General features: G+C 46.6%; 48 protein-coding genes, 1 tRNA gene and 1 pseudogene. 28 read left to right on the top strand and 22 right to left on the bottom strand.

Going from position 1 to position 47452, the window contains the following annotated elements; translation table 11 throughout:
• The coding region (locus M0P91_RS14150) for a calcium-binding protein (RefSeq protein WP_295068830.1) at positions 1 to 1498 on the top strand (1498 nt) is incomplete at its 5' end.
• 1 nt (position 1499) lies between these two features.
• Here M0P91_RS14150 and M0P91_RS14145 read toward each other — a convergent pair.
• Positions 1500 to 1895, bottom strand: a complete 396-nt coding sequence (locus M0P91_RS14145; protein ID WP_295068828.1) for a P-II family nitrogen regulator — start codon at positions 1893 to 1895, stop codon at positions 1500 to 1502.
• A 218-nt stretch (positions 1896 to 2113) separates the two neighbouring features.
• Here M0P91_RS14145 and M0P91_RS14140 point away from each other — a divergent pair, with 218 nt between their 5' ends.
• The 6 genes from M0P91_RS14140 (at position 2114) to M0P91_RS14115 (ending at position 7325) form a co-directional block, all read left to right on the top strand.
• Positions 2114 to 3091 (top strand): iron-sulfur cluster assembly scaffold protein, encoded by a 978-nt coding sequence (locus tag M0P91_RS14140; protein ID WP_295068825.1) that lies wholly within the window; start codon positions 2114 to 2116, stop codon positions 3089 to 3091.
• Positions 3092 to 3206: 115 nt separating this feature from the next.
• Positions 3207 to 4328 (top strand): aldo/keto reductase, encoded by a 1122-nt coding sequence (locus M0P91_RS14135; RefSeq protein WP_295068822.1) that lies wholly within the window; start codon positions 3207 to 3209, stop codon positions 4326 to 4328.
• Entirely contained in the window at positions 4318 to 5976 is a 1659-nt protein-coding gene (locus tag M0P91_RS14130; RefSeq protein WP_295068820.1) for an FAD-dependent oxidoreductase, read from the top strand. Before M0P91_RS14135 ends, M0P91_RS14130 begins: the two co-directional genes overlap by 11 nt.
• A gap of 84 nt (positions 5977 to 6060) precedes the next feature.
• Entirely contained in the window at positions 6061 to 6273 is a 213-nt protein-coding gene (gene nifT, locus M0P91_RS14125; protein ID WP_295068818.1) for a putative nitrogen fixation protein NifT, read from the top strand.
• Between the two features lie 337 nt (positions 6274 to 6610).
• Entirely contained in the window at positions 6611 to 6907 is a 297-nt protein-coding gene (locus M0P91_RS14120; RefSeq protein WP_295068815.1) for a nucleotidyltransferase domain-containing protein, read from the top strand.
• The gene (locus tag M0P91_RS14115; protein WP_295068813.1) at positions 6900 to 7325 is read left to right on the top strand and encodes a HepT-like ribonuclease domain-containing protein; all 426 of its coding nucleotides are present in this window, start codon (positions 6900 to 6902) and stop codon (positions 7323 to 7325) included. Before M0P91_RS14120 ends, M0P91_RS14115 begins: the two co-directional genes overlap by 8 nt.
• A 7-nt stretch (positions 7326 to 7332) precedes the next feature.
• Here the strand turns inward: M0P91_RS14115 and M0P91_RS14110 are convergent, their stop codons facing one another.
• On the bottom strand, positions 7333 to 8961 hold the full coding sequence (locus M0P91_RS14110; protein ID WP_295068810.1) for a sigma 54-interacting transcriptional regulator: 1629 nt from the start codon (positions 8959 to 8961) through the stop codon (positions 7333 to 7335).
• Positions 8962 to 9101: 140 nt separating this feature from the next.
• Between M0P91_RS14110 and M0P91_RS14105 the strand changes: the two genes are divergently transcribed.
• The 5 genes from M0P91_RS14105 to M0P91_RS14085 are packed head-to-tail and all read left to right on the top strand — an operon-like array spanning position 9102 to position 12711.
• Entirely contained in the window at positions 9102 to 9650 is a 549-nt protein-coding gene (locus M0P91_RS14105; protein WP_295068809.1) for a redoxin family protein, read from the top strand.
• 11 nt (positions 9651 to 9661) lie between these two features.
• Positions 9662 to 10096, top strand: a complete 435-nt coding sequence (locus M0P91_RS14100) for an ankyrin repeat domain-containing protein (RefSeq protein WP_295068806.1) — start codon at positions 9662 to 9664, stop codon at positions 10094 to 10096.
• Entirely contained in the window at positions 10089 to 11303 is a 1215-nt protein-coding gene (locus M0P91_RS14095) for a nitroreductase family protein (protein WP_295068804.1), read from the top strand. Before M0P91_RS14100 ends, M0P91_RS14095 begins: the two co-directional genes overlap by 8 nt.
• Positions 11300 to 12397 carry an alanine dehydrogenase gene (ald, locus tag M0P91_RS14090; RefSeq protein WP_295068802.1) on the top strand — a complete coding sequence of 366 codons (1098 nt, stop codon included), beginning with the start codon at positions 11300 to 11302 and terminating at the stop codon, positions 12395 to 12397. Before M0P91_RS14095 ends, ald begins: the two co-directional genes overlap by 4 nt.
• A complete protein-coding gene (locus M0P91_RS14085; protein ID WP_295068800.1) occupies positions 12394 to 12711 on the top strand; it encodes a hypothetical protein in 318 nt (105 codons plus the stop codon). Before ald ends, M0P91_RS14085 begins: the two co-directional genes overlap by 4 nt.
• A 7-nt stretch (positions 12712 to 12718) precedes the next feature.
• Here M0P91_RS14085 and M0P91_RS14080 read toward each other — a convergent pair whose 3' ends face one another.
• From M0P91_RS14080 to M0P91_RS14070, 3 genes are all read right to left on the bottom strand, one after another.
• Positions 12719 to 14149 (bottom strand): methyl-accepting chemotaxis protein, encoded by a 1431-nt coding sequence (locus M0P91_RS14080; protein WP_295068799.1) that lies wholly within the window; start codon positions 14147 to 14149, stop codon positions 12719 to 12721.
• A complete protein-coding gene (locus M0P91_RS14075; protein ID WP_295068796.1) occupies positions 14124 to 14609 on the bottom strand; it encodes a PAS domain-containing protein in 486 nt (161 codons plus the stop codon). The genes M0P91_RS14080 and M0P91_RS14075 overlap by 26 nt, the downstream gene beginning before the upstream one ends.
• A 176-nt stretch (positions 14610 to 14785) precedes the next feature.
• Positions 14786 to 15343, bottom strand: coding sequence for a hypothetical protein (locus tag M0P91_RS14070; protein ID WP_295068794.1), 558 nt, complete (start codon positions 15341 to 15343; stop codon positions 14786 to 14788).
• 176 nt (positions 15344 to 15519) lie between these two features.
• Between M0P91_RS14070 and M0P91_RS14065 the strand changes: the two genes are divergently transcribed.
• From M0P91_RS14065 to M0P91_RS14050, 4 genes are all read left to right on the top strand, one after another.
• Positions 15520 to 16515 carry a MoxR family ATPase gene (locus M0P91_RS14065; RefSeq protein ID WP_295068791.1) on the top strand — a complete coding sequence of 332 codons (996 nt, stop codon included), beginning with the start codon at positions 15520 to 15522 and terminating at the stop codon, positions 16513 to 16515.
• On the top strand, positions 16515 to 17663 hold the full coding sequence (locus tag M0P91_RS14060) for a VWA-like domain-containing protein (protein ID WP_295068789.1): 1149 nt from the start codon (positions 16515 to 16517) through the stop codon (positions 17661 to 17663). The genes M0P91_RS14065 and M0P91_RS14060 overlap by 1 nt, the downstream gene beginning before the upstream one ends.
• A 92-nt stretch (positions 17664 to 17755) precedes the next feature.
• Positions 17756 to 20299: a hypothetical protein gene (locus M0P91_RS14055; RefSeq protein WP_295068786.1), complete on the top strand. Its 2544-nt coding sequence runs from the start codon at positions 17756 to 17758 to the stop codon at positions 20297 to 20299.
• A 9-nt stretch (positions 20300 to 20308) separates the two neighbouring features.
• Complete coding sequence (locus tag M0P91_RS14050; RefSeq protein ID WP_295068784.1) at positions 20309 to 22579, top strand: hypothetical protein; 2271 nt, start codon at positions 20309 to 20311, stop codon at positions 22577 to 22579.
• A 9-nt stretch (positions 22580 to 22588) separates the two neighbouring features.
• On the opposite strand, the gene M0P91_RS14045 is transcribed toward M0P91_RS14050, so the two are convergent.
• From M0P91_RS14045 to M0P91_RS14015, 7 genes are all read right to left on the bottom strand, one after another.
• Positions 22589 to 22957, bottom strand: a complete 369-nt coding sequence (locus M0P91_RS14045; RefSeq protein ID WP_295068783.1) for a DNA-binding protein — start codon at positions 22955 to 22957, stop codon at positions 22589 to 22591.
• Between the two features lies 1 nt (position 22958).
• Positions 22959 to 23252 carry a type II toxin-antitoxin system HigB family toxin gene (locus tag M0P91_RS14040; protein ID WP_295068780.1) on the bottom strand — a complete coding sequence of 98 codons (294 nt, stop codon included), beginning with the start codon at positions 23250 to 23252 and terminating at the stop codon, positions 22959 to 22961.
• Positions 23253 to 23307: 55 nt separating this feature from the next.
• The gene (locus M0P91_RS14035; protein ID WP_295068777.1) at positions 23308 to 23535 is read right to left on the bottom strand and encodes a hypothetical protein; all 228 of its coding nucleotides are present in this window, start codon (positions 23533 to 23535) and stop codon (positions 23308 to 23310) included.
• Entirely contained in the window at positions 23532 to 24152 is a 621-nt protein-coding gene (locus M0P91_RS14030; RefSeq protein ID WP_295068774.1) for a hypothetical protein, read from the bottom strand. Before M0P91_RS14030 ends, M0P91_RS14035 begins: the two co-directional genes overlap by 4 nt.
• 79 nt (positions 24153 to 24231) lie before the next feature.
• Positions 24232 to 24831, bottom strand: coding sequence for a hypothetical protein (locus M0P91_RS14025; protein WP_295068771.1), 600 nt, complete (start codon positions 24829 to 24831; stop codon positions 24232 to 24234).
• A complete protein-coding gene (locus tag M0P91_RS14020) occupies positions 24828 to 25058 on the bottom strand; it encodes a hypothetical protein (RefSeq protein WP_295068768.1) in 231 nt (76 codons plus the stop codon). The genes M0P91_RS14025 and M0P91_RS14020 overlap by 4 nt, the downstream gene beginning before the upstream one ends.
• A complete protein-coding gene (locus M0P91_RS14015; protein ID WP_295068765.1) occupies positions 25051 to 25446 on the bottom strand; it encodes a NifB/NifX family molybdenum-iron cluster-binding protein in 396 nt (131 codons plus the stop codon). The genes M0P91_RS14020 and M0P91_RS14015 overlap by 8 nt, the downstream gene beginning before the upstream one ends.
• A gap of 103 nt (positions 25447 to 25549) precedes the next feature.
• On the opposite strand from M0P91_RS14015, the gene M0P91_RS14010 reads away from it, so the two are divergent.
• From M0P91_RS14010 to M0P91_RS13985, 6 genes are all read left to right on the top strand, one after another.
• A complete protein-coding gene (locus tag M0P91_RS14010; RefSeq protein WP_295068763.1) occupies positions 25550 to 26278 on the top strand; it encodes a NifU family protein in 729 nt (242 codons plus the stop codon).
• A 9-nt stretch (positions 26279 to 26287) separates the two neighbouring features.
• The gene (locus M0P91_RS14005) at positions 26288 to 26761 is read left to right on the top strand and encodes a TOBE domain-containing protein (protein ID WP_295068760.1); all 474 of its coding nucleotides are present in this window, start codon (positions 26288 to 26290) and stop codon (positions 26759 to 26761) included.
• On the top strand, positions 26745 to 27119 hold the full coding sequence (locus M0P91_RS14000) for a 4Fe-4S dicluster domain-containing protein (RefSeq protein ID WP_295068757.1): 375 nt from the start codon (positions 26745 to 26747) through the stop codon (positions 27117 to 27119). Before M0P91_RS14005 ends, M0P91_RS14000 begins: the two co-directional genes overlap by 17 nt.
• A gap of 9 nt (positions 27120 to 27128) precedes the next feature.
• Positions 27129 to 27509, top strand: coding sequence for a NifB/NifX family molybdenum-iron cluster-binding protein (locus M0P91_RS13995; protein WP_295068754.1), 381 nt, complete (start codon positions 27129 to 27131; stop codon positions 27507 to 27509).
• 189 nt (positions 27510 to 27698) lie between these two features.
• Positions 27699 to 28097 carry a 4Fe-4S dicluster domain-containing protein gene (locus tag M0P91_RS13990; RefSeq protein ID WP_295068751.1) on the top strand — a complete coding sequence of 133 codons (399 nt, stop codon included), beginning with the start codon at positions 27699 to 27701 and terminating at the stop codon, positions 28095 to 28097.
• Positions 28094 to 28441, top strand: a complete 348-nt coding sequence (locus tag M0P91_RS13985) for a hypothetical protein (RefSeq protein WP_295068749.1) — start codon at positions 28094 to 28096, stop codon at positions 28439 to 28441. The genes M0P91_RS13990 and M0P91_RS13985 overlap by 4 nt, the downstream gene beginning before the upstream one ends.
• Before the next feature lie 19 nt (positions 28442 to 28460).
• On the opposite strand, the gene M0P91_RS13980 is transcribed toward M0P91_RS13985, so the two are convergent.
• The gene (locus tag M0P91_RS13980) at positions 28461 to 29093 is read right to left on the bottom strand and encodes a hypothetical protein (protein ID WP_295068746.1); all 633 of its coding nucleotides are present in this window, start codon (positions 29091 to 29093) and stop codon (positions 28461 to 28463) included.
• 297 nt (positions 29094 to 29390) lie between these two features.
• On the opposite strand from M0P91_RS13980, the gene M0P91_RS13975 reads away from it, so the two are divergent.
• From M0P91_RS13975 to glgP, 6 genes are all read left to right on the top strand, one after another.
• Positions 29391 to 32795, top strand: a complete 3405-nt coding sequence (locus M0P91_RS13975; RefSeq protein WP_295068742.1) for an ATP-binding protein — start codon at positions 29391 to 29393, stop codon at positions 32793 to 32795.
• Complete coding sequence (locus M0P91_RS13970) at positions 32792 to 34552, top strand: response regulator (protein ID WP_295068739.1); 1761 nt, start codon at positions 32792 to 32794, stop codon at positions 34550 to 34552. Before M0P91_RS13975 ends, M0P91_RS13970 begins: the two co-directional genes overlap by 4 nt.
• 89 nt (positions 34553 to 34641) lie before the next feature.
• The gene (locus tag M0P91_RS13965; protein WP_295068736.1) at positions 34642 to 34857 is read left to right on the top strand and encodes a hypothetical protein; all 216 of its coding nucleotides are present in this window, start codon (positions 34642 to 34644) and stop codon (positions 34855 to 34857) included.
• A 120-nt stretch (positions 34858 to 34977) separates the two neighbouring features.
• The gene (locus M0P91_RS13960) at positions 34978 to 35529 is read left to right on the top strand and encodes a response regulator (RefSeq protein ID WP_295068734.1); all 552 of its coding nucleotides are present in this window, start codon (positions 34978 to 34980) and stop codon (positions 35527 to 35529) included.
• 115 nt (positions 35530 to 35644) lie between these two features.
• A tRNA-Glu gene (locus M0P91_RS13955) sits at positions 35645 to 35719 on the top strand.
• 186 nt (positions 35720 to 35905) lie between these two features.
• Positions 35906 to 37642 carry an alpha-glucan family phosphorylase gene (gene glgP / locus M0P91_RS13950; RefSeq protein WP_295068731.1) on the top strand — a complete coding sequence of 579 codons (1737 nt, stop codon included), beginning with the start codon at positions 35906 to 35908 and terminating at the stop codon, positions 37640 to 37642.
• Between the two features lie 82 nt (positions 37643 to 37724).
• Here glgP and M0P91_RS13945 read toward each other — a convergent pair whose 3' ends face one another.
• The 9 genes and pseudogenes from M0P91_RS13945 to M0P91_RS13905 all read right to left on the bottom strand — a co-directional run.
• Entirely contained in the window at positions 37725 to 39419 is a 1695-nt protein-coding gene (locus M0P91_RS13945; RefSeq protein ID WP_295068728.1) for a nickel-dependent hydrogenase large subunit, read from the bottom strand.
• Between the two features lie 75 nt (positions 39420 to 39494).
• Complete coding sequence (locus M0P91_RS13940) at positions 39495 to 41921, bottom strand: hydrogenase small subunit (protein ID WP_295068725.1); 2427 nt, start codon at positions 41919 to 41921, stop codon at positions 39495 to 39497.
• A 36-nt stretch (positions 41922 to 41957) separates the two neighbouring features.
• On the bottom strand, positions 41958 to 42386 hold the full coding sequence (locus tag M0P91_RS13935; RefSeq protein WP_295068722.1) for a 4Fe-4S dicluster domain-containing protein: 429 nt from the start codon (positions 42384 to 42386) through the stop codon (positions 41958 to 41960).
• Between the two features lie 8 nt (positions 42387 to 42394).
• Positions 42395 to 43480, bottom strand: a complete 1086-nt coding sequence (locus M0P91_RS13930; RefSeq protein WP_295068720.1) for a nickel-dependent hydrogenase large subunit — start codon at positions 43478 to 43480, stop codon at positions 42395 to 42397.
• Positions 43477 to 43821, bottom strand: coding sequence for an NADH-quinone oxidoreductase subunit C (locus tag M0P91_RS13925; protein WP_295068717.1), 345 nt, complete (start codon positions 43819 to 43821; stop codon positions 43477 to 43479). The genes M0P91_RS13930 and M0P91_RS13925 overlap by 4 nt, the downstream gene beginning before the upstream one ends.
• Positions 43808 to 44335 carry an NADH-quinone oxidoreductase subunit NuoB gene (gene nuoB, locus M0P91_RS13920; RefSeq protein ID WP_295068714.1) on the bottom strand — a complete coding sequence of 176 codons (528 nt, stop codon included), beginning with the start codon at positions 44333 to 44335 and terminating at the stop codon, positions 43808 to 43810. The genes M0P91_RS13925 and nuoB overlap by 14 nt, the downstream gene beginning before the upstream one ends.
• Positions 44332 to 45150, bottom strand: a complete 819-nt coding sequence (locus M0P91_RS13915; RefSeq protein WP_295068711.1) for a complex I subunit 1 family protein — start codon at positions 45148 to 45150, stop codon at positions 44332 to 44334. Before M0P91_RS13915 ends, nuoB begins: the two co-directional genes overlap by 4 nt.
• Complete coding sequence (locus M0P91_RS13910; RefSeq protein ID WP_295068708.1) at positions 45147 to 46913, bottom strand: proton-conducting transporter membrane subunit; 1767 nt, start codon at positions 46911 to 46913, stop codon at positions 45147 to 45149. The genes M0P91_RS13915 and M0P91_RS13910 overlap by 4 nt, the downstream gene beginning before the upstream one ends.
• Before the next feature lie 73 nt (positions 46914 to 46986).
• Positions 46987 to 47452 (bottom strand): annotated as a pseudogene (locus M0P91_RS13905) (mannose-1-phosphate guanyltransferase); the annotation flags it as partial.

The raw sequence follows: 47452 nt of genomic DNA, 5'->3' as shown, positions 1-47452 counted from the left end.
ATTGAGTTATACGGCGTCATTGAGCGATGGAACGGCTCTTCCCTCTTGGCTGACGTTTGAGGGGGATACCCGAACCTTTCAAGGGACGGCACCGAGTACCGATGCCGGTAAAATCCATACCGTTGCCCTGACCGCGACCGATGCGGCAGGAGAGAGCGTAACGGACACTATGGATCTGAAAGTGATTCTTCCGATTGTCCGGGGGAGTGCATCCCTAGATTACCTCTACGGAACCGACGGCGGGGAGGATACGCTGTACGGACTGGGAGGAAACGATTATATGTTTGCGTTTGCCGGAGACGATACCATGGACGGAGGGACAGAGGCTGACTTTTTATACGCCGGGGACGGTATCGATACACTCATCGGAGGAGAGGGAAATGACTATATGTTCGGTGAGAACGGAAACGACACGCTCTACGGCGGTGAGGGAAATGACTATATGCTCGGTGAGAACGGTAACGACACTCTCATCGGCAATAGCGGAAATGACCGAATGAGCGGCGGAGCCGGTAATGACCTCTATTTGTTCGATATCGGATCGGGTCAGGATGTGATTAATGACATTGCCGGTACCGGATCGGATAAAAACATCGTTCGAATGGGGAGCGGTATATTAACATCGGACATCATACTAGAGCGTGTTACCCAGTCCGGCGTCACCTTGCGGATTGCAGGGACGAGTGATCAGGTGACCTTGGAAAACTGGTTCTTAAATCCTATGTATCGAGGGACCAATATCGAGTTTGCCGATGGAACGGTATGGGATGATACGGTATTGTCCAGCGCACAATGGGGTGTCATCCCGGTACAGACGGGTACTGCATCCCGGGAGTATCTTTACGGGACAGACGGCGGGGCGGACACGCTGTACGGATTGGGCGGAGGCGATTATATGTTCGCCTTTGCCGGAGATGACATAATAGATGGCGGGGACGGAATGGACTTTATTTATGCGGGGGACGGAGTCGATACCCTAATCGGTGGAGAGGGGAACGACTATCTGTTCGGTGAGAACGGAAACGACACACTCTACGGCGGCGAAGGAAATGACTATCTCTTCGGTGAGAACGGAAACGACACGCTCGATGGCAATAGCGGTAATGACCAAATGAGCGGCGGAGCCGGCAATGACCTCTATCGGTTCGATCTCGGATCGGGTCAAGATGTGATTAATGAGTCAATAGGGAGCGATACCGTTAAATTTGGAACCGGCATTGCCAAGAGCGATATCGCTTTTTTTATGGAGGGATCCTCACTTCTTGTGGATATCGGAGGGGAAGAGTACTTTACCGTGACCAATCAATCTTACGCTAACAATGCGATTGAACGGTTTGAATTGTATGACGGCAGTTATCTCTCCAATATCGATGTCAATCTGATTGTTCAGAACATAACGGCATTTGCTGCCGATAACGGAATCTCTATTTCGAATGTCGATTCGGTGAGAGCCAATCAGGATCTTATGAACATCGTTGCGGCCGGTTGGCATCCGTAAATCAGCTCGATGGGGTATCGGTAGCCGTAAAGTGGGTATTACTTTTAGCCGTTGTGCGCGGGATCGGCTGTGTGAGCGCCGATTCGTTTTTCTCTCCGGTACGGATCCGTTCCACTTCGAGTACCGGAGTGACCCAGATTTTACCGGCACCGTGCCCCAAATCTTGCGTATGAGAACGGATACACTCCATCGCCGTCTCTTTGTGTGCGTTGTCGGAGACAACGATGGTAACCATCACTTTCGGATATAAATCGGCTTCATTATTTTTCTCGGCAATGCCGAGAGACCCTTTTCCGATGACGTCCATCACAGTGACCCCTTCGATCAGATTATCAAACAGTTCACGTAAAACATCATTCAGACAGTGTTTGTTAAATACGGCGGTAATTTGCATCATGGTAAATCCTTTATAGTGTTTAAACGCGGATCGGAACACGTCCTGATCCGCTACGCTGGCCGCTAAGGCTGAAGCTAGCCCCATGCGGGGCAGAATTGAAAGTTCACGATCTTTAATGCATAAAATATTCTTGCTGTAACTCGCGACAAAATTGTCGCATTTAATCAAGAACGGCTCTTGCATCTTTCTGAGCAATATCATCCATCAAGGAGCAATCAATGGCACGGGACACATTAATCGGCGGAGCATTATGGGAAGAGTACTCAACTGAAGTACAACGACGGATGAATGATCCGGTCAATATGGGAGAGATCACTCAAGAAGAGGCCGATTCGGCTGAGAAAAAACTCATCATTGCCGATTTCGGTGCGGAGAGCTGCGGGGATGCGGTGCGGTTGTACTGGATGATCGATCCTAAAAATGATGTGATCGTTAAAAGCCGATTTAAAAGTTTCGGATGCGGGACGGCGATTGCCAGTTCGGATATGATGGCAGAACTCTGTATGGAGAAAACGGTCGATGAAGCGCTGAAAATCACCAACATCGACGTCGAAAAAGCGCTCCGGGACGAAGAGGATATTCCGGCGGTTCCGGGACAGAAGATGCACTGTTCGGTTATGGCGTACGACGTCATCAAAAAAGCGGCATCGATCTACAAAGGGGTCGATATGAGCGAGTTCGAGACGGAGTTTATCGTCTGCGAATGTGCCCGCGTGAGTCTCGATACCCTCAAAGAGGTGATTAAACTGAACAAACTCGAAACGATTGAGCAAATCACCGATTACACCAAAGCGGGCGGATTTTGTAAATCGTGTATCAAACCGGGCGGACATGAGAAAAAAGATGTCTATCTCGTCGATATGCTCTCTGAAATCACCGCTGAACTTCAAAAAGAGGCAATCAGCAAAAAGATCAAAGAGGCTAAAGGGGACGGAAATTTCAACGCGATGAGTTTGGTCCAAAAACTCCGCAGCATCGAATCGATCCTCGAAGAGTACATCCGCCCGACACTCAAAGCCGACCACGGGGATGTCGAAGTGATCGATCTCAAAGAGGTGGACGGGGAGCACGAACTCTACATCCAGTATAAGGGAGAGTGTATGAGCTGTTCGATGAATACGACAACGACGCTGGCCGGAATGCAGGACATGCTTAATTTCAAGCTTAAAGCCAATTTACGTGTGATGGTAGTTTAAAAATGGTACAAATAACCTCTGCCTCGTATGGGGCAAGCGTTTCAGAGAAACGAACGCTTCGCTTGTTTTATGCCGCAGCGACTACGCTAGCCGCTGTGTTCATGGAGCATTTCGCATGAAACAAGCAACCAAAGAGGGGACATTTTCATATCTCAAAAAATTCGGCACTTATTCAAAAGATTTCTACCGTTTTAACGGAGAGCTCTTTTTCCCCTCACTCGGTCTTGGGACCTATAAACCCGAACCGTACAAAGAGGAAAACTATATCATTAATTTCTCGGAGGCGATCAAAACCGCATTGCGCAACGGGATCAATTTGATCGACACAGCGATTAACTACCGTTATCAGATGTCGGAACGAGAGATCGGTGAAGCATTGGCTGAGATGTTCAAAACCGGCGAAATCACGCGCGAAGAGGTGATCATCGCCTCCAAAGCCGGATTCATCCCCCTCGATTTTCCGTTCCCCGACAATCCCTACGGTTGGATACAAGAGACAATCGTTACTCCGGGGTTGGCGAAGAAAGAGGAGATCATTATTGATCAGCACTGTATGAGTCCCAAATACCTCCGCTGGAGCTGTGAACAATCGCTTCAGAATCTCGGTTTGGAGGCGCTGGATATCTTATTTCTCCATAATCCCGAAACGCAACTGGGGTATATCGATACCCAAACGTTTTACGAACGGATCGAAGAGGCGTTCACACTCTTCGAAACACTGAGGGGGGAGGGTAAGATCGGTGCGTACGGGATTGCGGCATGGAACGGATTTTTGTACGAAGAGGAGCATACCGAGTACATCTCTCTGGCGCGTATCGTCGAGATTGCACGGCGTATCGGCGGAGAGGACCACGGATTCAAATATCTTCAAAGTCCGTTCAACCTTGCCAAGCCCCATGCGTATGCCTATGCGAACCAGCAGGGCGAAGACGGAATGTATATTCCGCTGATGCATGCGTGTGCACGCTTCGGTATCACCTACATGGGTTCATCGCCGCTGCTTCAAAAAAATCTCTTTAAGCGGCCGTTTGCGGCAAAGATTGGGGAATTGATGCGAACAAGCGACCTCAGCGATGTCACGAGCGCACTGCAATTTGCCCGTTCGGCAGGAGCCATCAGTACGGTTTTTGGTGCGGTTGAACCGTCGCACGTCATCGACAATACGATTTTGGCCCATATTCCCGCTGCCTCGATAGAAGCAATGGAGATTTTGATGAGAGATTCGTATGATGTATGACGTCATCGTAGTCGGCAGCGGTATATCGGGGCTGTATGCGGCGCTCAATGCACGGCGCGCCGGAGCTTCCGTCGCCCTGATCTCCAAAAGCAGCCTCCTGCGTTCCAATTCGGCGGTTGCGTCGGGGGGGATTAATGCGGTTATCAAATCAACACGCAACGATTCGTGCAGAGAGCACGTAGCCGATACGATCAAAGGATCGGATAATCTGGGGCGCCTTGCCGCGATTAATGCCATGGTAAGCGGGGGGAAAGAGATCATCGAAGATCTCGTGAAAATGGGGGTAGTTTTTGACTGCGACGAAAATGGCGACATTGCCCAGCGCCCTTTTGGCGGAACCAAAGCGAAGCGCACCTGCTACATCGGTGACCGTACCGGTGCCTCGATTACCCAAACCCTTTTGATGCAGTGTCGAAAAGAGGGGGTGATCATTTTTCATAACCATATGATCCTTAGCATCGCAATGTTTAAAGAGAAGCTTTCGGGAATCACCCTCCTGCGGCGCTCCGACTCTCAGGTGATTGCGTTCGCATGCAAATCACTGATCCTTGCGGGAGGGGGGTATGCCGGAATCTATCGGGGACATTCAACCAACTCCCAAGAGTCAAGCGGCGATCTGCTGGCCATAGCGCTGCGTGCCAAAATGAGATTGGTGAATATGGAGTTTGTCCAGTTCCACCCCACCACGCTTCTGGGAAGCGGCACCCTCATCAGTGAAGCGGCACGGGGAGAGGGGGCGATTATCGTAGATGAAACGGGTAAACGCTTTACCGATGAACTCCAGACACGGGATAAACTCTCCCGTGATATTGTCCGCCATCAGCTCGCTGGGCGCAAAGTTTTTCTCGATTTTCGCCACTTAAGCGAAGAGACAATCGACAAAAAACTCCCCTCCGCCCGTAAAAATGCCCTTAACGGTGCGGGAATTGATATCTTGAACGAACTTCTTCCGATTACCCCATCGGCCCATTATACGATGGGAGGAATCTGGACCCGAAACGATACCTCTACCGATATCGATAATATATTCGCCTGCGGAGAGTGTGCCTACAGCGGTGTACACGGAGCTAATCGTCTGGGGGGGAACAGTCTTCTCGAAGCGGCCTATTTCGGACGACTGGCGGGTACGGAAGCGGCACGTGCCGCAAAAAAAGAGCTCTTTCATCCGATTGATTACGCCTTGGTCAACCGAGAGTCCAATTACGTCGAAATGATATTGGGGGGAGAAAACCGTTTTAATATCAACACGATGCGCCGAAATCTGGGAAACAACCTTTACAAAAATGCGGGGGTATTTCGGACCCATGATTCGTTGGCCAACTCTTTGGAATACATCCATTATCTGATTAAAGTCTCTTCAGGGCTGCGCTGCATTAACAAAGAGCGGAACAATAATGTCGAACTTATGTCGATCATCGAGTTTAAAAACGCGCTGATCGTTGCCGAAGCAATGGTGATGAGCGCGATGGCGCGCGAAGAGAGCCGGGGTGCCCATTACCGCGAAGATTACCCCGATACGAATGATCAAAAATTCGGGAGGGATACCATCCTCCAGCGCCTTGCCGGCACTTTTTTACGCATCACGTTTGAAAGTTATCTCTCTTCGGATTGGTGGCACAGGATTCGAAAGTTTTTTCACGCGCAATAGCACGATGAATTGAATAGGTATTGACCAACGCAGCGGATCGGGATTCTATTCCGATAGCGTTCAAATAATCAAAAAGGAAATAAAATGGCAAAAGTTATGTTACGTTACGACAGCAAGGGGGCAATCTCTTTTTATGTTGCGAAAAAAGATATGGAAGAGACGATCGTCAAAGCCGAGTTTGATACGGATGACAAATGGGGCGGCGAAGTGGAGCTTTCCAACGGTGAGACATGGTTTATTGAGCCGGGGGTTAAAAAGTTTCCTTCCGAAGTGATGGCGGTGAGACGGGGGGAGTGATTCAGCTTAAGTGCTTTATGTAATTCTATCGGCTAGAATAGACCCTGAAATCGTTCAACGCTAGATCAAGAATGGGATATAAAGAGCCGTAGGATTACCAAAGAGACTTTTCACACCTTGCCTTAACAGTCCTTCAAGGGGGATTAATCTCCCGTATTCGAAAGATACGGGTAGCTTTAGGGGGGTGCGTACCATCAGTTAGAACTCGAAATCCAAAAAAACATTGTGACAGAGATCGAAAAACTTAAAGCAAATATTTCAGAAGCAAAAGCGGTGGTCAGCGGTGCACGTGCAAAAAAAGAAGCAATCTTGTGAAAGTATTTGTAAGGAGTTAAGAATGAAACGCGATACGGTTTTGGAGTATCTCCGCTCGAAAAAAGAGGAGTTCCGCACTCGGTACGGTATCACGACACTCGGGATTTACGGCAGTGTCGCACGAGATGAAGCGACGGAAGAGAGCGATGTGGATATTTTTTATCAAACGGATTCGACGTTTTCGATGGGATTATTTGAATTTACCGCTTTTTTGCGTAATTTAGAAACTGAATTGCATTCTAAAATTGACTTTGTTAATCTCAAATCAATGAATCCAATCATCAAACATTATGCACAAAAGGATTTTATTTATGTATGACGAAAAAAATCTAATCTACATTATGACGATGCTTGAATGCAGTGAAAAGGTGTGGATATATTCAGGTAAATACAAGACAGCAAATGATTTTATCTGGGCGGATGAACAGCAACCTCTCAATGGAGTCATCAGTCTGTTTATCGCGATCGGTGAAGAGTCAAAAAAAATCGATCAAAATCTCAAACAGGATATTTCAACTCAAATGGATTGGGCCAGTGTTGCGGGGATACGGGATAAAATTTCTCATGATTATCGTGGAATCGACGAAGCTATTTTGTGGAACACCATAAAAAGAGAGTTGGTTATTTTGAAAAATGCCCTTGTCGAAATGGTAGCACTGATAAATCCATCCAAAGAGATATTGGATGCATTTTTGGATAGTCCTTATTATCGCCATCTTGGATATCTGCGACAATAAGGCTTAGCTACACTTCTATCCCGTACTGTTTGATCTTGTATCCGATCTGACGGGCGGTCATCCCCAGAAGACGGGCTGCTTTGGTCTGAATACCGTGCGAATCGATCAACGCCTGCGTAATGGATTCACGCTCCAACTCGTGAAGGGTTTTTTTCGTGATAGGGGGTGACGAAGGGGCCTCTTTGTACGGAGCGGGGGCGGCATACAGCGGCTGCGTCATCGGCTGCGGTTCGGGTGGCTGCATATAGAGCTTTTGATAGTTAAACGGCAATACATGGCTCAACATCTCCGGCTGAATCTCTCCGTCAGGACAGATCAGGACGATCCGCTCCATCGTATTTTGAAGCTCACGAATATTTCCCGGCCACGGGTAATCAAGGAGCAGCTCCATCGCCCCTTTCGTAAAGTGCATGCTTTTTCGGTGTTCTTTCATAAAACGGTGGAGATAGTGTTCGATCAGCAGCTTCACGTCTTCATACCTCTCGCGCAGAGGAGGGAGATTGAGGGGGATGACGTTGAGCCGGTAAAAAAGATCCTCACGAAACTCCCCCTTTCGGACCATATCTTCGAGATTTCGGTTGGTCGCGGCAACGAGACGGACATTGGTTTTAACCGTTTTGTTCCCACCGACCCGTTCAAACTCCTGTTCCTGCAAAATACGGAGCAATTTAACTTGGAGCGAGGGGGTGATATCTCCGATTTCATCGAGAAACAGCGTCCCTCCGTCGGCCAGTTCAAACCGCCCTTTACGCATCTCTTTTGCATCGGTAAATGCCCCTTTTTCATGTCCGAAAAGTTCGCTTTCCAAAAGGGTCTCGCTGATCGCGGCACAGTTAAGCTTGATAAACGGACCGTTTTGGCGGCGGCTGAGATTATGGACGGCGGTAGCGATGAGCTCTTTTCCGGTCCCCGTCTCTCCTCGGATCAGGATCGTCGCATCGGTGGGGGCGACGGTATTGATCATTCCGAACACCTGCTGCATCCGTGTGGAACGGCCGACGATATTTTCGAATTTGTAATCTTTTTGCATCTCCTCTTTGTAGTAGGTTTTGAGATCGCTGAGGGACTCTTTCTCTTTTACCAGCGTTTGCTGCACTTTCATCGCTCCGACGAACAGGCTTCCGACGATGGTGAGCATACGGACGATCTCGTCAAATCCCAAGGGGCTGTTTTTTCCGATATTGGCCGAAATCACCCCGATCACCTCGTCATCTTTCAATAAAGGGACGGCAACATACGAAATCATCTGGGTAGAGATATTCCCCATTTTATTCAGATAATTGATGTTGTTGTGGATGTTCTCGATGACGATCGGTTCACGGCTTTTGGCCGCAAGGCCGGTCGCCCCTTCGCCGAAACGGTAGGTCGCCATCTTGATTTGGTGCGGTTTTAAATCGATAGAGACAAGGAGCTCAAGCTCATCGGCATCCTCTTTTTTACGAAACAGAGCACACCGTTCCAGATATCCGTGCTGTTTGAGGCGGCGGATCGCTTTTTCAATGTTCTCATTGATATCGAGGGTATCGGTCATCATTACGGCAATATCATACAGAAGATGAATCTCTTTGTAGGCGAATGTCAGCGGGCAGGTCTGGCACTCTTCACGATTGGGTATTTTGGTTTCGGTTGTCATCATGGTTTTATCTTTACAGTTCAGAGATAGTGTTATTGTAATACAAGGTGAACTAAAAAAGAACTCTTAGTATGAATAAAAAATAGACAATTTTTAGAATAAATATTGCATAGCATGGTAAAAATCACGTAAAAGGATTGACAGTGCAAATTACCGTACACGGAACACCGACACTTTTGGAGGGGAAAGAGATGACCATCTGGCGTGAGGCACCGGCTGCTCGCGTTTCGCTTCTGGATGGGACACAAAACGTTATCGGGATGATTGCCCCGACCGCACAGCTGCTGATCGCGATCCCTTCGTTGAAAACCGAAGTGTGTTCGCTCGGTGCCAAAAAGTTCAATGATCTGATCAAACAGTTCAAAAAGCTCAAAACCGTTATGGTGACAACCGATGATGCGGAGTTTGTCAAAGAGTTCGTAGAGCGTGAAGGGATCGACGGTGCCGATGTCGTCATCGATACCAATCGTGACTTCGCCAAAAAATTCGGCCTTCTGATCACCGAAGGGAAACTCAAAGACCGGCTGGCCCGCGCGGTATTTGTCATCGATCAGGAGGGGATGATCAGCTACAAAGAGGTTGTTCCCGAAATTACCGATGAAGTGGACTACGACAAATGCATCGAAGCGGTGGACAAAGCGGCCAATTTCAAGAAAAAAGGGCACGATCACGAAAACTGGATGGGTGTCTAAGAGGTAATATCATGGTTGATCAATACGTGACATGGCTCAACTCCCGCAATTTTGGCGGAGAAGATCTGGAGCAAAAAGGGTTCAACGGCAATACCCCCCTGATGATGGCCGCCTTGGAAGGCAATGCCATGATGGTGTCGCGTCTGATTGAGGCGGGGGCTAATCTGTATGCGATCAACCATGATCATAACGGCGTACTGTTCAATGCCTGCTACGCCGGATCCCCGGAGGTGATCCGTCTGTTGATCGAGGCGGGTGCCGATATCAACGATACCAATGAAGAGGGGACGACGGCACTGATGTATGCGGCGTCAGCGTCACGGCTGGAGTGTGTTCGGATGCTTCTCTCTCTGGGTGCGGACACCGCATTGGAAAATGAAGACGGTTTTAGCGCCTTGGAGCTAGCCACCCATCGCGATGTCTTTAAAGTGCTCCGCAGTGCGTGAGGAGACCCTCCTCACACCGCTAAAAGTTGCCCGGAAAACCACCTATTTGGAGTGGGGTTCCCAACCCTCTCTCTTTAAACACTATCCCCGTTTTTGTTACCGGATCGCCCTTGAGGATCTGCCGGAGCTCTCATGGCTCTCACACCTACGATACGTTACCTCCGAACGCCTGATCGGCGGCAACCCCTATTATCAGTTAAACGTCCCATCGGCGGGAAATCTTCACCCCCTGGAAATTTATCTTCAGATACGCAACGTGACGGGTGTACTCAGCGGTATTTACCATCTGGATCCCCTGAACGCCCAACTCGTTTTGATTCAGGAGATCGAAGGGGACGGAATCGAAGGCGCCATCGGGATGGAGAAGCGTTTTAACGGCGTTATCCTGATGGTCTCACTCGTACCGTTTCGCTCATTTTGGAAATACGGCCTCCGCTCCTGGCGGTACGGATATCTCGATCTTGGGCATCAGTTGGGGGCATGGTACGCCATAGTGCGACATTTTGGATTGTCGCTGACAAAAATGTCGCACATTGACGCACTTCTCCTGAATACCCTGATGGGGATGGGGGAGGATGAGTTTATCGCGGCCGTCTATGCGGTCGGTGAGGTGGGGAATCGGCCGGTGCAGCCCCTGCAAACGCCTCTCATGAGAGTCGCACCCTGCGATTACACCTACCGGGATGACCGGATGAGCAAAGCGCTCATCGAGGCACCGATCTATACCGATATGCCCGATTTCAAACCGTTTTATACCGATCAGTTTGAACGACTGAACCGTACACGGCGCAGTGCACGGGAATTTTTCCCCTCCTCGATGAGGGATGATGCACTCGAAACCCTGATGCACGTTATGGCTCCCCCCTCGCTGGAAATCGTCGCAATCGTCTTACAGGCACACGCTATGCAACCGGGAGTCTATCGTAAAGCTACATTGTCGGAAGCGGGAGATTTTCGCGCACAAGTTCTCCATCTTCTTCTGGATCAACGCTTTTGTGCGAGTGCCAATATGGTATTATTGATTTACGCGAAACAATTTAACGCGGCCGCACATATCGAAGGGGGGATCTTTGGTGAAGAGATCTACCTCGTATCCGAACATCTCGGGGTCGGATGCAGTGGAATCGGAGCTTTCTACGATAACGAAGGTTTATACTGGTCGAATAATCCACTGCTGTATGCAGTAGCAATAGGGGGGAAATTATGATAATCGGAATTCCAAAAGAGATTAAAACGGATGAATTTCGTGTCGGAATGACACCGCACGGCGTTCACGAACTGATCCAATCGGGGCATACGCTCCTGGTTGAAACCGATGCGGGGAAGGGGAGCGGTTTTGAGGATGAGACCTATCGTGACTCGGGTGCCGAAATCGTCGAGAGTGCGGATGAAATTTACGGACGTTCGCAAATGATCCTAAAAGTCAAAGAGCCCATCGAAATCGAATATGAGCGGCTGCACGAAGGGCAGATCCTCTTTACCTATCTCCATCTTGCCGCCGATAAACGGCTCACCGAAATACTGTGCGAAAAAAAGGTGACGGCATTCGCTTACGAGACACTGCGGGTAGGGAGACGGCTTCCGCTGCTCGAACCGATGAGCGAAATTGCCGGACGGATGGCCACGCTGTTCGGCGCACTCCATCTGGGACGTTACTACGGCGGGAGCGGCCGCCTTTTGGGAGGGGCGGTCGGTGTTGAACCGAACCGCGTTATCGTCCTCGGAGCCGGGGTTGCCGGCAAGGCGGCTGCCGAAGCGGCCGCAGGGCTGGGGGCGGAAGTGGTAATGTTTGACATCAACACCGAACGCCTAAGCTATCTGCGCGATGTCATGAGCCCGAAAATCACGTTTCTAAAATCAACGCATCACGCAATATTGGATAATATTAAATCCGCCGATCTTGTCGTCGGCACCGTCTTGATCCCCGGAGCCAAAGCTCCGAAACTTGTTACCCGTGAGATGCTCTCCGTCATGAAAAAGGGATCGGTCCTTGTCGACGTTTCCATCGATCAGGGGGGATGTTTTGAAACTTCTCACCCGACGACCCATTCGCAGCCGACATTCGTAGTGGAGGGGATCGTCCACTACTGCGTCGCCAATATGCCCGGAATGTATCCGCGTACGTCCACAATCGCATTGACCGACGCCACTTTGCCTTATGCGCTTAAAATTGCTTCGACGCCGTTGGAGTTACTGTTGCAAGAGGAACACTATCGCGGGGCACTCAATACCTATGAGGGGAAGCTCACCAACGAAGCGGTAGCACTCGCACACAACTTCAATCAGGAGTCTGTACAATGAATGAAATAGACAAAGCACGCGAAATACTCGGAATTTACCGTTTTTATAAAATGGACGGCAAGCTCTACCATTACGACGAAGACGATCGGCTCGATGAGCTGTTTGATTCGGTCGTCATGGCGATCAACGAGTGCGGTATCCTCAAACCGCTCCTCCCCAAAGAGGAGTTCGTCATCCCCTGCCGTGGAATCCTCAACCGTGAGAAAGCGTGGCTGCAACGGTTTGAGCACCAAGATACCCGGGCTTTCTTCCTCAGCGACATTTATGATTTTTTACGCCTTTTTACCGGGCGGACGCAACTGAGGGTCAATTAACCGCTTCTTACAGTTTGGCCGATTCAAGCAGCAAAGCGTCAATCGCCGTAAACAGAGTATCGCTGGCCTCTTCCATTGCTTGAAAATTTGCGATTACCTTCTCTTTGTTTTCGGTCACGAAATCACCTTTTTCTATAAATTTCATATTGGCTTTGATCGTGTTATGGATCGTTTGGTGCGGCTGGAGGAGGGCATTATAACCGGGCAGCTTGGAAAATCGCTCTTTTCCCAGACCGTTTTCATACCATCTCCCCAATCGACAGCTGTGATGATCTTCAAATTCTTCCCCGATTTTTCCATGAAATATAGCGCTGTAGGCATTCGCTTTTATGATAATGTGATCCATTTTTGCCAAGGTGCTGAAGGTGGAGTTCTCGATCCGGTTTGCCTCTTTCGCAGTCTGAAGGGCAACGCTGTTGAATTCATGAAGGGTCGTCTGGAAACTTTCGATCGCACGGGTAGAGGTGTTGGCAATATCGCTCATCGACTCCGCGTTTGTTTGAATTTCACCGGTGTCTTGTTGAAGGCTCTGAACGGCGATCCCGATTTCGCCGGTCGCTTTCTGGGTCCGTTCGGCCAGTTTGCGCACTTCGTCGGCGACGACGGCAAATCCCCGCCCGTGTTCACCCGCACGGGCCGCTTCGATGGCGGCGTTCAATGCCAACAGGTTGGTTTGATCGGCAATATCTTTGATCAGAGAGACGACGGAGTTGATTTCATTGGTTTTTTCGTTGAGGGTGATGATCGCGGAGGTGGAGGTTTGGATCAGTTGGAGTAAAGAGGCCAGCTCCGAAACAATCTGTTCGAGTTCACGGACTGTTTGGGTCGAGGTATTGGCCGTTTTTTGGCTTGACTCTACGATCTGTCCCAATCGTGAGATGTTATGCTCGGTATCTTTTTGAATCGTTAAAAACCCGTTTATCCCCTGTGCGATTTCGCTAATTTGGGCATTGACCGTCGTGCGCTGGATGTATTTGTGGCTCAATTCCATGGCATCGATCCCCCGATTGACCAGATCGCAGTTGTAACCGAATGCGCCGCTCAACCCCTTTTTTAATACTTTTCGATAATAGTGGTTTTCGCTGGCATGTTCTACCCCCGCCTTGATTTCACGCATGAAAATTTCCAGCTGGTCGAGCAGATTGTTGACGTTCCATGAGAGCTGATAAATCTCGGCATGATCATCAATATCGGTGATTCGAGATTCGAGTTCCCCCATTTTGGCATTTTTAACCACATCCGCTACTTTATTAATACTCGATTTAGCCCATTTGACATTCGCAAAAATGACCCATCCAAGGCCGAAGTTTATCAGTCCCAAAAGGGAAAACCATTCAAACCCGTTATACAGCAGTTCACACATCAATATTGTCGCAACCATAATCAACGAAGCGACATTAACGTACTGTATTTTAGAGAGAGAGGATAAATTGGTCATAGCTTACTCCTAATTGTGAGAGATTCGAATCGAGAATTTTTTGGGAAGCACCGATACCTCCGTATTGTTCGGCATCCAAGAAAATCCGGTATTGGTTTTGAATGACGTTTAATGCCTCGGGAGTCGGTTTTCGGCGCACCGAATGGTATCCGATGATCTTTCCGACACTGCTGTACGATGGGGTGACATGGGCAAAAACCCAATAAAAGTCCCCCCTCTTGGTTCTATTTTTGACATACGCAAAGATCTCTTTTCCGTTTTGGACATGTTCCCACAGGAGTTTGAAAATGAGTTTCGGCATATCGGGGTGGCGTAAAATATTATGGGGAGAACCTAGCAGCTCTTTTTCACTGTATCCGGAAATCGTGATAAACAGATCGTTCCCGTAGGTGATCCGCCCGGACAGATCGGTTTTTGAGACGATGAATTCATCATCGTTAAAAGAGAGCTCTTTACTCATTAGTTGTTCCTATAATTTTTATTGATTTTCAATATCAACAATATGCATATAGTATTCTGGTAAGCACTCTTCGATAACGCCTACAATGGAGCGGCCGAGAAAAGGGGAGAATTCGGAGACAAAATTGTGTTTGAAGAAAAGATCAGTTGTTTCCCGCAAAAGCGGGAGAATCCGGGTTATACCGCTCCGAATGACGCTTTACCGCCCCGTTGCATCGCTTTGATCTCATCGTACGTTTTATCGGCGATACGAAGAGTCGTCCGTTTCATCTCATTACAGACGGCATCGATTTTCTCTTTGTCGGACATTTTTTTCAGATCCCCTTTGGAGAGATCGGCAAAATCAAGAAGATCGTTCCATACCGAACTCTCATCAAGTGCATACGTATAGAAGGTGATCCCTTCGTATTCAAATTTTCCTTTACCGATGATATCGGAGACAAATAGGAGATATTTTCCCTCCGGACTCAAATATTCTTTGTATTTTGCAACGAAAGCTTCAAAAAGATCCAATGATTGAAGCTCTAATGCCATAAAGTCGATCATATCGGTGTTGGTAGCCAGTAAAACCTGTTTGACGATATCTTTCGGCGGAAGACTTTTATCGGCTGTGATCACTTTCCCCTCCGTAACGATAAGGCATCCGCGATAGGCGTATTTGTAAGAATCGGTAGGGGCGTTGTAAACGATCATCCATTCGAGTTTGTTGTCGGCAATGTAGCTTTGGATAGACATGGTGAGTTCCTTCAAAAATTGGTTAACTCACTCAATACAATTCTTGTTCTACCTTTTTCGCACAATAAATGCACCACTCTTTTCAAACTGTCATTCCCACGAAGGCGGGAATCCAGCTTTTCTTTTAGAGATGGATCCCCGGGTCAAGCCCGAGGATGACGTGAATAAGGAATAATATGAACCCTCAAAGTGCCAAACGTTCCCTTGCTCATCTGTGTGAGCGTAAAGTCCCCGTCTTTTTGTGGGGCCCTCCGGGAATCGGAAAATCCTCCATTGTAGCCCAAATCGCACGTGAAGCCGGGATCGGGTTTATCGATCTGCGTCTCTCCCTCCTTGACCCGACTGATTTGCGGGGTATCCCCTTTTTTAACGCTAAAAACGATACGGCGATCTGGGCACCTCCGGCGTTTTTACCCGATGGTTCAGAGGAGCGGGGGATACTGTTTCTCGATGAGCTCAACACCGCCGCGCCGATGGTTCAGGCATCTGCATATCAGTTAATATTAGATCGTAAGATCGGCGAATATCGCCTCCCTGATGGGTGGGCGATCGTGGCGGCGGGGAACCGTGAGAGCGATCGTGGGGTTGTGTTTCGGATGGCGGCTCCGTTGGCCAACCGGTTTGTCCATCTGGAGATGGAAGCGAACGTCGAGGATTGGCGCAACTGGGCGATGGGGGCGGGGATTGATCCTTCCATCATCGCTTATATCTCCCACCGTCCCGATGCACTCTTCGTCTTTAACGCCGAGAGCCGGTCGTTTGCGACACCCCGCACGTGGCAGTATGTGGATGATATTATGGCCTCCAATCCCGAAGCGGATTTGGTGATGGCGATGGTGAGCGGGGCGATCGGCGAGGAGCTGGCGGCGTCGTATCTGGGCTTTCGCATGGTTGCTTCGCAGCTCCCCGATTTGGACGCGATCATGGAGGGGACGTGTACGGAGGTACCGAGTGATCCCTCCGCCCTTCATATCCTCAGCACGGCACTTACGATGCGGGTCAACGACTACACGGGGAGCAAGAAGCTCAATAACCTCATCACCTACACGTTAAAACTCCCCGGTGAGTTTGCGGTAATGATTATCCAAGACCTCCGAGCCCGTAAAATCGAACTCGACCATGTCGAGAGCTGGCCTCTGTGGATGCGACAGTTTAATACCTTGCTACGATAATGTTGCACGAGCAATTATTACTGAAGGCTAAATCCCTTTTAACGGTCAAATATCCCTATTTCGGGATGCTCTCATCGCGACTCAATTTTGAACCGAGTGAGGATGTTTCCGGATATGCCAGTAACGGAAAACGCTTTATCTATAATGTGGAGTTTTTAGAGCGTAGAAGCGTTGAAGAGGTGATGTTTATCCTCACCAACGCCGTCATGCACCATGTCCTCGCCCATCAGCAGCGCAAACTGAATCGCAGAGGACGGCTGTGGCAGTTAGCGACCGATTACGCGATCAACAATCTCCTCGCCAAAAGCGGTTTAGTCATCCCACAGGGGGCAAACTACAACAAAGAGTACGAGCTAATGTACGCCGAAGAGATCTACGATGCGCTGAAAAATGATCTTAACCTCGGTGAGGGGGATGCGTTCGGTGAGAGTAACGAAGGCGGCTCACCCTCGGATACCCTCTCCCAAGAAGGTGACGATTCGCAAGGCTTTGCCAACATTGAGGGAATCGCGGAGGAGATGGACGCCGCCGATGAGTCGCAGTGGCAATACGCCGCCTCGATCGCGCAGGAGGTCGCCCAGCGCAAGGGGGCGATGCCGCTGGGGTTGGAGAGACTGGGGAAAAAGGTCAAGCCCGCCGACGTGGACTGGCGGTTCGAACTCTACAACGCGGTAAACCGTCACATGCGTAACAACTACGCCTTTATGCCCCCGAACAAAAAACATATCCATCGCGGTATCGCGCTCCCCTCGCTCACCAGCGATACCCTCAGCCTCTGCGTCGCGATCGATACGAGCGGTTCCATCGACGATCAGCTCTTGGGGGCATTTATGGAGGAATTTAAAACGATCATGCAAAACTTCCCCTCGGTCAAAATAGAGCTGATCATCGCCGATGCGAAAGTCCACGCCCATCATACGTTTATCGGGGGCGAACGGATGGATTTTGCTCTCAAAGGGGGAGGGGGGACCGATTACCGCCCGACATTCGATTACGTCGAGTCCGCTCTGCCGATGACGACGATGCTGCTCTATTTTACCGACGGGGAAGGGTCGTATCCGCGTATTCCGCCCAATTATGAAGTGTTGTGGGCGTTGTCACGAAAAGCGAAGGTGCCGTTTGGGAGAGCTTTGGTGATATTTTCGTAAAGAAAAGGTGATTTTTATTTTTTAAAATTATATTTTAGATTATTTAGATAAGCTCTCTTCAAAAATCTCCTAATATCCAAAGGATAGAGAAAATGTCGGACAATAAACGTATAATTTTTTTGGAAAAATCGCAAGATGCCACACGTGTAGAAGATAATAAGTATTTTATTCATCAAGAAGCGTATGTAGAATTTAAATCCCATGTAGAAACAATTTTAAAAAGAATTGAAAAAAATACAAAGCAAGATTATAAAAAAGAGCGAGGGCATTATACTGTTACTATCTTAGGTAGCCGAGGAAGTGGAAAAACGACATTTGCATTAAATGCTTTAGAAAAAATTTCAAGCAATGAATGTGATCTTAAAAGTCTTGGTATATTAGACCCTACACTAATGGATACAAAAGAACATGTTTTGATCGCGGTGATCTCTTTGATTAAAGAGGAAGTTGAAAAATTTATTCGGTGTGGAAAAATTGCAACTGACACGAATCAGTGCCATGATATATTTAATAGATGCGACAGTGAAACGACATCTGAATATGAGTCTTGGAAAAAAAGTTTAAAAAAGCTGGCTGAGGGGTTAAAACAACTAAATGGATTAGGATCGGACACCTTAAAGCATGAGATGTGGGATGATCCAATTACGTTGATGGAAGATGGTTTGACCGGTGCAAAAGCTGGCTATGATTTAGATCAAAGCTTACACCAATTTATCCATAAATCTTCAAATATGCTCGGAGTCAAGGCCTTTATTTTAGCACTTGATGATATTGATACTTCATTTGAAAAAGGTTGGCCTGTACTGGAAATTTTGCGTAAATATTTGACAACCCCTCGACTCATTCCGGTTCTTTGTGGTGATGTTGATCTTTATTCTACACTGGTTCGGAAAGAACAATGGAAACAGTTAGGAGATTTACCAACCGAATATGATACGAAACATTTAGATTCGTACGAAAAAACTGTTCGTCGTTTGGAAGAGCAATATTTATTAAAAATTATCCCGCCTCGTAACCGTATTGAATTGCTTACACTTGCTGAATTAGATTGGAAGAATCTGTATATAGCATATGGAGATGATGGGGAAGGCAAAGAATTCAAAGATGTTGTAGAAAAGCTTTTTGAAGATTATGCCGGTTTGACAAAGCATAACAGTAAATCGTTTATAGAACATTTGTCGCAACAGCCTCTCCGTTTAGTTATCAGTTTTCTAAGTACTTTGTTAACAATAGGTGAAGAAAAAAACGATTCAGAGAAACAAGCATTAATTAATCATGGAATTGCACAAACATTTTTCACATCATTATCAGATACTGGACTAAGTTTTCAAAGATTACGTAATTTTCACACACGTGAAGAAAGTGTTGTTGAGCTAATGAGTGCATTGTTGAAAATTTCTGATGAGCAAGGAGATATTTTTGAACTATCAGATACTGTTTACGAAGAACCGTATAAGCAAATTAATCTTGCTTTGACATTTTTGCTTTATGGACGTTTTAAATATAGAAAAGGTGATGATTTAGGTTTTATGCTTCGGTCGTCTCTACTTCATCAGGCAATGAAACGTTCTGGTATTGAAAAAGATGCATTACATAAATTGTTTTCATTAGATAGAAATATCGATGCGATTTCTTTTACAAGATTATGGGCAGCAGTCGCAAAAGCAAGAACAGTTGATAATACAAAACAGTTTCAACTATTAGGAACTGTACAAATATATACAGACTTCGGAATGAATAAACGTTCAAATCCAACTGATGTGAATAAATATTTTACATCGTCGATAAATAAGAACGTATATAAAACTGATTGGCAGTTGAGCGACCAACAGAAGAAAATTAGAAATTTATCGGAAAATTTGAATAGTGTATTTGCTACTAAATATTATGCCATTTTGAAGTGTATGAGCACAGATGTTGGACAAACAAACAATGCGACACTGCACATCTCTGTACTTCCTTTGATTGCATTGGCATCTGAACTTTTATTAGACTCAGGAGTAATAACAAAAATACCGGCGAGAGTAAAGGCGCTTGAACTAAAAAAAGACATAGAAAATAAAGCTGTTGAACAAAAAAAGAATTCATCTAAAGAAATAGAAAATGATGACTACAATGACGATGAAGATGAAAGTGTTGAATCAAAACAGCATACAAATACGGCAGATACGGATTTAACAAAATGGGCAAAAGATAACAAAACTGTTTCTTCGTATCCTCCTCAATTTTATATCTCTGTGATGGATAGATTTTTCAATGCTCTCGAAGAGATGGAAAATCGTCAGATTAGATTACCGCTTGGAATTTTATTACGTATACAAGTTGCCGCTTTTTTAAATGTATTATTGATAGAAGAAGCTATTTTTCATAAACAAGAAGAAGTTTTTCAATTCGATCCAAGAAATCCTATTCGAACTACGGGAGTGTATGATTCAAACGTTAAAAAATTTGATATTCAGAAGGCAGCAAAATCTTCAATGAGGTTATATAAAGAATTAAGTACATTTCCTCCTTTTAAGTATTTATTAGAGGATGTTCAAGACCTTAATATTCCAAACACAGATGGTAGTACTGTGAATTACTCTTTTAGAGAACTTCTTGATACGATGGCATTGTCAACGGCCTTACCAAAATAAGTTTTATAAATGTTGGTTCATAGTTATCTTACTAGTTCGATACGACTGTTAAAATCTTATTTAATAAAAGACTTTCCAGATTGTAAAACTATAGAGAGTACCCTTTTTCTACATTTGCGTGAAACATCTCCTCATCTACCGGATTATATCCATAGGGAAGATATTGAAGCCGCTTCTCTGAACACTGCAAAGCTTTCCTCTATCTTATTATCAGGTTTTAATGCACTTGTAACTCCTCTTGAAATGCGCAATAGTGAGGTTAGGGTAATAAAAGATTCTTTTTCAGAGTGGCAAGAGACACTCACAAGGGTAACTCCTTTACCTCTCATAGCGGCAAGATTGCGGCAAGAAAAACCACTGTTTGAAGATCGTATTAATATATTTAAAAAAGTTTTATGTAAAAGTACTTTACCAAGTCCGTATCATCCTGATTTGGAAGCAATGATACGCCACGAAGGTTTAAGTGAACTTCACATACATATCAATGGTACTACAGAAGCAGATATCGTTTGGCTGGATGCTTTACAATCTCCTCAAAAAGTTTATAGTTACATGAAGACTGTCGCAACTAATCCTGAGGTGATCGAGCAGTATCGTCAACTTGATGATAAATTAGATTATAAAAATCTTTATAGACTTTTTCGTTTAGCTAGAGGACTTAGAGAAGAGCTATTTAATGCTTGTAATACTCAGCGAATGTTGCCTATCTCTCGGCTTGAGGAACTAATTGACAATCCTTTGACTACTACAAGTAGTAAACATCCATTACATGAGTATGTTTTCGCTGATAATCTTTTAGTTTTAGAGGGGCTTTTTATTTCTTTGTGCTTAGATCGTCTCGAAAATGTGGGCGATGACGGATTTTCACATGGCTTTTTATTATATTTGCTAATTTTAAATCATTTTAATAGACTTTTAGTTCAGCAAGCAGATCAATATGGATTTGATCAATTTCAAAAAATTACGTTTAATCAGTTACGTGAACACACTGAAGAACAGTATATTAAGCGTTTTCAGCAGTTGGAAGGGATGTATGGCGAAGATTTACGTTTTCTTGAAGCACGGATAGCACCAAAGCCCAATGCTGCAAAAATGTTAAAACTTTTAAAAACAATTATTAGTGACTATGAGCTTTATGCTTACGGTCTAACTAGTAGACCAGCTCTATCGAAAGAGATCACTGTTCCAAAATATAAACGGATGGATATGGCAATAACGGCTCACTTCGTAAAAGCTAAAGATAAACCCAAAAATATACATCCATGCCGTTTCTATGATTTGCGTCAATTAACGTTAAAGCGGCAAAATGCTTTGTTGGCAGTTTGGAGAAAATATAGAAAAGTCCGACAGTATCTTCACGGGATAGATGTTGCCGCTAACGAACTGCATACTCCTCCTGAAGTTTTTGCTCCTTTATTTAAACGGATGCGAAAAGAAGGATTTGTTCATTTTACTTATCATGGTGGAGAAGATTTTATTCATCTTTTGAGTGGCATCCGCACAGTTTATGAAGCTGCATATTACTTGGATTTACGTAGTGGTGATCGAATAGGTCATGCAACAGCAGTTGGTATTTTTCCGACTCTATGGCGCGAACGAATTGGGAAAACAATTCGTCTTACCAAGGGAGAATGGCTTGATGATATGATTTTTTCATATTATCTTTTATCACAAGAAGAGAATACTGCTCAATATCTACATATTATTTCATATGAAATTCAACGATATGGACAAGAAATTTTTGACACTAATGATTTTACTTTAGAAAACTATGTAGAGTTTTGGAAAGAAAAGGGGCAAGATCCTTTAGATGAGCAATTTCCGATTGAAGGTTCTCGTTATTGCAAAAAATTGTTGCATCTTTATCACCATGCAGATGTATATGAAAGGGCTAGAGTAAAGATTGAAGTGCCTACTTCATTTTTTCATGATGAGATATATACAAAATTACAAGAAGCAACGATACGATATTTGAATCAAAAGCAAATTATTATTGAGTCCATGCCTACAAGTAATGTACGGATTAGTTTTTATAAAAATCATAATGAACATCATATTTTCCGATGGCTAGGGCTAGAAAAAGATGAAAAAGCTTTGAAAGAGTTGCCAACAATTGTACTTTGCAGTGATGATCCCGGGATTTTTGCAAACAATTTGAGAATCGATTTCACTCATGTACATCGAGTCATGACAGATCACTTCAATTTGTCACCAGATCAGGCTATGGAAAAGATAAAAAAGCTTAATGAAAATGGTCGAACGTATTCTTTTACAGCATAGTTGTCTTGCTCATACCGACACTTTCGGCACCAACACTTCTAACGGAATATGAAGCTGTGCCGAGAGGTTGGAGATCATACTGAGTGATAGACCGATTTTGCGGTTGAGCACTTCGGAAACTTTGCTTTTGCTTCCGATGATGGGAACCAAATCTTTTTGTTTCAATCCCATCTCTTCCATGCGGTATTTGATCGCTTCGATGGGATCGGGTGGGGCGATGTGCCAATGCTGCTCTTCGTATTTTTCGACCAAAAGGGCAAGAATTTCGAGTTCGTCACCCTCACTGCTTCCAATCTCAGGCTCCTGTTCCATCAATACGTCGATACGTTCCAGTGCTTTTTCGTAATCGGCTTCGGTTCGGATAGGGGATAGGTGCATGTTAAATCTCCTCTGCATTGATTTTATCGTATTCGCTGTGAGTTCCGATGAACTTGACCCGAACGATTTTGCGTTTGTAATCGATATGGACGATGAGACGGTAATCATTGCCTTTGATATTGAAAACGACACGGTTATCGCGTAAAAAAGAGGCACTGGAATATTCACGTTTTATCTGATCTGGGCTTGCCCATTGTGCTTTACGCACATCGGAATGCCATACTTCCAACGGAGTTTTCGCCTGCGGATGATTTTCATAAAACAGTACCAATGTCTTTTTACTGATAACATTCATAGAGGAAGTATAAGCCTTGTTCCTTTAAAAGGAACTTAATGATTTTGCGGTGTTCTCAAAGATGATCGCTGTAATCGCAGGACCCGTCTATCTCCATCATCTCTTGCGCCGTTTTTTTTAAATCGGCCGTATAGTCGATCAATACTGCCGGATCGACGCCGCACTGTGTCGCGATAGCCGCAATCTCCTCTACCGTGATGGAAGGGTCTCGCAGACGGGAAAACTGATCGGCCGTAATGTCGATACGGACAATTTTGTCGGTGGTGTGGAGGGTGAGTATCATCCCTCTAGACTCATCAATGCGTGATTAATCTGCTCCAATGCCAAAGATTTGGCATTTTCGACCTCTTTGTTGTCCCACCAGTATTCGATGATGGCGTGTTCGATCTGTTCGAGCTGATCCATCCGGAGGTTGGCAAATACCTCGTATGAGCTGATCTCCTCTGCACTCACCCCTTTTTCAGCCGCTATTTTTTCCAGTGTTTCGAGGATACTCTCTTCGAGCGGTTTGGGGGTGATCTCCAGACGGGCGTGATCGATCCACGCCCGGATCTCCTCTTCGAGATAATCATGCCCCCACACCTGATAGCACAAAACACGGTTCGGACTGTAGATGATCGTATGATCTTCGCTCAGGACATCGGATACTTTGACGTTGCCGTCATACAGATACACTTCGAGACGTTCATCATCGCGCAGGGTACATGAGCGTTCAAATGCCGTACGGGCATGTTTTAGCACTTCACTTCGTAAATTTTCATTCATCATAAACTCCTTATTGTTATTTAAGAGAGTTCTTGCAGAACTCTCTTTTAAACGTGCTTTGAGCAAAGCCCAAAGCACTACGCTGGCCGCTTGGGCACTAAAGCTTGCCTCTTCGAGGCAGAAAACTTCTTGCATACCAAGGTTATGCAAGAAGTCTAATAAAATTACCTAATCGATTGACACTTTCAGGTGCAGTAACCGTTCTTGTCTAATATTATGTCATATAAGGTATGTCAAGATTAGAATCGCGATCGGATGCTTCAAAATCGTACGTAATCACTTCGCGAATCGAGGCGAGCTTTTTTTCCAGCACGATCCTCTGCAACGGATGCAGCGGTGTGTTCTCGATCAGTCGTTTGATCTGGGAGCGGTAATGCATCGTGATAATCGGATGGCGCTGATGTTGATGGATACAGGTTTCCTCGATGTACTCTTGCAACCCATCTCGGTCCATCTCCTCCAGACGGGGGAGTTTTCGTATGACGTTGCGGACGAACTGTCTGGTAAAATAGGGCTCACCCATGCTTAAAAGTGCCGATGCGGCATCGATGTCGGCACTGTTTTCGCTGTAACTGTAGGCATACCGAAAATGTTCACACACCGCTTCGATGTATTGGGGATAGTGGCGAAGCACCATCACCAGATGGGTCAGGTCCTGATCGATCAGCACCTGAAAAAGGGTGATCGTATTTTTCCCCATGCTGGCCCAATGGGGTTCACCGGATTTGATCGTATCACTCTCCAAAATAGAACGGTATTGTTCGATTTGTGTGATGTCATCCAGCAAACGTGCCGTTTTCGCATAGCTATTCATATCTTGGCGGATTTTCCGTAATGATAATCCCACAGCCGTTTGTAGTGGCTGTCGAGCTGAGAGAGTGTCGAATCGATCGTAATGAGTTCATCACTGCGTTCAAACCGTTTATTGGTATGCGATTCATACCATTTTTCCATCTCTTGTTTCAGAAAATTTCGTTTGGCAAACGTTTCGGCAATGAGGTTACGAATCTCTTCCATCTCCGCAAGAAGTGTTTCAGTCATGATTGCACCCGCATTCGCACGCTCCGGCGTTGGTGCCCGGGTCCAGGTAGAGATCGGCATTTTCAGGGGTGACACGGACGAGACATTCCGAAAATGCGGTACGAATCGCATTTTCAAGCGGCATGGTCTCTTTGCCCAGCCAATACACTTCCATACCGCCGCGAATCATGACATGGAACGGCCCGTCACCCAAAAATCCGTAGAGTGCCGACGAAGCTCCCTGTTCCAACAGATAATTTGCGGTCTGAATTCCATTTCCGCATCCTTTATTCGGGATGATCGTATGGTGTTTGGTTGAGGGATCCACCAAAGCAAAAAATTTGGCATTCCCGAAAAGCTTGCTGCTCATCGGTTCTGATTCATCGGTTTCCACAGGGATTGCTAACATCACTACTCCTTTTTGTCTATTTTGAAATGGATAATGCATATTTTATTCATACCTGTAGAACGGCAATTGCAATCGTTCGGTATAACGTATAAAAGGGTGAACCATGGAAGAAGAGTCGTTGATGCACCAAGCGATCGGGGCGTATGATGCAAAAGAGTTTAGTCAGGCAAAAAAAATATGGGAAAGTTTGAGTGATCGCAACAGCGATGCGATGGTCAATCTGGGAACCTTGTATGTCAAAGGGTTCGGCGTCACGAAAAGCATGGAGAGTGCTTTTACACTTTTTGAACGTGCCGCTAAACTGGGGCATGAAACCGCCTCTTTTTATCTTGGAGGGATGTATGAAAACGGGATCGGCGTCCGTGCCGATTTGGCCGAATCGGTCCGGCACTATCGCGCCGCCGCCGAAGCCGACATGCCAACGGCACAATTGAAGCTTGCATTGCTGCTCCGAAACGACAACATCCTCGATTCCATGAAATGGATGATCAAAGCCGCCCATGCCGGTGAAGCTCAGGCCCACTCGCTCCTGACGTACGTCAGCAACCAAAATGAAGCGTCCGACATAAATGTCACTTTTCGTATGATGGATAGCTCCTCTCAGCGTTCCAAGGTTGAAATGGTGATTAGTGAAATCCTAACCCCCATCCTCGCCAGCGACGGAGGAGGGGTGGAACTGGTCCATTACGTCACCGCAGATACCCCCGAAATCTGGCTCCGCTATCTCGGGGCCTGTTCGGGATGCCACCTCGGACCGACCACTACGGCGGGGATGATACTCGAAGAGTTCGAGAAAGTTATTGATAAAAAGATTGTTATCTATCTTTGGTAGGAGAAGAGTATGAATAATTTGACCGGATCGGTAGAATCGATACACAACGATGATTTTTTCAGTTGCATCACCGTGAAAGTGAAAGAGACACGGTTCAAACTCTTGAAAACCGAAACCCCGAAATGGCTCAGCGTCGGCGACGACGTGGAGTGCCATATTCAAGAAGCGGCAATCGCGATCTGCAAAGGGGCCAAAGAGGGGAATGTCTCGATTGAGAACCACATTTCCGGAGAACTGCACCATTTTCGTAAGGGGATCGTGTTGAGTGAAGTGAGTGTAGAGACACCGTGCGGAATGATGAATTCGCTCATCACGACCGAAGCGTTCGAACGGATGAAACTCTCTGCGGGGTGTGAGGTGACGCTGTTGCTCAAAGCGGTCGATATCAAACTTTTTCCCGTTCTCAATACCACCTCGTATGAAAATTGCAAAGACAAAATATATCAATCTAACCAAGGAGTTTATTATGGCAGTATTAATTAATGATTTGTGTATCAACTGTGACGCGTGTATCGACGAGTGTCCGGTCAGTGCGATCGCAAGCGAGGGCGATTCACCGCGCGACGATTGGGAATACACCTATGTCAAACCGGAAAAATGCATCGAGTGCGTCGGCCATGCCGAGACACCGGCGTGTGCGGCAGCCTGTCCGACGGAGGGGTGTATTGTATGGGATATGCCTTATACCGCAGAGTATAACGACTACTACGTCAACAGTTCCGAGTATGTGATCAGCTCCAGCAAAAAACGGGGCCTTCTCTCACCGGAAGTTTCTCCTCAGACGTTTCGGGAGGATATTTCCATTGCCGCACGTGAAGCGCGCGAGCCGGTAGCCGTTTAAAGGCATAAAATGTTAATCGCATTTGCTTCATCGGACGGGGTCCATGTCAATCAGCATTTTGGCTGGTCGAAGAGTTTTGAACTCTACCGACTGACCGATCAGAGCGCCGAGTATGTCAAAACACTCGACAGTTCGCAAGATGACATCCCAGACGAACACGAAAAACTGGCCTATAAAATCGGAACAGTCAAAGAGGCCGACATCATGTACTGTTCTCAGATCGGTCCGACGGCGTCTAAAATGGTCCTTGCATCTAAAATTTATCCGATGCGTGCCGGCGAAAATGATCGAATCGATGAGACCATTGTAAAAATGCAGGAGCTTTTGCTGGGTAATCCACCGCCGTGGCTGCTGCGAATCGTCCATACATCTAAAGAGAACGCTATCTGAATAAATCCAGATAGCTACGCTTGCCGCTATGGCACTAAAGTAAAGAGAACGCTATCTAAAAAATCTTGATAGCTACGCTTGCCGCTATGGCACTAAAGTAAAGAGAACGCTATCTAAAATCTTGATAGCTACGCTTGCCGCTATGGCACTAAAGCTTGCCCTTATAGGGCAGATTTTCAGGAGTTAATTATGTCTGTCGTTATCAATGATACCTGTATCACCTGTGATGCCTGCTTGCAGCAATGTCCCGTTAATGCGATTGTGGATGACGCTGCCAACCCTACCGGAAAAAAACAGTATTACGTCCAGCCCGACAAATGTGTCGAGTGTGTCGACATTTATGCCGATCCTCAATGTGCGGCGATTTGCCCGAGTATCGGATGCATTACCTGGGATATGCCGTTTACGAAAGAGTTTGACGAACACTTCAAAAATGAAGAGATCTACAAACTCGGTGTAAACAAAGAGGGGATCGTCCGATCACCTGCGTACAAAGAGAAAAAATTCCGTACCGACATCCCTCTCGAGATACGCGGTATCGGTAAAGAGGTTCAAGAAGAGCCCGAAGAGCTCCAAGAAGTCGGATGATGGAGCCGATTGCAAAAGTCGCCGCAGGTCTGGACACCTTCAGCCGCGATTGTGCGGTGACGGTCGCACTGAAAATCAGCGACGATTCGTGCAAGATGGATGAGGAACAGCGCTCCTTATTCATCTCCCTCTACGATGCGCTTCCCCCCTATAGTAGCGATCTGTTTGATGAGCGTGTTCATGATCTGATCCGCGAAGCGAGAATCTCACCCGATGCCACCCTCTTCGGACGTATCAAAATAGAGCGAGAAACCGCGATGGCCATTATTACTCAGGAGAAGATGAAACGCTTCAAAGCATCCGTAAGGGGTGCGCTTCTGATCGCACAGCTCCAATCCACGTAATTAACTGACCTTATGTACCTTATCCTTTGAGTGCCGATAACGCTTCAAATCTGCATTTGGAACCGAGTTTTAACCGATCTTTTTGGTATCGCAGCAATTGAGTCGGTGTGAGTTTGATTTCATTATTGGAAACTTTGGCATAAATTTTCTCGATTTGTTTTCCGATTAACATTTTCAGATCGCCGTTGTCGGTCATTTTTTCCATTCCCGAAAGTCCCTCTTTGGGAATCGGAAGGTCACAATGATAATCGCCGATAGTATTAATACCCCAAAAAATAAATCCTATGCCGATATAAAAATCAAGCGAAGCGGAAACCGAGGAGAAAGTGATGCGGCGAACATGACGTTTGCAAGCATTCTCCATCGTCAATCGCAGCAATTCATGCGCATACCCGTTACGTTGTTCCCCAAGGGGGGTAAAGAGATTGTAAACGGTGAGGTATTCGCTGTAATGATCAATTTTCGAAAATATGTAGCTTAGGGGCTCATCGGATGGACCGACGAGAACGTCACACCCCTGTGCCCTCCAGCTGAAATGGCGATCCCACCATGCCAATGCCTGATTGGCAAATCGGCAGCTCTCGGAATCTTGTAACAACCGAATCGAGGCGATGTACTCGTCGCGTCCGATGGTTTTTATACGGGTTGTCACGGAGAAAGCCTTTGTGCGAGACTAAAAAGGTCAGTTACTGATCAACTGCCATAGTTTCGGATCATTATAGCCATATCCGGCACGGCAGGGGGGATATGGCTGTATCATATTTAGGCACCTCTCGAAAAGGATCGATTGAGTTTCAGCTAGTTGACCAAACGGCTCCGTTATAATAAAAAAACTTGATAATTATTTGATACCGACAGAAGGAGAGGGGATGAATACTATTCTAAATGTATGGATCGCTTTAACGTTTTCGATCCTCTTTTTTTCATCCTGCTCTCCAAATGGGTACCCATGAGACGATGGGGAAATTCGATTTTTTCAACCCTTCTGTTTTGGTTGTTGGTCCTCTCTTTTACCCCTCTAATGATTATTGCGGTTTATAACAATGTGAGTACGGTGGAGAGTATCAAAATCCTAAAGCAGCGCCAGCTTGAAGATGCCTCCCATGCCAACGTACAACTCCTTAAATCATGGTTTACCGAAGCGGAAATTGATCTTAAAAGCTGGAGTGAACTGAAATTATCCAAAGATTTTTTTTTACAGCTCTCGCAGCAATGGAAAAATAGCCATCTCCCTTTGCAGCACTATGTTCACAGCGACCCCTATCAACAATTTCTAGCGGAGCATTACATCCCCTTACCGGGGCTAAAAAAGCGTTACGGTTATGTCCACGATTTATTGCTGATTGATACCAAAGGCAATATCCTCTACAGCGTTATGCGCGAAAGCGATCTGGGGAGCAATCTGATAGACGGCTCCTACTCCTCTACGCGGTTTGCCGAGGCATTTCGCGCCACTCTCCATGACAAAAAAATCCATTTTTCCGATTTGGAGCGGTACCGGCCCTCGAAGGATAAGCTATCCGGATTTTTATGCGAACCGATTTTTGATGAAAAAATGCAGATGATTGGGGTTTTGGCGCTGCAATTGAATTTTGCCAAAGTATTTGACCATTTTAAAAAATTCAACCTCTCCCATCAGGGTGTTTCGTATTATCTTGTCGGCAGTGACGGATTCTTGCGGACCCAAATTGATTCGGAAGATGAGGTGCTGCGGCGTTCAATCAATACAGAACAATTTCGGCACTGGTACAAAGAACATATCCTTCTCAAAAAAAAGTACGAGAATATGGCAGAAACCGTATTAACCTATACCGGACCCAATGGAAACCGGGTTTTCGGAGAGCACCACGCTCTGGTTATTTTCGGAATCCCTTGGGTCCATATCAGTGAAGCGGATGAATCGGTCATGATGGAGCTTCCGAACCGGTTAAATATTATCGCCGGAACCTTACTGGCCATCGGCTTATTGATTGTTACCCTCTCGGCCTATTTTATCGCCCGCCGCATTACCGGGCCGATACGTCAGCTCTCCAATGCCACCGAAGCCTACATGCAGGGAAATCGTGAGATACAAGTCTCCATCACCGCTTCCAATGAAATCGGTGATTTCGGCACCGTATTCAACCAGATGATTGAACAGCAAAGAGAAAATGAAAAAAGGCTCTCTTCGTTTGCCAGAGAAGCGTTTCTCAGTAATGATGAGAGTATTATCCTCATCGTCTCTCCCCAAAATGGAATTCTACAGATTAACAAACATTTTTATGAAATTTTCCCCTATCACGATTTGAACGATTTTCTCTCCCGGCACAGCTGTATCAGCGAATTATTTATCCAACGCGAAGGGTATTTGGATGTCGATAATCTCCCTTGGCATTGGCACCATGAAGTTTTGGGAAAACCCAAAAGTCTGCATCATGTCATTATGGCCGACAGAGCAGGAAAGGAACATATTTTTTCCGTCCGGATCAAACCCGTCACCCTGGAAGAGGAGAGGGTTTTGTTGATCAGTTTTTCCGATATTACCGAAGTTGAAAACGAACGCCGAAAAGCCATTGCCGCGGAACGGATCAAAAGCGAATTCCTCGCCAATATGAGTCATGAGATCCGCACCCCGCTCAATGCGATTATCGGGATGTCTCATCTGAGTCTGAAGTTGCCCCTTGAAACCAAATCACGCAACTATATCGAGAAAATAGAGCGTTCCGCTAAAAATCTAATGGGAATCATCAACGATATCCTCGATTTTTCAAAAATCGAATCGGGTAAACTCGAAGTCGAAAAGATAGCTTTTAATCTGGATGACGTCTTAAAAAACGTATCGGATGTTTGCATGATAAAAATTCAGAATAAACCGGTGGAACTCACATTCCGTATCGATCCCTCACTTCCCAAACGGCTTCTGGGGGACCCCACGCGTCTCGGGCAGATATTGACCAACCTGCTCAATAATGCCATTAAATTCACCGAAAAAGGGGAGATCAAACTAACCGTTCATCCTCTCTCCGGCACAACCGAAGCAGTGACAATGCTTCGGTTTGACATAGAAGACACCGGTATCGGGATGAGTGACGAACAGATGGAAAAACTGTTTCACCCCTTTACCCAGGCAGACGGAACCATTTCACGCAAATTCGGAGGAAGCGGCCTGGGATTGGTCATCTGCAAACAATTGGTCGAATTGATGGGAGGGAAAATCGGTGTTACAAGCCGACCGAACATCGGAACTCTTTTCTGGTTTACCCTTGGCTTCGCCACCCAAAACGTTGAGGAGTCGAATAGCCAAGAGGAGAATCAGGGGATCGAACGATTAAGCTACCAAAAAGCGATCGAAACGATCCGGGGTTCGTATCTCTTGTTGGTTGAAGACAACGATCTCAATCAGGAGGTTGCACTGAATATGCTGTACGAAGCAGGGGTCCGCGCCGATGTTGCATCCAACGGAAATGAAGCCGTTGAGATGGTGCTCAACAACGATTACGACGGGGTATTGATGGATTACCAAATGCCGATTATGGATGGCTTGGAAGCGACGAGACGGATACGCCGGAATGCTCACTTGAAAAATCTGCCGATCATCGCTATGACGGCCAATGTCATGCAACAAGACAAAGATTCTTGTACCGAGGCGGGTATGGATGACTTTATTGCCAAACCGATTGATATCGCATCGCTTTTTACCACACTTGCACGATGGATAAAGTCGACACAGATCCCCGCTCCGACCCAAATCCCATTGCCCGAACCGCAATTGCGTTTAGAAGATGATGACGATTTGCGTCGGGTTGAGGGACTTGATATCGACAGTGCACTTGAACATGCGGTATCGATTCAAATGCTCTATAAATTTATCGACCGGTTCAAAGAGAGCCATTCGCCATCCCTTATGCAAATCAAAGAGTCCCTTAAGAACGGCGATACCGAAACCGCACGGATTCAAGCCCATAATCTCAAAGGATTGGCAGGTTACATCGGAGCGGCAAATATTGTCATGGGAGCGGCAGATGTTGAAAAAATACTCAAAGAAAATCAATGGGATCGACTGGAAGATGCCCTTGCTGTTTTAGAAGATAGGCTCACAAAACTCGCAGAAAATCTTAAAGAAATACGCTACAATGATCCATCAAAAGGGTCGATTGTAATAACCGATATCGGAAATAATCTTGAAACTTTTTCACATTTGCTGGAACAAAACAATACGGCTGCTCGAAAAATGGTGGAATCGGTTACACGTCATCTCCGAGAAGCCGGCCACACGTTCGAAGCAAAAGAGATCGAACTGCATATGAAAGAGTACCGCTTTCAGGAAGCATTGAAAATCGTCCGTTCCGTACTACAAAAAAGGGAAATACATTGAATAAACCTACGGAGTTTTCCAAACAAACTATTTTAATTGTAGATGACCTCTCCGAGAATATCGACGTGTTAGCCGATATTTTGGATACGAAATACAATGTTTTGTTTGCCACAACCGGCGCAGAGGCGATCCAAATCGCCTCTGCAACTCCGAAACCCGATTTGATTTTTTTGGATGTCATGATGCCGGGAATGGACGGGTATGAGGTATGCAGACAATTGAAAGAATCGGTTCACACCCGCGATATCCCGGTTATTTTCGTCACTGCCTTGGACGAAGTCAATGATGAAAAAAAAGGGTTTGAACTCGGTGCGGCGGATTACATCCACAAGCCCATCAATGCGCCCATTTTACTGGCCCGCGTCAATGTCCATATCGCCAAAAAGGCTCCGCAGAGAAGTGCTCCGATCAAACTTCTGATCGTGGATGATGTGGAGGATAACCGGCTGGTTTTGCAGGCAATTTGCAGAAAAATGAACTATTTTGAGATTTATGAAGCCATAAACGGTCAGGATGCCGTTCAAAAATGTCAGGAGATCCATCCGCAAATCGTATTGATGGATATTATGATGCCGCACATGGACGGATTTCAGGCAACAAAAATCATTAAAAAACATCTTCCCGATACCATTGTCATGGCGATAACCGCCGTCATGGATTCACGGATACAAGAGGCGATGTCCGCTCTGGGGATCGAAGCCTATATCGAAAAACCGGTTGATAAAGAACTGATCCGCTTTAAACTCCATAATATCGCGGAAAAATTACGCTATGAACCCCCTAAAATCAACTTTCACCCTCACGAAACCGTTGTCAATCCGTTCAGCAAAAATATCCGCAGTTTCAAAACCCTATTTCACATCAATAGCGACGATACGATAATGGACTTCGGAATTTGGCTGATGGGGCGATTCGAATGCACGGAATTTGGAATCTGTATTAAACTCGATATGCTGATGAATCTGATCTACAAGATCCTTCATTATGAAATCAACGAAATTTCCGGCCTTACCTTCACGGTTGAAGAGAGTTTTGACGAACTCTTCATCCTGATCCCCCTGATAGAATCGTTGCATCCGGATACGAAAATGGGGGCATTGTTCGAAACACTCGGTTCCATGTGCGAAGTAGGGGAGAAGTGGATCGCTTTTCGTCTTCCGTTGAAAAATCAGATTCATCATGAGCCCGCGCCCCTCAAAACGGTTCCGCTCGCCGGTGGGCCCGAAAAACGTGAAGTCGGCATTGACGATCGACTGGTACTGCGTGAGAGCTACACGATTAAAATAACGGCGAAAGAATATATTCTTACCATTGACAACGATGCATTCGGGGAAGTGAGTGATCTGCGCGAAACGCAAGAGGAGTGGGAACGGTGGCTTGATGAATTAAAATACCATCCTACTGCCGAAAATCTCAATGCGTTTGCCGACAATGTGTTGGAGACCTATGCCCGTGTCATCAGTAAACTATATGAATTTTCCGGGCTGTCATATGCATTAATATCACTCGCGACGTTGGTGAAATCCAAATCAGAGGAGTTATCCGCCGAACCTGAAAAACTTCAAAAGATGCTCTTGTTTCTCCGCTATTTCAAAAATGATCTCTCCAGCTGGATTGAACATCTCTTTGAACTTCAGGACACTCAGGATATCCATTATCTGGATGCTTCGTTTTTCAGTTCATGTCTTCAAATCGAAACCGTTATCAACGGAACCGAATTTGAGAGCGGCACGGAAGCGGAAATCGAATTTTTTTAGAAAATTCGTGATTCTATTTTTAAATAGAATATATATTATGTTAACCAATTTAAAAATGAACTTCAATCCTTTTTGCTATACTTGCATTTATGGAACCAAATAAAGAACAACTCATTGCTGACATCGAAAATCTCCTCAACCGCTACACCGGATTGAAGCCGACCCATATTGATCCAAAGCTTTTAACTTTCATGGACCGGGATACGCTTCTTCATATAATAGACTCGTTACTGCGGCAACAAGAGAACGTCAATGAGTCCAATATCGAGTGGCTTGAACAGTTTAAGTCACATAAACCGTTGTGATTAGAATTTGATAACAAGTTGTTTTTTTTAAGGAGATGCTAATCTATATTACCTATAATTACAACAAGATACCACAATGATATTTTTTAACATATCATTAAAATCATAAAGGAGTATTCCATGTCATCTAATGTCGATCTAATCCAACTTACTGACCAAACCAAAAAATTGACGGCTATGGTAGTCGAAGATGAAGTAGTAGCCAACGATTTACTCAGCTCTACGTTTAAAAACTTTTTTGCCGAAGTAACTTCTGCATACAACGGTGCCGAAGCATTGCGTTTGTATGAAAAAGTGAATCCGGACATTATTTTTGTAGACGTTATCATGCCGGAAATTGATGGTATTGAACTTGCCCGTCGTATCCGTGCGATTAACCCTTCACAAATTATTATCGTTATCTCTGCGAGCAACGATATCCAGAAAATTTCTGAATCGATTGAAGTGGGTGTTAACAGCTTCATCCAAAAACCGATCGATACGAAAAAAATTCTTGAAATGCTTCAAAATATTACGACGCTTGTTGCGAAACGTAAAAAAATTGAAACCAAAACTTTTTCAATCTCACTTCCACTTGATGTTTATGAATTGGTTGATGAGAATGCAAAAGCAGAAAGTATCTCTAAAAATGCTGTTATTATCCGAGCTTTGCGTTCATTTTATAACGACTAATCTCCCCTCTTCCCGCATCTACGGGAAGAAAATAAAAGTTACCTGATTTATTTTTTTTTAAGCATTTCATCACTATAATTTCACCACAAGAAATAAAAACGTTTCTTTACAAAGTGGCTCCATCATCTAATGGTTAGGATTTCAGATTTTCATTCTGGTCATAGGGGTTCAAATCCCCTTGGAGTCACCACTTACAATCCCATACTTTACGCGCTTCCAACCACTTTAAGCTTTATTTGGTCTCCTATTGGGTCTCCACTTTTTCATTTTGCCATTAAAAATACGCAAGTGTGCAATTTTAGGGTAACCTCCCCGTAATCGTTTTCATCCATAATAATGAGTATTAACGGAAAAATGATCAGAAGTAAGGAGTTAAATGATTCTGCACGATTATAAGTTTGATCCCAAATATTCTACAAGTGTAGCTTATTTTTCGATGGAATTCGCCATTCATCAATCACTGAAGATCTATTCCGGCGGTCTTGGATTTTTAGCCGGCTCTCATATGCGAAGTGCCTACAGTCTCAAACAAAATGTTGTCGGTGTCGGTATATTGTGGAGCTTTGGCTATTATGACCAATCACGCAATGAGGATCGCTACCTGAAAATCGAATTTATCCGCAAATATTATTATTTTCTTATAGATCTTGGGATTCAGGCAACCGTGAAGATCCATTCGCAGGACGTTCATATCAAAGCCTTCTATCTCCCGCCCAATACATTTAGCTCCGCACCGCTCATCCTCTTGTCTACCGATATCGAAGAGAACGATTTTTTAGCCCGGACCATTACCCACAAACTCTATGATGCCCATGAGGAGACGCGGATATCGCAAGAAATCGTTCTGGGCATTGGCGGGATAAAAGTTCTCGAAGCTCTAAAACACTCTATCGATATCTACCATATGAACGAAGGGCACTCCCTCCCCCTGATCTATGAGCTCTACGCCAAATATCGGGATATGAAAGAGGTAAAAAAACGGGTAGTTTTTACGACGCATACACCTGAACAAGCCGGAAATGAGGAACATAACATCCATCTCCTTCATAAATTCGGTTTTTTTAACGGTCTTGATCTTGCGGATGTCCGAACCGTTATGATGATGCAAAATGATGACAGATTCAATCTGACCATCGGTGCACTCCGTTCTGCAAAAATAACCAATGCGGTATCCAAAGTCCATAGCAAGGTTGCAAATCGTATGTGGCTGCATTGCGAAGGGTGTTCCGAGATCACTTATATTACGAATGCGCAAAGCCGCCGTTACTGGAGTGATAAAGCCATGCTAACGGCTTTGGACGAACATGAGGATTATGCCCTCGTCAGTCGAAAAAAACATCTTAAACGGATTCTATTCAATGAAGTTGCCAACCAAACCGGCAAAATGTTTGATCCCGAAGTATTGACGATCGTATGGGCACGCCGTTTTGCCGAATACAAGCGTCCTGGGCTCCTTAAACACGATTTCGCACGCTTTAAAAAGCTGATGGAGAATCACGAAAGACCCGTTCAGGTCATCTGGGCCGGAAAACCCTACCCCTTGGATACCAATGCGATCAATTCGTTCAATGAGCTGATCCATATCAGCCACAGTTTCAAAAATATGGCGGTCTTGGTCGGATATGAGCTGGACCTCTCGGCCAAACTTAAACAAGGATCGGATATCTGGCTCAATACCCCGAGAATATCCAGAGAAGCAAGCGGTACAAGCGGCATGACGGCAAGCATGAACGGATCAATCCACTTTTCAACGGAAGACGGATGGCATCCGGAATTTGCCGTACACGGGTGTAACGCTTTTACGATTCCCGCAGCCGACCACACCGCTTTGCCCGAAGTTCAGGATGCTGAAGACAATAAAAATTTAATGGATATTCTGGAAAAAGAGATAATACCGATGTATTACGATAAACCCGAGCAATGGACACAGATTATGAAAACCGCAATGTCCGATGTCATACCGGCCTTTGATTCCGGAAGAATGGTACACGAATACTATACCAAAATGTATGATCCGCAATTAGGATCCGACCTTGTGCACCTTGCCCTAGCCAGTGCTTCAAGGGGAGTTAATCTCCCGCATCCGAAAGATGCGGGTAGCTTTGAGCTGTAGGGACATTTGTCCCTGCCACTTTACGGGCTTTGCCCGAAAAGTGCGTAACATCAGTTAGGATAGCGCCCTATTCCAAAAGCCCTCAGAGGCAAACTGCCGGAATTTTATACTCCGCCACCTCTCTCCCTTTTGTATCGATGACATGTACCGCACACGCCAGACACGGGTCGAAAGAGTGGATGACCCGCAATACTTCCAGAGGATTTTTGGGATCGGCCAGTTTCAATCCGATCAAGGACTCTTCATAGGCGCCACGGCGGTTATCGGCATCTTTGGGGGAAGCGTTCCATGTTGTCGGGACTACCGCTTGATAGTTTGCCACCTTCGAATCTTCGATTCGGACAAAATGGCCCAATACCCCCCGAGGCACTTCAAATATACCGTGCCCGCGCGCCTCTTTGGGCAGCTCTTCAAAAGAGTATTTCGTCCAGGTAGATTCATCATAGTATTTAATATTTTCGATCAAATCGCTGATAAAATCGAAAATATAGTCGCAGCAAATCTCCGCTTCTACGGCGCGGGCGGCATTGCGTCCGACACTCGTCGAAAAATCGATCAGCTTCATCCCCGTAGCCTCCATAAAACGGTCCATATACGGTTTGATCACTTTGGAGTTTTTTGAAACCCCCATTATCATCCGGGCAAGCGGTCCTACCTCCATCGGTTTTCCCTGATAGCGCGGAGCCTTGACCCAGCTGTATTTTCCCTCCGATTTAAGGGTTCCGTCATCGTTGAGATCGGTATAAAACGGAACGGTATCTTCCTCATACGGAGAACGGGGGGCATCGTTCTCATACCATGATCGTGACGCCTCTTCAGTAATAAATGAAGGATCAAATGCATCAATCGAATCGAAATCATGCCCTCGAATCACCCCGCCGGTAAAAAGTTCCTCTTTTCCGCCGAAACGGTAGCCGCCGCAGCATAAAAAATTACCGTTTCCGCGCCCTTCCCCCGCTTCCATCGATTCGCGATAACCATTAACGATCATTTTCATATCGGGGATATAGGCCCGTTCGATAAAATCGCGCGTCTCTTTGATAATGAACATAAAATCGTTCAGCCGCTGCGGATTGAGCATATCGGCGACACTTGTAACCCCGCCGACGACCAGATTCTGAGGATGGGGGGTTTTCCCGGCAAAAATGGCGATCGCTTTGGAGATATCGTGTTGCAGCCGAAGCGCTTCGAGATAGTGGTTCATATGGACCAGATTTTCCTCCGGGCTCAGACGATAGGCCGCATGTCCCCAGTAGCCGTTGGCAAACAATCCCAGCCGCCCTGCTTTGACAAAACTGCCCAGTTTCTCTTTCACACTCTCCAGATGCCCCACCGAGTTGCGGTACGGATGGTCGTGATAGCGTTCGGCGACCTCTGCCGCCTTGATACAATCGGCGCTCAAAGCACCCGTAATATCGACAAAATCGAGCGAATGGAGGTGATAATAGTGAACCATATGGTCTTGTACAAACAGAGCCAACGTCACCAGATTCCGAATAATCTCGGCGTTTTGGGGAATCGTAATCGCGTACGCATCTTCGACGGCACTGATGGAGGCGCGGTAATGAACGTTGGTGCAGACACCGCAGATACGCTGGGCGATCATTCCGACATCACGCGGATCGCGCCCTTTTAAAATAATTTCGATACCACGGAACAGCTGCCCCGATGCCCATGCTTCCGTGACGACATTATTTTCATCGATCTCCACTTCAACACGCAGATGCCCTTCGATTCGGGTAACGGGGTCAATCACGATTTTTTGTTTACTACTCATTGGTTTGTCTCCTTCGCGAGGGGCAAAGCCCCTCTCAAATTCCTAGCACTAAAGCTACGGCTGATGCCGAGAATCTTATTCATGTGTTTCATCCTTTAACGGTCGTTCATTGGCGTATTCATCAAATGCAATTTTTCCCTGACCGCAGCCGAAACATCCGTGCCCCGCCTGTACCGGCCAGCTGGTTCCCTCATTAAACTTCACCATCGAACAGTTCAGTTCGGCGTAAGGCCCCTTGCACCCCATCTGAAAGAGGCACCACCCCTTTTTGGCTCCCTCGTCACCCCACTCCTGCACAAACTCCTCGAGGTCATAATGGCCTCGGCGTTCGCAGTTGTCATGCACGAGAAAACTGTAGGCCCATTCGGGACGGTTTTTGCCGTCCAGTTTCGGAAATTCGTCAAACATGATGAAGTGCAGCAGCGTCCCGACGATATTGATCGGATTGACCGGACATCCGGGGAGATTGATGATATCGGTTCGCCCGAGTGCCTCCGACACCCCGACGGCACCGGTCGGATTGGGTGCGGCCGCCACGACCCCGCCGTCATACGCGCACGAACCCACCGCGACGACCGCCGCCGCATCTTTGGCGACTCGCTGTAGCAATGCGGCCCCCGTCTCCCCTTTGGGGCCGATCCGTAAAAACTTCCCGTCCAGCCCAAGCGGAACGGCCCCCTCGACGATCAGGACGTATTTTCCCGCATCGTTACGGATAATCGCATCCAGCGCCGATTCGGACTGATTTCCCGATCCGGCCATCAGCAGCTCATGGTAATCGAGTGAGATGTATTTAAGGATCAGATCATCGATTTTCGGATGGGATGATTTGATAAAACCTTCCGAATTACCCGTGCAATCGGAGAGTTCCAGCCAGATAATCGGAATTTTATTGAGGTTCGTCACCCCCTCTTTAACCACCTCTTCAAACCCCGGGTGGAGGTTCATCGTCGCGGTGATCATCGATACCCATCGATTAAACTCCCGGCTCATCTCAAACGATTCGAGTGCCTCTTCAAGATTCTCGGCACTGAGCTGATTTTTTGGATGGAGGGTATTGTATTTTCCAATCCGTGCACGGACCGTTGAGAGTTCCGCTTCTTTGATCTTCGCTTCACGTTCTTCTCTCAGACGTGCCGCCTCCTCCGGATCGACCGGTGTCGCTGCAATCAAGGCATTGATATCCTGACGGCATCGTCCGCATACCCGTCCCGCTTTGGTAAAAGGTTTCAACTCGCCGAAAGAGGTTACGGCATTGAGTTTGATAATGTCGATCAGCTCCTCTTCGTGGACACTCTCGCAGCTACAGATCAATCTCCCTTTTTCGCTGACCAAACGGTTCGAATAGAGGTAAGCCGCATCGATCGGTTCATCCTTCTCGATCAGGGATTTGAGATGGAGTAAGTCGATATTCGTATTGATCCCGATAAACCGCTTCAGCCGATCGTGGCTGACAATGTACTGATCGATCCGGTTTTCATGGGTAATCTGAATCGTCTCATTCTCCGGATCTTTCGGATTATAGGTAGGTGAACGCAGATCGGCAAACAGGAACGACCCCACCTTCAACCCGTCAATAGATACCTCCTGAACGAATTTTTTATCCTCTAATCCCAAAAGATTGGATACCGCAACATCGGCTTGCAGGGTACACTCTTTGACCCGTCCCGCAATAAAATGGCCCTCTCGCAGCTGGGCCGCTTCACCGACACAATAGATATCGGGATCGGAGGTACGCATCGATGCATTTACCAGGATTCCTTTGTCACACTCCAGTGATTCACGGGCAAAACCGATATTGGGATCGATCCCCACCCCGAAAACCAAAAAGGGATCCTCAATCGTTCCGTGTTTCGTCACAATCTGGGTAATCCGCTCTTCATGGATCGTTTTTGCAATGATCTCGTCGTTAAACCAGATACGGATCCGGGGATCCTGCTCAAATATCCCCCGCAGCAGCGTTACCCCCTCATGGCTCAGTTCGGCTCCGTAAAGGTACTCTTTTCGTGCAAGCAGGGTGATCGATTTGGCGGACGGATTGCGCATCAGGGTATCGAGAAACTCAAGCCCGATCGGGCCGACTCCGACGATCACGACATTTTTTCCGACAATCCCTTCGGCAATTTTTTCACAGTCGCTTTCGCTCCGAAAGGTCGAAGCGTTGGTGATCCCCTCAATATCAAAAAGCTCTTTCGGATACGATCCGGTCGCAATGACCAATTTGTCGTAGGAAAAAAGGGCATGCTCGCTTAAAATCCGTTTGGCCTCCGTATCGATGTGAAGAATCTTCTGGTTTAATTCCAGACGCACTTTCGGATGAAGGTCTAACGTGATCGATTCGACGCATTGACTTTTGTCCACCAGCGCGCACAGATGGATCCGATCATACGGAGGGGTAATCTCATCCGAAACAATCACGACCTCCGAATGGGGAGCTTTTTCCATAATGGCGTTGGCCAGATAGACCGCCGATATTCCGCCGCCGACGATTACAATACGCATAATAACTCCTTTTTTTTAGGGTGGCGTGGAAAGTATTTATTTTTCATTTGTACCCGTTTTTGCCGCTTTTTTAGCGGTAGTATACGCTTCACGGCTGTTTTGGCAGGCCGCTTCCCACACAAACCACTGTTCATTGACCCCCTCCTCTTTCAGGGCGGGCTGCTGCTTCGTTTCACTTTGCCACAGCGCCTCCTGCGGTTTCGGGCAGGCACGGACACATTCGCCGCAGTAGATACACAGCCACGGATTATAGCGATACTTTTTCTCTCCGTTCTCCTGCTGATAAAACAAAATCGCCCCCGGAGGGCACACTTTTTCGCATTTATCGCAATAAATACACGCTTCGCCGTCGTATTCGATCAATCCGCGATAGCCGTCCGGGAGAACAATCTCTTTCGCCGGATAGCCGCCCGTATGGAGCGGCTTGAATAGATTTAGAAACGCTTCAAGCATAGATTTGAACATACCCTCTCCTACTTCGCCGTACAGGACATACACGGATCAAAAGAGGCCAGAATCGCCGGAGCATCCGCGTATTGGGATCCTTTAAACACCTCCATCATGGCCGGAATACCTGAAAAAGTGGGCGTTTTAATCCGGACCCTCTCAAGGATATTCTGACCGCTCCCCCGCACCAGATAGAAAAGCTCACCGCGCGGTGCTTCGACACGAACCACCGCTTCCCCTTTCGGCTTCCCTTTGACCTTCTCTTGTATCTCACCGACCGGGAGATTATCTACGATATTGCGGCACATTGCGATCGAATTGACGATCTCGCGCAGCCGGACGAAATTGCGGGCATGGATGTCGCCCGATGATTCCAATACCATCGTGTAGCCCACGGCTTCATACGGCAGATCGCTGCTCTCGGAACGGACGTCACTCGCCAAACCGGCCGCCCGTGCAAGCGGCCCCAGTGCATTGTAGGTATAGGCGTTTTCCAGACTCAGCACCCCGATCCCTTTGTATTTAAGCGACAATGACCAATTGGTATCGAAAAGCATCATCAGTGCATCCACTTTTTCCGATAAGGCAGCAAGATTTTTATGGATCAGCGCAGAGAGATCGGGGGTCAAATCACGGTTCACCCCGCCGATGGAGATGTAGTCAAACTGGACACGATTACCGCTGATCGCCTCTTGGATATCCATCACCGGTTCACGTTGCGCCATAATCTGCATAAAGAGGGCTTCGAATCCGGCATTCTCCGCCGTATGGGCCAGACACAGCATATGCGAATGGATACGATCAAGCTCCACCATCAGCATCCGTAGATATTTAATCCGGTCGTTGGCTTCGTACCCCAGCAGTTTTTCAACCGCAAGGGTATAGGAGAGGGAGTGGGTAATGGCGCATAGTCCGCACACCCGGGCGACGACGTAGCCTACCTGTTTAAACTCAAATTTACGGGTGCATGCCAGTTCTACCCCGCGATGGACAAACCCTACGTCGGCATCAACGCCGATAATTTTCTCGTTCTCGCACTCAAATTTAAAACGGATCGGTTCAAGGAGGGAGATATGCTGAGACCCCAGAGGGATCTGAACGGTTTTTTTCATGACTGGCTCCTGAGCGGATGGGGGATGGAATCTTCATCGAGGTACAACCCTTTTTCTACCCCGGAAACCGTTAATCCGAACATATCAACGATTTCGCGCTCCCCCATGATGGCGGAGGGGATCAATCCGATGATGGAGGGGATCGCGGTTTCATACTCGCTGATGAGATAATAGATGATTATTTCATCTTTGGCCCCGTATTTGGAAAAAATCCACTGCAATTCGATTTTCCCCTCTCCCAGATCGATGCCGTTAACGGTCAAGAAATGCCATATTTTTTTGTCATAGAATGTGCCGATATCGGCAAGCAGCGAGGAGAGTGTCGTCTCAATTTTCGTCATGTCTGACCCTTTGTGCCATATTCAATCGGCTAAGCTTGGTTCCAATCATCTGAACAGCTCCGAAAAGTTTAAACGGTTTTTCAATCGCTTTGCTCTTGGTTTCAAGAATCTCCAGCGCCTTGACCAATCCGTCGATAATCAGCTGGGGAGATGCGGCACAGCCGGGGATGTAGACATCGACGGGGATATAGCGGTCTATCCCGTCTTCAACATTCAACATCCCCCGAAACACCCCCCCCGTATCGGTACACGATCCGACCGCCACAACGACTTTCGGTTCGGGGATCTGCGTATAGAGTTCGACAAGCCGTTCACGCGATCGGTAGGTCACCGGCCCCGTTACCAGAAAAATATCGGATTGTTTCGGATTCCCGGTATTGATCGCACCGAACCGTTCAAGATCGAATTTCGGTCCCAAAGCCGCTAGGATTTCGATATCGCATCCGTTGCAGCTTCCGGCATTATAGTGCAAAATCCAGGGTGATTTTTTCCGAAACGGTGTAAAAAATTTCATCGAAGTATCCCCACTATATTGATAACGGCCAGACTCATCGCCACGCCGTAAACAATTTTAACCATATCCCCCGTACGGACACGGGCCGTCGCATTGTCAACCAGATTAACCAGTAAAAAGGTTGCCGCGACCAAAACGGCACCCACCCCGTAGGAAATACCGCCGAATAGGAAAATGAAACTGTAAATAAAAAGATATTCAAGGAAACGGGCCATGTACAAAAACTCGTAGAACACTCCGCTGTACTCTATCTCAACGCCGCCGACAATCTCCTGATGCGCTTCGGTAACATCGAAAGGGGATTTTTTCACTTTGATCGGGACGATAATCAGCAATGCGGCAAACAGCAACGGCATTTGGGCCAGATACCCCTCCCCCTCAAGGATACGACCGATCTCAAAGCTTCCCGAAACCAGATAAAATCCGACCGAGACAAGGATCAGTATCGGTTCATACGCAACCAGCGCCAGCAACTCCCGATTTGCCCCCAGATGCGAATAAACCGACCGGACGCTGTACCCCGCGAGGATCAGTACGACCTGAGCGAAAAGGTGGAGAAAAATGATGTAGAGGAGATTCCATCCCAAAAAGATCGCCGCGACACTAACCCAGAGGAGAAAAAAATGTCCTACGGCGAGCAGTGCATGGGGAGCGTGAACGATCAAAGAGCGTTTGTCCATCAACTTGAACATATCGTAAAAAGGCTGCAAAAACGGCGGCCCCTGACGGCGCTGCATCCGTGCTCTCAGTACCCGCTCACCGCCATAAACCAGTCCACCCAATAACGGGGCCAGAAGAATCCATACCCAAATCATGATAACGCTCCTGCGAGGAGAAGAGCAACGAACATCGCCCCAAATCCCCAGTAGATAAGCCGTTGTGTAAAAACGGAAGGTTCAAAATAGACTAGGGCCGCATCAAAAGACTCTTTTTCCCCGCAATGGTAGGGCTGAATACGGTCATAACGTTCCATAGCACGAATCATTATCGGCAGTAGAAAAACAATCAGCAGCGGCAAGGCAAAAAGAGCCAGTAACCGATCGTTTTGGACAAGGGTATATCCGACTGCCGTAAAAAGGATCAGAAAACTCAATAAGATCAGCGGAATATGGTAGCCGAAAGGGAGATGCTCCCTCTTGGTCAAAACAGTATCGGAGGGGTGGGAGAGCAGTGCTGAAGCCACTTTAAAATAGAGCAAAACCAACAATACACTTCCGACAATCATCCCCAGCAGCACGATTAGCAGCCAAGGGCGTTCGTGCAGAATCGAGGTGACCGATGTAATGGCGAAGAGTTTTCCCATAAAAAGACCGAAAGGGGGGAGTGTCAGCGAAACGAATCCGAAGACGATATAACCGACCGTTTTCGGAGCCCGCTGTATCATCCCTTTCATCTCTTCGATACTCTTGACGTGATACTGTTTTTCCAGTACACCCGCCGCAAGAAAAAGCAACGCTTTGGAGAGGGCATGGAAGAGGATAAGGACCATCGCGATAGAAATGCTTGATTCCGTACCGATTGCCGCAAGGGAGATCATCAATCCCAACAAAGCAATGGTCGAATATCCCAGAATCTCTTTGAAAACAAAACGGGATAATGCCAGATAGGAGGCGGCGACAAAAACCGACGCACCGATAACGGAGAGAAATTCTCCAAGGAGTGTCCCCCCCAATGCCGGTGAGAGTTTCAAAATGAGATACGGCGCAATTTTAACCATAGTCGCCGAATGGAGCATCGCACTCACCGGTGTCGGCGCAACCATGGCACCCAACAGCCAGCCGTCAAAAGGGATCGATGCCCCCTTTACCAATGCCGCCATGCTCAACAGCGCTACCGATAGCACGACCATTTGCCCCGAATGTTCCAAGAGTTCAGAAATGCTTAGGGTATCAAATCCGCTGATAGCAACTAAAGCCCCCAACAGTATCACCACTCCGCCGATTTGGTTCATCCACAAGGCTCGAAGCGCATTGCTACGGCTGATTTCGTCATTTCGAAATGCAATGAGCAGATACGAGGAGAGGGTCGTCATTTCAAACAGGAGAAAGAAAAGGAGCATCGAGTCGGCACAAACGATAGCATTCATTACCGAGAGAAAAAAGAGCAATCCGGCAATGAACACCCGTTTTTTAAACGGATCCGCCGATTCGTCCTTCATATAACGAATCGAAAACAGTATGATGATTCCGCCCACGATATTGATAATGAGAAACATAAATTTCGACAGGGTATCGACAACGATTTCCGGTGCCGTTTCCACAGGGGAAATCAATTTCGCGAAAAGATACAATAGCAGTTGCATCACCGCCAAAATCATTACCATTCGGCTCTTGAATTTCACCCCCTGATAGGCAAAATAGAGGAGTAAAAGCACATCAGCAACAACAATCCCCCCTTCCGCTACAGAAGAGAGGTGAAACGTGAAGATCTCCGGAGAACCGTAAAGGGTCAAAGCGGTTCCCCCCGATAGAATCAAAACCGCCGAACAGAGATAATAGTGTACCCGTTCAGAAGTAATGCTCACCAAAGCGGCTGAAGCTACGATCGGCAGCAAAACAAGTATCCATACCAGATCCATTACATCCCCTTCTTCACTCTTTTAAATTCTGTTCAACAATATACCATCACTTTGTTGCAAATTCATTTCGCCCCTATACTTTCGACCACTCTGCGATTTTAGCGGTATAGGTTTGTGCGATTGCTTCCCCTGCTTCTTGGGTTCTGGCCTGAATATAGAGGTTGAGATGATCGCTGTACTGATCGGGGATCATCAGTATCCAGTCATCGGTATCGAGCCAGATCTTAACGCCGTCAAGGGTCGAAGACTCTTTCCCTTTGGCATCTTCGAGGAACATACGCATCATCTTCCCTTTGAGCGCTTGGGAGCACTCCACTTGCGACATATGGTAGAAAAACTCCGGCAGCGCATCTATCAGTTCGGAAAGCTTCACGTTATGGTTCACCATCATTTCCACAATCTTCAGGGTAGCATACATCGAATCGCGGTGGGTCGCAAACTCGGTAAAGGCAAAGTTCCCCTCTCCCGTCGCGATCAGATCGTATTTTTGCATCTCTTCGGATTTGAAGTTCGCATACTGCCCCCTCTCTATCTCCAGA

The sequence above is a fragment of the Sulfuricurvum sp. genome, assembly GCF_023229695.1.
Taxonomy (GTDB): Bacteria; Campylobacterota; Campylobacteria; order Campylobacterales; family Sulfurimonadaceae; genus Sulfuricurvum.
Note: the sequence above shows the minus strand (reverse complement) of the source record. Positions and strands in the feature narration are given on the sequence as shown.

What these genes read in the sequence shown, in the direction of transcription:
- M0P91_RS14100 (WP_295068806.1), top strand. Translation starts at nt 9,662, where the DNA reads ATGGTTGATCAATACGTGACATGGCTCAACTCCCGCAATTTTGGCGGA.
- nifT (WP_295068818.1), top strand. Translation starts at nt 6,061, where the DNA reads ATGGCAAAAGTTATGTTACGTTACGACAGCAAGGGGGCAATCTCTTTT.
- M0P91_RS14015 (WP_295068765.1), bottom strand. Translation starts at nt 25,446, where the DNA reads ATGTTAGCAATCCCTGTGGAAACCGATGAATCAGAACCGATGAGCAGC.
- M0P91_RS13935 (WP_295068722.1), bottom strand. Translation starts at nt 42,386, where the DNA reads ATGTTCAAATCTATGCTTGAAGCGTTTCTAAATCTATTCAAGCCGCTC.
- M0P91_RS14000 (WP_295068757.1), top strand. Translation starts at nt 26,745, where the DNA reads ATGGCAGTATTAATTAATGATTTGTGTATCAACTGTGACGCGTGTATC.
- M0P91_RS14135 (WP_295068822.1), top strand. Translation starts at nt 3,207, where the DNA reads ATGAAACAAGCAACCAAAGAGGGGACATTTTCATATCTCAAAAAATTC.
- M0P91_RS14145 (WP_295068828.1), bottom strand. Translation starts at nt 1,895, where the DNA reads ATGATGCAAATTACCGCCGTATTTAACAAACACTGTCTGAATGATGTT.
- M0P91_RS14130 (WP_295068820.1), top strand. Translation starts at nt 4,318, where the DNA reads ATGATGTATGACGTCATCGTAGTCGGCAGCGGTATATCGGGGCTGTAT.
- M0P91_RS14080 (WP_295068799.1), bottom strand. Translation starts at nt 14,149, where the DNA reads ATGACCAATTTATCCTCTCTCTCTAAAATACAGTACGTTAATGTCGCT.
- M0P91_RS14035 (WP_295068777.1), bottom strand. Translation starts at nt 23,535, where the DNA reads ATGATACTCACCCTCCACACCACCGACAAAATTGTCCGTATCGACATT.
- M0P91_RS13925 (WP_295068717.1), bottom strand. Translation starts at nt 43,821, where the DNA reads ATGACGAAAATTGAGACGACACTCTCCTCGCTGCTTGCCGATATCGGC.
- M0P91_RS13945 (WP_295068728.1), bottom strand. Translation starts at nt 39,419, where the DNA reads ATGAGTAGTAAACAAAAAATCGTGATTGACCCCGTTACCCGAATCGAA.
- M0P91_RS14010 (WP_295068763.1), top strand. Translation starts at nt 25,550, where the DNA reads ATGGAAGAAGAGTCGTTGATGCACCAAGCGATCGGGGCGTATGATGCA.
- M0P91_RS14030 (WP_295068774.1), bottom strand. Translation starts at nt 24,152, where the DNA reads ATGCAAGAAGTTTTCTGCCTCGAAGAGGCAAGCTTTAGTGCCCAAGCG.
- M0P91_RS13915 (WP_295068711.1), bottom strand. Translation starts at nt 45,150, where the DNA reads ATGATTTGGGTATGGATTCTTCTGGCCCCGTTATTGGGTGGACTGGTT.
- M0P91_RS14140 (WP_295068825.1), top strand. Translation starts at nt 2,114, where the DNA reads ATGGCACGGGACACATTAATCGGCGGAGCATTATGGGAAGAGTACTCA.
- M0P91_RS14040 (WP_295068780.1), bottom strand. Translation starts at nt 23,252, where the DNA reads ATGAATGTTATCAGTAAAAAGACATTGGTACTGTTTTATGAAAATCAT.
- M0P91_RS13910 (WP_295068708.1), bottom strand. Translation starts at nt 46,913, where the DNA reads ATGGATCTGGTATGGATACTTGTTTTGCTGCCGATCGTAGCTTCAGCC.
- M0P91_RS14045 (WP_295068783.1), bottom strand. Translation starts at nt 22,957, where the DNA reads ATGCACCTATCCCCTATCCGAACCGAAGCCGATTACGAAAAAGCACTG.
- M0P91_RS14005 (WP_295068760.1), top strand. Translation starts at nt 26,288, where the DNA reads ATGAATAATTTGACCGGATCGGTAGAATCGATACACAACGATGATTTT.
- M0P91_RS13985 (WP_295068749.1), top strand. Translation starts at nt 28,094, where the DNA reads ATGATGGAGCCGATTGCAAAAGTCGCCGCAGGTCTGGACACCTTCAGC.
- M0P91_RS14085 (WP_295068800.1), top strand. Translation starts at nt 12,394, where the DNA reads ATGAATGAAATAGACAAAGCACGCGAAATACTCGGAATTTACCGTTTT.
- M0P91_RS14070 (WP_295068794.1), bottom strand. Translation starts at nt 15,343, where the DNA reads ATGTCTATCCAAAGCTACATTGCCGACAACAAACTCGAATGGATGATC.
- M0P91_RS13960 (WP_295068734.1), top strand. Translation starts at nt 34,978, where the DNA reads ATGTCATCTAATGTCGATCTAATCCAACTTACTGACCAAACCAAAAAA.
- M0P91_RS14060 (WP_295068789.1), top strand. Translation starts at nt 16,515, where the DNA reads ATGTTGCACGAGCAATTATTACTGAAGGCTAAATCCCTTTTAACGGTC.
- M0P91_RS14075 (WP_295068796.1), bottom strand. Translation starts at nt 14,609, where the DNA reads ATGAGTAAAGAGCTCTCTTTTAACGATGATGAATTCATCGTCTCAAAA.
- M0P91_RS14110 (WP_295068810.1), bottom strand. Translation starts at nt 8,961, where the DNA reads ATGATGACAACCGAAACCAAAATACCCAATCGTGAAGAGTGCCAGACC.
- M0P91_RS14020 (WP_295068768.1), bottom strand. Translation starts at nt 25,058, where the DNA reads ATGACTGAAACACTTCTTGCGGAGATGGAAGAGATTCGTAACCTCATT.
- M0P91_RS14115 (WP_295068813.1), top strand. Translation starts at nt 6,900, where the DNA reads ATGTATGACGAAAAAAATCTAATCTACATTATGACGATGCTTGAATGC.
- M0P91_RS13940 (WP_295068725.1), bottom strand. Translation starts at nt 41,921, where the DNA reads ATGCGTATTGTAATCGTCGGCGGCGGAATATCGGCGGTCTATCTGGCC.
- M0P91_RS13995 (WP_295068754.1), top strand. Translation starts at nt 27,129, where the DNA reads ATGTTAATCGCATTTGCTTCATCGGACGGGGTCCATGTCAATCAGCAT.
- M0P91_RS14050 (WP_295068784.1), top strand. Translation starts at nt 20,309, where the DNA reads ATGTTGGTTCATAGTTATCTTACTAGTTCGATACGACTGTTAAAATCT.
- M0P91_RS13965 (WP_295068736.1), top strand. Translation starts at nt 34,642, where the DNA reads ATGGAACCAAATAAAGAACAACTCATTGCTGACATCGAAAATCTCCTC.
- M0P91_RS14065 (WP_295068791.1), top strand. Translation starts at nt 15,520, where the DNA reads ATGAACCCTCAAAGTGCCAAACGTTCCCTTGCTCATCTGTGTGAGCGT.
- nuoB (WP_295068714.1), bottom strand. Translation starts at nt 44,335, where the DNA reads ATGAAATTTTTTACACCGTTTCGGAAAAAATCACCCTGGATTTTGCAC.
- glgP (WP_295068731.1), top strand. Translation starts at nt 35,906, where the DNA reads ATGATTCTGCACGATTATAAGTTTGATCCCAAATATTCTACAAGTGTA.
- M0P91_RS13990 (WP_295068751.1), top strand. Translation starts at nt 27,699, where the DNA reads ATGTCTGTCGTTATCAATGATACCTGTATCACCTGTGATGCCTGCTTG.
- M0P91_RS14120 (WP_295068815.1), top strand. Translation starts at nt 6,611, where the DNA reads ATGAAACGCGATACGGTTTTGGAGTATCTCCGCTCGAAAAAAGAGGAG.
- M0P91_RS13930 (WP_295068720.1), bottom strand. Translation starts at nt 43,480, where the DNA reads ATGAAAAAAACCGTTCAGATCCCTCTGGGGTCTCAGCATATCTCCCTC.
- ald (WP_295068802.1), top strand. Translation starts at nt 11,300, where the DNA reads ATGATAATCGGAATTCCAAAAGAGATTAAAACGGATGAATTTCGTGTC.
- M0P91_RS14025 (WP_295068771.1), bottom strand. Translation starts at nt 24,831, where the DNA reads ATGAATAGCTATGCGAAAACGGCACGTTTGCTGGATGACATCACACAA.
- M0P91_RS13975 (WP_295068742.1), top strand. Translation starts at nt 29,391, where the DNA reads ATGAGACGATGGGGAAATTCGATTTTTTCAACCCTTCTGTTTTGGTTG.
- M0P91_RS14055 (WP_295068786.1), top strand. Translation starts at nt 17,756, where the DNA reads ATGTCGGACAATAAACGTATAATTTTTTTGGAAAAATCGCAAGATGCC.